This is a genomic window from Pedobacter folensis (genome assembly GCF_056490665.1).
In genome coordinates, this window is the sequence record NZ_JBWJIF010000005.1 from 230,686 (window position 1) to 288,356 (window position 57,671).

A 57,671-nucleotide genomic window follows, 5' to 3' on the forward strand; every position below is an offset into this window, starting at 1 on the left:
TTGAAGTTCGATATGGTTTTTGGTTCTGGGCATGGTAATATTTTGTTAAAAATTGCTTGGTTTTAATGTCTTTGCTAAGATATTATAAAATAAGTTATTTCCCGCAATCAGCTGTTATGATCTGTCAAGGTGACTCGACACAATTAACTGCCAATTACAAAAATAATCCCGCAGATTTAAGATGATTAACGCAAATTGATTATTTTTCTGCGGCTGTCAGTGAGATCTGCGGGAAAGAACTCTCTTAGCTGTCGTCATCCTGAGTTCATCTCAAGATCTAACCAGTATGATAGATACTGAAATAAATTTTTAATCCGTATTTATCTGTGTACATCCGTGGCAAAAAACAATAAAAAAAGTCGTAGCGAGACGCTATGACTAGAAGCAGCGGTCGTCATCCTGAGTTCATCTCAGGATCTAACCAGCATGATAGATACTGAAATAAATTTTTAATCCGTGTTTATCTGTGTGCATCCGTGGCTAAAAACAATAAAAAAAGTCGTAGCGAGACGCTACGACTAGAAGCAGCGGTCGTCATCCTGAGTTCATCTCAGGATCTAACCAGCATGATAGATCCTGAAATAAATTTTTAATCCGTATTTATCTGTGTACATCCGTGGCAAAAAAACAATAAAAAAAGTCGTAGCAAGACGCTACGACTGGAAACAGTGTCAGTTGATAACAAATGACACCACTTACTTAATTTATTTCGCCATAATACTAATCGCGTATCCTCCACCAGGTGCACAATACTGCGATAATTTCGTTTTGTTGCTTACCTCCATTTTACGAATGGTGTAGGCTTTAGGATTGGTTTCATAATGGGCATCTTTAGCATCAGCATAAATGGTTGCAGTATATTTTTTACCTGGATCTAAAAAGCTAAAATCGATTTTAGAGGTTCGGGCTACCTCATCATTGGTGCGGCCAACAAACCAGTTATTTTTACCTTTCGCCTTACGCGCAAAAGTAATGTAATCACCAGGTTCTGCTTCTAAAACTTTGGTATCGTCCCAATCTACTGCCACATCTTTAATAAACTGAAAAGCATCCATGTACTTATTATACGTTTCAGGCAAATCGGCAGCCATTTGCAGCGGACTATACATGGTAACATAAAGTGCCAGCTGGCGCGCCAATGTACTGTGTACAAAAGAGGTGTTTTCAGGATTGTAAACACTTACTTTGGTTTCGAAAATACCAGGGGTATAATCCATTGGTCCGCCAATTAAACGTGTAAAGGGCAAAATCGTAGTATGATCGGCATTGTTGCCACCAAAAGCTTCGTATTCTGTTCCCCTGGCCGATTCGTTTCCAATTAAATTCGGGTAAGTACGCGCCAGACCTGTCGGGCGAACCGCTTCGTGTGCATTCACCATAATTTTATATTCAGCAGCCTTTTGGATGGCATATAGATAATGATTGTTTAACCATTGGCCATAATGATGCTCTCCTCTTGGGATCATGTTGCCTACATAACCACTTTTAACGGCATCATAACCATTGGCTTTCATAAATTTATAAGCCGTATCCAAATGGCGTTCGTAGTTCCTTACCGATGAAGAAGTTTCGTGGTGCATAATCATTTTAATGCCTTTGCTCGCCGCATAACGGTGCAGTTCTTTTACATCGAAATCGGGATAGGGCGTTACAAAATCAAACACATCATCTTTTGTTTTACCGAACCAATCTTCCCAGCCTTCGTTCCAACCTTCAACCAACACCGCATCCAATCCGTTTTTAGCAGCAAAATCGATGTACTCTTTTACATGTGCGGTATTTGCAGCGTGTTTTCCATTAGGTTTAGTTTTTGCATAATCGGTTACGCCTAATTGCACACTGGTTAAATCATTATAGGCCCAGGTACTTTTGCCTGTAATCATCTCCCACCAAACACCTACGTACTTGGTTGGTTTTATCCACGATACATCTTTAAATTTTGTTGGTTCGTTTAAGTTATAGGTTAATTTTGAGGTCAAAATATCACCTGCTTTATCGCTCACGATAATGGTTCTCCAGGGCGATAAACAAGGCGCCTGCATATAACCTTTATCGCCAATGGCATCAGGCGTTAACCACGATTCTAAAACCATATTTTTATCATCAAGATTTAACGACATTAAAGAATAATTGATCAAGGCTGCCTCATGGATATTGATGTATAAACCATCTTTACTCTTCATCATTAAAGGTGTTTGTAAACCGGTTGGCGAAAAAGTGGTCTGTGATGCATTTGGTGTTACCGCGGCCTTCATTTTACCACGTACTTCTGATAAGTTTGACGTTACTGTACTGTATTCCTGTGTATCATAATCGCCCGGAAGCCAAAATGCTTTATGATCGCCAGCCAGGGCAAACTGCGTTTTCTCTTCTTTAATAACAAAGTAAGCTAAATTCTTTTGCTCAGGGAATTCATATCTAAAACCCAAACCATCGTTAAACAGGCGTAAACGCACAATAATATAACGGTTAGTTTCTTTTTGTGTTAAAGTTACGGCCAGTTCGTTATAATGATTTACAATTTCTTTTACCTCGCCCCAAACTGGTTTCCAGGTTTCGTTAAATGCACTGGTCTTAGTATCAGTAATAGTGAAACCATCCAGTAACGATTTGCCATCTTTAAGTTCAAGCCCCAGTTTGCTGGTTTTTATCACGTCTTTTCCTTTATACTTTAAGCTATAGGTAGGTACTCCCCCTTCAGCCAAGGCAAAGCTGGCCGCCAGATTGCCATCCGGCGACTTCAAACTTTCTCCGGGAACGTTCCCGAAAACATTCCCCAAAAAAAGCACAGTGCATATTAAAGTAAGGATTGTAAAGCGGTTAAAGAATTGGTCTAGTTTTTTATTCATATCATCATTTATTAATTATTACTATTTATATCACATTTGAACCTGCAGGTTCTGGTTTACTCAGCACCGAAAAGATATTTATTGTCCATACCTCTCAGGTTTCGAAACCCGAGAGGCTTAAACAGCCGATAATTTACTCTAAAAGCAAGGTATCATCATCTTCATCGGTTAAGCTCAGCTGTACACTATCGCTACCGGCAATGCCTTCTATCGAACCGCGGATGTGGGTTGCATTTAACAATACTTTTTCCAACTGTTTTTCACGTGCTTTCCATAAACGTTCCATAGCGTCACGCTCGCGTTGTATAGATAATTTCATGCTCATAAAACCTTCTCTAATGGCTTTCCATTGTTCTGAAAACTCTGCTCCCATTAAATAATCGTAAAGCATATGCATTTTTTCGCCACGGTTTTCCTGCGATTTTACAGCGCCAGCGAGGCGCAAAATCCCCTCACGTAACACATAAGCCACAGCGTTTACTTCTTCGAAAGAACAAATCCAAACCCCGTCGCGCTGCCCGAAACAATCCATGCCTTTAGGGTAACATTGACTTACGATTACCGCTACATCAATGCCCATGCTGCGCATATCTTTCTTCAGTTTTTCGATCCAGTCGCCGCCAAAATCTTTGGTACGCTTGCTTTCGTAAATTATTTTACCACATTCCTGGCCGAATTGGTTGCGCACCACCTGTACACAATCTGCGCCACGCACGCCTTTACCAACTTCTTCAATTAAATCGAAAGGATAATTGGTACGCAGCAGTTCTTCTAAAATCAGTTCCTGTACTTCCCCCTGCAATTGCATACTGCCCTGCTCTGCCTTGCGTTTCATTTCTTCGGCCAGTTTTTTCTGATCGTCGAGCTGTTTTTCCAGTTCCTTTAAACGCAACTGGTGTTCGGTATCTTTAATACTATTTTTTTCTGCCTCTTGCTTACGAATCAGTTCTACCAACTCATTACGCTGCTCTTGCATTTTACGTTGAAAGGCAAGTTCCATTTCTTCTTCTTTTACTTTAAGGCTTTCCTCGCGGCGTAAAAACTCCAGTTCCTTTTCACGGGCTAGCTTCAGTTTTTCGGCATTATCTTTCGCATTACCTTCCAGCATTTGCAGTTTGGTTTCAAAATCTGCCGAAATACTTTTACGCAGATTTTCCTCCAAATCATCCTTAAGCCTGGTTTTCTCTTCTGCGAGTTTAGCATCAAAAGCTTTCAACTGCTGCTGTTTTTCTGATTCAAAAACCTGCAGTTTGCGTTGATATTCTTCATCTTTCTGCCTTGCATAAGCCGCCGCTTTCTCACGTAGCTCTTTCTTATAATCTTCGGCCATTGCTTCTTCCATCGGAAAAACATGGGCACAGTTGGGGCATTTTATCTCGGTAGGCATAAATTATTTTTTTACCACAGCGAACGCTTGGGTTTCGACAAAGATATTAAAGCTTTTTATGATTATATAAAGGAGTTTTGCACCGTCTACTTAAAGCACCTTCGATCTGATTTCGTGACCAGCGGCTAAAATTTTGCTCACCGGACATTTCGCTGCTATTTCTTCCAATCTGATTTTTTGTTCTTCGGTAAGTACCCCTGTACAGGTAATTTCTTCAAAAAATATGGTTTCACCATTTTCGGTATCAATGTTTACTTCCACTTCAATTTTATCAATAGGCCATTCTTTTCTATCAGCATACATTCTTAAAGTAATGGCTACACACGAAGCCAAAGAAGCCATTAATAATCCTTTTGGTGCAAATCCTTTATGTGTTCCACCCAATTCTAAAGGTTCGTCTACTATAATATCATGAGAGCCATTACTTACCGAACATGCATAGTGTTCCCTGTTTATTGTTGCTTTTACCATTTATAAGATATTTTAAATATTAAACTTACCAAATATTATGCTTTATTGCGATTTGGTTTAGATTTTACGAAACATTATATGATGGCGTTTGTTCTTTTTAAAAATGCTACGTTATGAAATACAGAAAGTTAATCGGAAAATACTTAAAGCACGAATCAGATAACAGTGCAAAAATAGCACTTGCCTTAGTGGCTGGTTTAGCAGCGGGCGCAGTAATTAGTATTTTATTTGCCCCTGACAGTGGTGCAGGTACCCGTGGAAAAATTGCCGGCGGAGCCAGAAATCTTCGTTACGGATTTCAGGACAAATACAATCTTTTAAAAGAGAAAGTTTTTGGTGTAGAAGCCATTGAAGATGATATTGTTGAGCATGAAGTGCCACATTTTAAACATACTGTTCCGAAGAAACGCAAATCGGATGTGAAGGAAATTTTAGAAAATGCGCACGAAAACGGTCAGGTACAGGAAGGCCAGGGATAAAAATATAAAGACATGAACTGGTTATTGGCACGCATTAATTAATACATGCCAAAACCTTTTACCGTTTAAACAATTTCTTAGTTTTACAGGATAATGTCAATATATGATTTTTATCCTCTCGAAGATTTTATCTTTTCTCATTAAACCAATAGTATGGGTTTTTGTGCTTTTGATTTTTGCAATAGCAGCAAAACAGCCTCAACAAAGGAAAAGGTATCTAGTCTGTGTATTGATTGTTTTCTGCTTTTTTTCTAATTCATTTATTGTCGGGAGAATACTCAACAGTTACGAATCTGGCTATCCGAAGGCGGAGCAATATGACGTCGGAATAGTACTGGGCGGTTTCTCAGGTTTAAATAAACGAAATAATGAAATTGCTTTTAATTGGGCAGGCGATCGCTTGTTTCAAGCCATTGCGCTTTATAAGAAAGGACAGATTAAGCAGATATTGCTTAGTGGTGGAAGTGCAAATTTAATAGACCGACAAGTAAAGGAAGCTGATTTAGCCGTTAAATACCTAAAACTGATTGGCCTTCCTGATTCTGCAATCCTGATTGAAAACCAGAGTAGAAATACGGTCGAAAATGCCAGATATAGTCTGGCACTCATCAGGAAAAAGAATCCTAAAGCTAAAATTATGGTGATTACCAGTGCCTGGCACATCCCAAGGGCAAAACTAATTTTCGATAAACAAACTCAGTCCAAGATTGCATATTACCCAACCAATTTTTCCGGAAATACAGATTTTGAATTAAGTGATTTCATTATCCCAAATGCCAGTGCATTAGGCGCATGGGAAATGTTATTTAAAGAATGGATTGGATTGGCTGTAGACCGCTCGAGAAGCTAATTCTTCAGAAAGGTTAATTATTTAAATCGGTTAACTGGTTAATTGTTAAAACTAATCAGCATAAATTGGCAATTAACCGGTTTAAACAATTTATACATTTAACCCCAAAGCCTATCCCTCAATCGCTTTCCAAAGCATATCTTTCAGCTCCAGAATATTTTTCTCTGCTACTGACGAAATAAATATAGATGGAATATTCGGCAGATCCTGTTTCATCTCTTCCATTAGTTCTTCATCTAACATATCCGATTTGGTAATGGCTAAAACATGAGGTTTCTGCATTAATTCAGGATTGTAAGATTCTAGTTCACTTTTAAGAATTTCGTATTCTTCTTTGATCGAACGGCTTGTATCAGCCGGAACCATGAATAACAATACCGAATTACGTTCAATATGGCGTAAGAAACGGTAGCCTAAACCTTTACCTTTTGATGCACCCTCAATAATTCCTGGAATATCGGCCATTACAAAAGATTTTCCGCCTCTATAACTTACAATGCCCAGATTAGGCACAATAGTGGTAAAAGGATAATCAGCAATTTCTGGCTTAGCCGCCGAAACGACCGAGAGTAAAGTAGATTTACCGGCATTTGGGAAACCAACCAAACCAACATCAGCTAAAACTTTTAATTCTAAAATGTTCCAAACCTCTTGTCCCTGCTCACCTGGCTGTGCAAAACGAGGTGTTTGCTGAACGGAGTTTTTAAAATGTGCGTTACCCAAACCACCACGACCACCGGCTGTTAGAATTTTGGTTTCGCCATCTTTGGTAATTTCGAAAAGGATTTCTCCGGTTTCAGCATCTTTGGCAATGGTACCCAGTGGAACCTCCAGAATTTCATCCTTACCTTGTTTACCGAATTTATGGGAACTACCACCTGCTCCACCATCTTCAGCGATAATGTGCTTACGGTATTTAAGGTGTAATAATGTCCAGATATGGATACTGCCTTTAACGATAATATGGCCACCGCGACCACCATCACCGCCATCGGGCCCACCCATTGAGGTTAAAATATCACGATGCAAATGTGCCGAACCTGCCCCGCCCTTACCAGAACGGCAACAAATTTTTACATAATCTACGAAATTCGAACCCTGTGACATATTTTAATGTTGAAATGTTAATACTGGAACGTTGAAACAACAATTCCCTTAAAATTAAAGAGTTATAACGTTTTAACATTATAACTCCTTTTTATGTTTTTAATAATGGATCAGGGATTAATTAAAGCCTTTTCCTTTATACTTACTATATGAACTTTATACTTTATACTGATCAATTACCGCGCAAAGATCATTATATACGGTTTCTATTTCACCAATTCCGTTTACTTTATTCAACTTTCCCTGCTCTTCATAATAAGGTAATACATGGATGGTTTTATCAAAGTATTCTGAAATCCGTTTTTTCAATTTTTCAGCGTCATCATCCGGACGGCCGCTGGTTTTATGACGCTCAGCAATACGTTTTGTTAACTCGTCCTGATCAACATCTAAAGCAATCACACCAGCAATCTTACTGCCTTTACGCTCTAAAAATAAATCAAGCTCAATTGCTTGCGGAACGGTACGCGGAAATCCATCAAACACAAATCCTTTAGCATCAGGATTTTTATCTACCTCTTCTTCAAGCATGGCAATTGTAATGGCATCAGGAACCAATTCTCCATCAGCTAACAATTGACTCACTTTTTTTCCTAATTCTGTTTCTCCTTTAACGTGTGCTCTAAAAAGATCGCCTGTTGAAACGTGTACCAACTGATATTTTGCAATCAGCTTTTCAGATTGGGTGCCTTTACCCGCCCCTGGAGGGCCAAAGAGAACTAAATTAAGCATTCAAGTTGTTTAGGTTGTCTTCAAAAATTAAAAAAGCCTTATTCCTATGGCTCTGTTAAAAGTAATTTTCAAATCACTGATTAATAGGATTAGACATTGTTTACTTTCAAGGCTGCAAATATATAATTATTAATTTAGATGCCATTTAAAATTGAGAATTTATTTAAAAAAGGGCTATTTTAATGACATTTATTTTATTCTACAAAGAATCTTGTGCCATTTTTACATTTAACAGAATTTTCTTCAAATACCAGGCAGCCAGACCAAACAATCCTTTTACCGATCTTTTGAAGATGTTTTAATGTTTTGTATCGCCCCCCATTCATTATACTGTATCGGCACATATATTCCAATTGTTAACAATCAAAAAACGGTTGGCCAAAGGTGGGTGGGCATTTCGGCAAAAATGGCCGCCCGTTGCGCATTTAAACTATGAAAACACTTAATTAATTTTATGATTTCTGCCTTAAGTATAACAAGCTAATTAAGATGTTTTTATATTTTTTTTTAAAATAAATTTGTTTAGTTATTATAAACACGATATATTAGATTTGTAAACACAATATATTAGATTTATAAATTAAATCATCAGCCTATGCTCTCAATCTCCAATATCCACTACAATCTTATTCTTTAGAATAAATGGCACTTTTTTGATGTCATGCTTGTTAGTATTTAATTGTTAAACCAAATATCATCCTATGATACGCTCTATAAAGAGTGCAGGGAATACTGTATACGTATTGTACTCACTAATTAGTAAATTAAAGATTCCTGTTAGTTCTTTTACAATAGAAAAGGATTTACTTGATCATCCTGATTATCCAAGTATGCTCGCTTAGTGATTGCCTGGCCTCCTGGAATGTGCCCATTGAGGCTATTAAAGTCGATAAAGGAATTTGTGCCGTCGTTTACAACAAGATCACATACTGTAGAATAGGCTTTAAATGATTGATATAGTCTAATTAATAAAAAATACGAGAACTGAGCAATTAAATACCCCGATCAGTTTTAATGGAGAAACGAATGCCGTAACCGAAAAACAAAAACAATGGTGTAACATGACTGAAATTGCCTTTACGCCTACAATTTAAATTACTGGCTATAAGCTAGTAGAGCCTTTTAGGCTAGAAGATATCAAGTATTTGATAAACTAATACAGATTGATACTATCAATCAAGCAAAATATAAACTTAAAAACAAAATAGCGGCAACCAAACATTTCGTAAAAAGAACAGCTGCCCAAGGGGCAACTGAACCAGGTAATTGTTCACAAGCCCATGAGCATGCCCACCATAGAGGTACAATAATTAACAGAATTCAAAATTAAGCTTTTTACTGTTTTTTGAATGTAATAAAACAGACTAACGATGAAAAAATTAAGTTTAAAATCGAATGCCTTTAATAAAGGAGAAGTATTAACAAGAACACAATTAAAAAAAGTATTGGGGGGTGATGGAAGTGAAGATTTCGGGGGTGGAAGTGGTGATATCTCGAAGATTAAGGCTTGTGAGACTTTCGCTATGGGTGATTGCTGTACCTTTATAACTAACGGTATAGAATACCCGGGGAAATGTAGTTCATATATGGCGAGTGAAAAATATTGTTCAACTTTCAGTCGTTGCTAATTAACCTCATCCAATTTTTTTTGTAGTTTTTGATGAAAATTAAAAACGCGAGTTTTTAGCAGAATGTATGCAAATAATTGATGCTTCTAGCAAATCTTTTAAAAGGTTTGCTAGTTTTAAATCAAAAAAATATGATCAAAATAAGAAAATTACATCATTATGGCGTATTGAGCTTTTTATTCTTACTATTATTTAAGCCATCTGTAGGCATGGTAATAGATACACCTGTTATAAAAGAGGGTATTGCAAAGTTAACGGGAACAATAACAGTTCAAAATAATACAAGTAGCGAGAGTATTTATGTAAATATTACTGTTCCACATCCAATCTCTGGAGAGTTTGTTAAATATAAAACATTGGTTGATCGAACTGGAAAATTCGCAATTGATGTTGATGTTGAGACATCGATTTGCTTGACTAGGTTTTACACAAGTTTAGACCCAGATAAAGCACTTCTCGTCAAATTGAAGAGTGGTGATCTTACAAACATTAATCTCGCCTACGATTCAAGTTTTGACATTGAACATGTTGAGGTAACCCCCAACATGAATAAGCAAGATGTGCTCCGTTACTTCGGCCTCATAGGTGAAATGATTGAATTTAAGTCAGACAGTTTCCTTGATCAGCCTTATCATAAACCAACAGATTATTTTTTAGAATATACCAAAAATGTTTTATCCGAGAGATTGGCTGTAGTACGAAATGACACCTTAATCTCAAAAGAATTAAAAAAAATATTGTCAAACGATTTTCGCCTATTTCTATATAATAACTCTGTATTCGATTATGAGGTTCAAATGAAGAGAAATTATCGCGCAACCAATGGTGATAAAAACACGGAGCCCGTTAGCCAAAATATTGACAGACTCTTTTTTCGTTTTTTGAAAGACTTTAATCTCAATGATCATCAATATTTGTATGCTTCTACCTTCCTTGAATTTCAAAAATCAATTCTCCAAGATAGAACATTGGGACTACCTTTGATAGGAGACAGTGATATTCCCTCTTGGCTGAACAAGGTGAAAGCTATTTTATCAGATTTGGTTGGATTCAAGGACGGCCAATACTATGATATTTTGGCGGCCAATGCTTATGGCATACAGCTCAACGAACAAGTAAGACCGTTAAGCCAGATACAAAAGGAAAATATCAAAAAATATTGGAAGGGGGGAGATATTGCAAAAATATTACTTCGAAAAGACCAGCAGGTTGTTGGACTGGATAAATACAAATCACCTATTGTTATCAATGATATCTCGTCAATTCCTAATGATAAGGTTATAGAAAAAATAGTTTCTAAATATAAAAACAAGGTTGTTTTAATTGACCTTTGGGCAACCTGGTGTATTCCTTGCCTAACTGCTATGCAGGAATTCAGAAGTGCAAAAGGTGAATTCCATGACAAGGATGTGGTGTTTGTCTATCTAACGAATGCGTCTTCGCCCCGAACCGTATGGGAAGAAAAAATTAAGGGTATAGGCAGTGAACATTATTACCTGAATGATTCCCAGTGGGAGTACGTTATGAATCATTTTGAGTTCAAGTATATTCCATCATATCTTTTATATAACAAGAAAGGGCTACTCATCAAGAAAAATTCAGCTTTCCCTGGAAGTGACAAAGTGAAAGAGATGATTAATGGGCTGTTGTAAAATGAGCAAAACTCTTTCTGAAAATGATAAAACGAAATTGCCTCCTGACCAATAGTTATTGGTTAATTGAAGATAACTTTTCCCTTTTTAATAAGGGAAAGACAATACAGAACAAATTTAAAAATTATACTACTAAAAAGTTTAAACTAACATGAAAAAGCTAAAATTAAACACAAATGCCTTTAATAAAGGTGAGATGCTAACAAGAGCACAATTGAAAAAAGTAATTGGGGGCGATGGAAGTGGTTCAGGTAGCGGTAATACATATTTTTGTCAGTGTGCCGATGGAAACCACATAACCATTGCAGATGCTCCTTCGGAGCAAGCGGCTAGAGAAATAGCGGCTTCAATTTGTAAGCCATACTTAGTAAACTGTTACCCTAGCTAGTAGCCAAACTGAATTGGAAACCTAAAGTTGTTAATGTATGCTAATGGAACCTTATGGGCTAGAAGATATTTGGTATTTGATAAACTAATACAGATTAATATTATCAATCCAGAAGAATTCTTTTGAAGATTTTTTTGAAATAGGAAATGCTATCGGAGATGCAAAATTGGTATTGTTAGGGGAGCAATCTCATGGAAATGGAGCTACTTTTGCAGCAAAATCAAGGTTGATTAAATACAGGATTTATTGTATTAGCATTTGAGGCCGATTTTTTTTTACATTAAAGACAGTCAGGATCAACGAATGGGAATAAATAGCATTTGGGGCGTAGCTGAAGAATGTAATGAGCTGCTTAATAACTATATTCCAGCGACAAATTCAACAGATACACCACTAGTCATTTCCGGAATTGACAATCAATTTTACAGACAAATGGGTAGTAACAGGCTAAAAGATTTTTTAAAAATAGCCTTCAAGTCAGATTCTTTTGATCAAGATATTTCTCCTACCATGGATAAAGATTTTTATAGTTCCTGGGATTCATTGCAGTCTTCTTTGGTTAAAAATCAAGAACAGCTATTAAATCCATCAGCATCCTATCTTTCGTTATTGGACAAATATGAGGCTTCTCTTTCAAGCTTACTTTCTTTACCGACCAAAAAATCAGATAGTTTTGGTTTTCAGGTTATTAAAAACACACAAGCTTTCAATAACCAAACCCAACCTATTCAAGGATCTTATTTCATGTATAATTCAGTTCGTGACAGTAGGATGACTGAAAATATACATTGGCTGATGACTAACAAATTCAAAAATCAAAAAATAATTGTATGGGCGGTCAACAGCCATATGTCCAAGCAGCCATATTGAATTTCATGCGTCCATCCATTTCACCTAATGGGAAGCTTTCTCGGACCAAAATTTCGGAAAGAGGATATCTATACTATTGGTTTTACTTCCAGGGGAGGGGGACATAGCATATGCAGGACTATAAAGCTCAGCAAACCGCTGGCTTCAAATAGGGAAAGCTGGATACCGGATGAGATCAGTATGCTTTCCTCGATCTTAAAAAAAGAACAGATCTTACTAATGAAAGTTTTACGATTCAGGTTTTTTGGCCATGGAAATTTAAAAATGAACTGGCAGGCCAAATTCGATGAGATATTTTATATTAAAGAAATATATCCGTCCCATACGGTTAAGAAATAGCGGCTACGGAGTTGTAAAGTAAAATTACCCTTTCCTCATCAAACTCTCTTTTTTCAGTTTATAACAAATTAGTACAGTTAAACTAAACAATAAATACTATATATCGTAAATATACAATTAAGCCCTTTTAAACCACTCTTATGCTAATTTTCAGTATTAAATCACGATGTGAGGAGGCTAGCAATGAAAGTCTCAAAAGTCAATTAAAGATAATTCCTATAGCTATAGGATTTTACGATGAACAGTCTTCATCATTAAATGCCACAAGATCTTGACCAATGAGAAAAATACTTGTTAAAAGCACAGGTTTCTGGCAAACAGACGAGGAGATGTTAATAACGATGAAGGATTATGGATTTGGGAGTACTCAATGGAAAAATATTGAGTTTACTGCTGGTAGCAAATACGACAAACTCATCATTTTGACCAGGCCATTTTGCGAGGACATGGATTATGATGAAAGAAAAGCTATAACATTTCTTACTGAACCATTGGCATCTGGCAATATTAAGCCGCATAAAACCTCCTTCATCTCTCCCTTATCTTTATTAGGTTGGACCTTGACAGATAAGTCAAGAAGAATGTTGACAGAAAGGGGAAGGAGGATAAAAAAAACGGAACTTTTATCCTCTGTAATAAGTGATTTATGTTATTTGGATGGACATTTAGCAAGACTTCAGTTTATTCAAGCCTTTGATGAACTCATTGAAGGTGGATTCGACCTTTGGGGCAAAAATAGTAGCGGTAATTTCTTCCAAACTATCAAATCGTATAAAGGTCCAATCAGGGATAAATATAATGCGCTCTTGAAATACAAATATCATATCAATTGTGAAAATTCATTTGACAAAAATTACTATACCGAAAAATTATTAGACCCCATTTTGTCAGAGACTTTATGTTTTTATGACGGATGTACCAATATAGATTCATTTATTGACGAAAGGGCATATGTGAAGTTAGATATCAGGAATATTGAAGCATCAATTGACACAATTGCAAAATCAATCAACGACAATGATTGGAGAAATAGAATTCGTTATATACGCCAGCAAAAAGAACGTCTCCTAACAGATCTTAACCCACTTAATATAATATGGATGGCGGTAAATGAGATGGATATAATTAAAGAGTGTACGTTGTAATTTTTTTTAAAACTGAAAACTAAATTATGTAAAATGGACCACAGGATTAAGAGTATTCTGCTAACTGGGCTGTCAGGAGCTGGAAAAACTACAATTGCATATAAACTATCAAGTATACTAACCGATCACAACTCTTCATTTACCGTATTGGATGGAGACGATCTAAGAACAGGATTAAATAGTGATTTAAAATTTAGTAAGGAAGACAGAACTGAGAATGCGAGAAGAATTGCAGAAGTAGCAAAATTATTTTATTCAAATGGAATAATACCCATTATATCAATTATCGCCCCCTATGAACAGGACAGAGAAATGATGCGCAAAATTATTGGATCTGAAAATTTCTTGGAGGTCTTTGTGGATTGTCCAATAGCGGTATGTAGATCCAGAGATCCTAAAGGTCTATATCAACAGGCCGAACAAGGAATAATAAAGGAATTTACAGGTGTTTCTGCTGCATACGAAATCCCAAAACACCCGGACTTTGTTATCAACACTAATGGTACCGTAAAAGAAGAGTCGCTATACGATTTGATAGAAAAAATATATAAATAAAAAGAATATGATGTACAAAAATGAGGCTTCAAAAGCCATACCGATTACTCCTGCGGTATTGAAGAAACTAAATCATGTTGATTTCCCGTATTTAATCAGCTTTCCTCGTACCGGCAGCCATTGGCTACGTTTAATTATGGAGTTATACTTTGAAAAACCCGCACTGACAAGGGCTTTCTATTATTTTGACGCTGTCGACTTTACCTGTTTGCACCATCACGATATTGATCTTGAACTTAAACCAAAAAACGTAATATATCTTCATAGGGATGCGGTAGAAACAGTCTTCTCTCAATTGACATACCATGGATTAGACTTAAATAATCCAGAAAATGTATTCTTCTGGACGAATAGCTACGGAGCGCATTTAAAAAAATGGCTTAAAGATGACAATTTTACAACGAAGAAAACTGTGATTTCGTATCAAAATCTGTTGATGGATCTTGATAAGGAGTTTATTAAAATCTGTGATCACTTTGATCTTCCATTCAGCAGAGAAAAACTGTCTTCGATAAAAGATTTAGTCACAAAAGAACATCTTAAAAATAAAACCCAGCATGATCTAAAAGTTGTAAATAATTCACATGAATATGATCTAAAAAAGAAAGAATTTATCGAATTAAACTCAGTTGTTATCAATCAAATAATAACAGATATTACAACATAAAAACTATAACTCTGAATAAATTTATCCCTTTAAAAACCGCTCTATGTTGATTTATAACATTAATCCCGAAAGTGAAGAAACAAAAAGTCCAGATCCATACACTCATTTAATCACAATAATTCCTGTAGATGTAAAATTTCACGGAGAAGGTTCACCATTATCTCTGGACAATGAATATATGTTCTCCAGATACGGATTTCGTCTTTCCAAATATGAATGCGACCAGTTCAATACTCATCATGAAATCTGGACGGAATTTAAAAAATCTGATGCTCCTTTCTGCTTAATTATTAATGAATATGCTAGCGTAAAATTTCCTCAAGAAGAAGATCTTACAAAGATAAATGACAAGCTAAGGGAAAGTCTAGATTGGGATATCTTTTTTCCTTTTGAGCGATCAGTTGTAGAGGATAGCAGTGAGTTTGAACCCGGCTATCTTTTAGGATGCTATTGGGGTGTTGATGCATATTTTATTAGCCGTAGAGGTGCGGATAAGCTTTTAGAAATAAGTGTAATAAGACAGCCATTGGATGAAGAAATTTTAACTAAGTCTATATCAGGAGAACTTGAGGTATATAGCGAAGAAACTGATCATTTCAATTTACAAGAGAATGTTCTACACAAGAAAGAAAGAAGATTGGCGATGAAGGATGCTATTTTTCAATCGCCAGCCTGGTCATTAGAAACTAAAGTTATGATACAAAAGATAATGCATATCATAAGCAATGTCGCAAATGACAATAATATTGAATTGATACTCTGCGATGGTTCGCTGCTTGGACAAATAAGACATGGTGGTATTATGCCCTGGGATGATGATGTAGATTTAGGGTTAAATATGAATGACTTTGCAAAGTTTAGCGCAGTTGTAAAGAGCCAGACAACATTAACGTCATCAATTTGCTATTGGGGTTCAGCTAGAGTGCCATATTACAAGATCTGGGATGAAGGTGGTCAGCCTATAGAGAGATATTCATACACTTTCCCTTTCGTTGATATTTGGTTTTTTACTGATGAGGAAGAGCAGATTGTGTTTGAAGCTGGAACCGTCTATCCAAAAGCTATTTATTATCCTTTATCAGAAACTTTATTTGAAGGCAGCTTGTTCAAATTACCTGCCAAACCTCAGGAGTGTCTGGATATTTCTTATAAAGACTGGAGAAATAAAGTTCAAGTGTTCTCATGGTCCCATCAACTTGAACAAAATTCTATCGTTCCTTTAGCTATGGACATTAATGTTGATGCCGATGGACGAATTATTGATGAGAGGTAATAATAGTGTTATCTCTCTTAGTTTGCAAATTTCATATAAAAATCCCGCACTTCGTAAATTCTCCTCAACTTTGATTCAGAATCTTTAAACAACTCATCTACCGACAAACCTTTAGTATTTCTTACACCAATAGATATATCTGAATAACCGAAATCTCTTTGAACAGATATAAACGGAAAAATGACCATTTTACTACTTGTCATCTCTGAAAATTTTCCGTCCGCAGTGTCATCCATTTTATCAAAAGGCTCCTTTAGTATATCATCAAAAAACTGCCGATAAATAACTAAAAATTGTGTACTCCAGAAATTGTCTACCCAGCAAAGCCCATCATTTATCGGAACAGCATTTTTAAATCCCCCCACCCCGCCAATCAGCATTTTTGCCCCTTTTTCACTTGCTTTAATTATGGCTTCAATAAGTTCTCTTTTCGAATAGTTTTCAGTGAATTGATGGTCATCTTCACAAATAATGATGACATCATCATCGCTCTTCAAAGCCATTTCTATAATCTTCACAATACTCTGCCACAGACCCAGAGCACCCTTTTTATTTTCGCATGCCTTTACAATATTTACTTCAAATTCGTTTTTGCCCTTAAATTGATCTTTGATATGGAGTAGCCGATCAGTGCGACTTTCTATATTTATAACATACACAGGTAGAACTACACCTTGATATTCGTCCATTTGATTCATTTTGTTAATAATTTTCTAAATTATAAAATGTATATACGCTTTTTAAATGGCTTAGTTTCTCCAATGAATCAGAAAATAGCTGAGTTACACGACCACTCGCATTATTCTTTGCAGTAACATCCGAATAACCAAATTCTTTTTGCGAAGAAATAAATGGGTAGATCAAGAGCTTATTTTTAGTCAAGGCTGAAATCTTGTAATCCGCTGCGTCTGTTTCTCCAAAATCTGCAGTTAATATCGTATCAAAAAATTTACGATAAATAATTGTGAATTGCAGACCAGAAAATCTATCAACCCAAAATAAATCTGAAGAGACTTGAAGGGCTGATTCATACCAGCTTATCCCCCCCAGCAAAATATCTGCGTCTTTTAGTTTCGCTTCCCTAATCCTCGCCCATAGAAATTCTTTATCATAATGTTCGGTAAATTCATGATCATCTTCACAAATAAGTATGTATTCATCCTGATGGCTCAATGTTGAAATTATTTGTTTTAAAGTCTCCCACAACCCTATAGCGCCTACTTTATGCTCGCAGGCTTCGACAAGGCTCACATTGAATTCATCGCGACCGTGAAACTGTTGTGCAACGTGCTCACGTCTATCAACTCTATGTTTCAAATTGATAATACAAGTCTTAATATCTTTCTTATTCATTTTAATTACTATAAAAGTGGTGCTTTGTCAGTTCTTTTGTTAATCTCCTGGATAAGTTGTGTGGAGGAAATACCTTTTGTGTAAGTCACCAATTTAAAGATACCTCTGTCCAATGCAACTTTATAATATTTTTCTATTTGTTCAGGACTAAAGTCATCGCCATGAACTACTAAACCTATATTGTAACTATCCAAAATATCTTCTGTTAAAATACCAACACCGTTTATAGTAGCGTGTACATATTTACAGGACTCAACCACCGCATATCTGCTCTTTTCAGGGATTAATGGCTCTCTTTTGTAGCTCATCACAAATTCATCATCATGAACTCCTACAATAAGGCGTCCGAACGAAGCTGCTTTTCTTAGAAAATTAATATGCCCTTCATGAAATAAATCAAATACTCCATCGACATACACGTTAATTATTTTTGACATAATTTTATCATTCTATGGTTTTTTAACAAAGCTTTCACTAATTACTATTCAACATCTTGGTAATATTCCTCATAAACCTTTTCAACAAAGAACTTTCCTCAGTAATAATCTCCGCATCAGCCTGCATTCCGTTCTTGAGTACAATCTTATGCTTAGGATCCTTGTTCTCATACCTTTCGAAACTGATCTTGGCAATAAAGATGCTATCCTTGAATGCCACGTCCGAGATATAATTGACCTTACCTCTGATGAGTCCGTACTGCTCAAAAGGAAAGCTTTTCATTTTCACGAGCGTTTGTTGACCGGTTTTCACCTTACCCATATTGTATTGGGGTATATGCACCTCTCCAAAGAAATCAGTATTTGCCGGATTGATCATAAAGAGTTCCTCTCCGCTATTTACCGTCTGATTTTCCTGTACAATACCCGCATAGCTAACTTTACCATCAACCGGTGCCCGCATGATGTACTGGTTGATCCAGCCATCTGTTTCGGTGATCATATTACTTAATGATTGCACAAACTTTGCTTTTTCGTCCTCTATTGTATGCTCCAGCTCCAGTATCTCCTTCTGCTTGGTTGCATAACTGGTATTGTTGTTCAGTAAAGAGGTGGAGCTTTGCTGCAAAGGATACTGCCCCGACAAGTATTTATTCTCCTGTTGCCTGTATTCACTGGTAGAAACAACCCCCTTTTGATAAAGCTTTTTATAGGCTTCAAATTCATGTTTTACATTCGCATATTCCTTGTCCTGAACCTGTCGTTGAGAAATAATTTGCTCTTTTAATTTAACAATCTCTTTCAAATCCTGCTCCAGGTACTTCTTCTTATTCAGGTAATATCCGTCCTTTTGGGCCGAATTAAACTGAAGGTATTGCTGGTAAAAATTCTGATAAGCACCCTGCAGCTCTCCTAGGTTTAGCCCTTTCAGCAGCGGGCTTTCAACCATACCCGAACTGTTCAGTTCCAGATTAAGCTGGGTTAGCATTTCATGGAACTTTAGGACATCGCTATGCTTTGCAGTACTCTCGATAAAAGCTAGAGGTTGGCTTCGCTTTACCGTTTCTCCTTCTTTAGATAGCAAAACGACTATTTTACCCGTCTGTCTGACAAACACTGCTTTAGGCGCATTTAGCGAATTGACCTTTAATGTAGTTTTTACGACATCGGGATATTGTATAAAGGCCGAAACGCCCACAATAGCCAGCAGGATTCCAAAGATCAGGGTAATGCCCCTTCTCAATATCCATGAGGGAACTGCAGTAATGATTTCCTGAACTTCTTCGCTGTTTACTTCCAGCCCATTCAGCCTGGTATCTACCAATTTCTCTTCTTTTAGATCCATTTTATACTCCCAGTTCCAGTTGATTTTTTACCAGTTGATAATATTCCCCATTGCTATTGACCAGTTGCTGGTGGGTTCCCTGTTCTATAATGATTCCTTTATCCAATACGATAATGTTATCCGCATTCTTTACGGTGCTGAGGCGATGGGCAACCACAACCACTGTCCGGCCTTTAAAGAAGGTCTCCAGATTCTCCATAATGACTTTCTCATTATTGGCATCCAGCGCATTAGTCGCTTCATCAAAGAAGATGTATTCCGGATCTTTATATACAGCCCTTGCAATCAGCATCCGCTGGCGCTGCCCTTGGCTGATCCCGTTTCCGGCGGCACCGATCTTAGTATTCAGACCTAAGGGCAATTCTTCGATAAATTCACTGATGTTAGCCACTTTAACGGCGTGAAGCAATTTGGTCATATCAGGATATTCATCACCTACTGCTATATTGCGTGCAATGGTATCAGAGAAGATAAAACCATCCTGCATCACAATGCCGCATTTACCCCGCCAGTAGCGGTAGCCGATCTGCTGCATGTGGGTATTACCTACTTTAATTTCTCCTTTTTGAGGTTCATAGAATCTTAGTAAAAGCTTTAAAATAGTGGTCTTCCCACTTCCACTCATCCCCACTATGGCAGTGGTTTTACCTTCAGGGATCTGTAAAGTTACGTCCCGTAACACAGGTTCATCACCAGCGCCCGGATAGGTAAATGTTATGTTCTGCAAAGCAATACTTTTATTCAGAGGCAATTCGTGCAAAAAATTCTTTACTACAGGCTCTTCGTCTTCCAGTTCATGAATCTCATTTAAGCGCTCTAAACTAATCTTTGCATCCTGAAAGGATTGCAGAAATCCCAGCAATTGCTCTATTGGGCTATTCAATTGCCCCACTATATATTGAATGGCCATCATCGCCCCCAAGGTTAGCTGCCCATCAATTACTGCTTTTGCTACCATAAAAGTGATTAGGATATTCTTCCCTTCATTTATAAAGAAAGTGCCGAACTGCTGGTATTGCCCCAGCGCTAGGCTTTTCACACTAAACTTAAAAAGTCCCGCCTGAATTCTTTCCCACTCCCAACGTTTTTGCTGTTCACAGTTGTTAAGTTTGATCTCCTGCATACCGCCAATGAGCTGAACGATGTTGCTTTGGTTTTCTGAGGAGATATCGAAACGCTTGAAATCAAGCTCCCGTCTTTTCTTTAAAAAGAAAACGACCCAGAAGCTGTAGATTATACTACTTATTACAAATATGATAAAAATGTTAATGTTATAATAGGCAATTACAAAAGAGAAAATGACCAGGTTGAAAAGCGAAAAGATCGTGCTCAGCGAAGATCCTGTTAAAAAGCTTTGAATCCTGCTTTGGTCACTCATCCGCTGCATGATGTCTCCTGTCATTTTGGTCTCAAAGAAGCTCATCGGGAGCTTCATCAGCTTGATCAGAAAGTCGGTGAGAATAGAGATATTGATCCTTGTGGTCATGTGCAATAGTATCCAGGAACGGATAAAATCAACGCTCATACGGCCCAGGAATAGCATGGTCTGGGCGATCAGGACAATGTAAACAAAGTTCAGGTTACGCGTATTGATCCCGATATCTACAACAGACTGCGTCAGGAAGGGTAGTATAAGCTGCATTAAACTTCCAACTCCCAGCCCGACAAATAACTGTACTATGAGTTGTCTATATTTAAAAAGATAGCCTAACATGTAAGTCAGGTTCAATCCTTTTTCAGGGTCGCCACCTTGTCTGTAAAAATCAGGACTGGGCGCAATTATCAATGCAATCCCCTCTGAACGCCCGTTATTCTGGGTACTCAGCCAGTGCTTTAAAAATTCGGCCTCTTTGTATAGAATTAGCCCTCTGGCAGGGTCTGAAATATGGTAAACATTTTTAGAGGAACCTGATATTTTGTACAGCACCACAAAGTGGTTCTGCTTCCAGTGTATGATACAGGGCAGATCTATTTCCTTTAGCTGTTCCACGCCAAATCTTATCCCAGTGGTACGAAAGCCGATCTTCTCTGCGGCCTCACTAATGCCTAACAGGGATACCCCCTGCCTATTGATCCCTGAGATCTCCCGCAGCCTTTGAAGGGTATAATTACGGCCGTAGTGTTTAGCGATCATACGCAAGCAAGTCGGACCACAGTCCATTTGGTCCGGTTGTTTATAGTGTGGGAACTTTTTCAAGGAAACTGGTATTAATTATATAATTGATATTATTTTAATATTCATCAAACAAGGAACCTATATTTAAGTAAGCATTTTGCATAGTCTCTAAACGCATTATAGACCTTTTAAACAAATTTTGCCCAAGCTCGGGCATTTCATTATTACTGCTAGTAATGTTCGAATATCCAAAAATCACGTTTCTGTGATATAAAGGCAACAATAGAATTTTTCGTCTAGTAATCTCGGATAGCATTCTAGCTACGGTATCAAATTCGTTAAAAGGTTCTGTAATAATTGCTTGGAAAAATCCCTTATAAATATCCAAAAACTGTGTAAAATAAAAAGTGTTCATCCACAACCTGTTAGGAGCTAGAGGTACAACATGTTGAAAACCGCCTACACCACCAGATAATATACAAATTCCTTGTTCATGAGCTTCAATGATATTTCTTTTTAGATACTGACATGAGTAATCATTAGTGAATTCATGATCGTCTTTACATATTATAATCACATTCTCATCATTCTCCATAGCAATTTTGCTAGTTTTGACGATGCTCTGCCATAAATCCGTAGCTCCTAAATTGTCCTCGCAGCTTCAACAATAGCACCCTTCAGCATATTAAATGGTTTAGCTCCCCCTATGAACACGCAGGATTTCATACCCTAAAAATCTTTTCAGTTGGATACCTCCCCTTTCGAAAAGGCAGAAGAATTTGAACTTAATTTTTTCATACTTTTGATTAGAATCTAGTGATTAAATTTTGTAGCCCTGCCACGCCGGGTTATCTCAAGCGGCATGTTTTTATAACATCATGCTTGTTATGGGCTGTTCTGTTTCAATTGGCAGTCCCTTTTTTGTACAAAAAAATCTTTTTACACCAGTAAATATTTGATATCGTCTAATCCATAAGGATCAACAAGTTTATATCCATTAATAAAAATTGTAGGTGTAAAAGAAACTTCTGCCATTTCACACCATTCCTTTTGTCTCTGTGTTGCTATTTCGAGATTTTCATTTTTAGTAACTGGATATTTTTCTGCCCAATTGTCGTAATTCTTGCTGCTTTGACCATACCATTCGTTTAAAGCATCCTCTACAAGGATCTTATCCTTTGAAAAACTTAAAGCTGTGATATGTCTGGCCACCTTTGTACGCTCGTCATTTTCGTGATTTGCTGTGGTGAATAAAACTTTCAGTTGAATGTCATCACGCTGACTCAACCACTCATCAATTGTTTTATGTGCTGTACCACATGGCCCGCAAAATGGATTGCTTACCATAGTAATTGTGGTTTCCGCTTCAGGGTTTCCCAAAACAATCGGCATCAAATCATCTGAAACAGAATACTTAATTTGTGAGCTTAGGAGTTGATTAAATAGCGTACTGTTGTATTTAAATTTCTTCAATTGTTGATTTAAAGGCCTCACTTGTTCAGATTTTAACAAATAAGGTTTAATAAATGACCAAATTGCAACGGGCATCAAAAAACAAAGTATAAAGCTAAATATATCAGATAACCCTATATTCAAAGATTGAAATGACAGATCAGATACAAAAAAGGTCACCGCCTCTATCCACAGCAAGGCCTGAATTGAACAACATAACACACACCAGTTTTTTATTTTAAACTGATAGCCAATTGAATATAACGTATATGGCAAACATAAAATATTCAACCAGGCTAACAGTTCAATACCCGAGGGATTAATTAACAAGCAAACTAAGGATCCTGCGAAATAGAACATACCAACCTCACTCCAACTTAACCAGTTGGTGACTTTAGCTGCATCTGACTTTAAGATAGCATTACAATCATTCTTCTTGCCCATGCTACATAAGTTTTGTATAAATGGATTGTTGGCATTTATACTGTGCATTAATAAAAGTGCACTTACTCCTACACCTGCTAGTTTAAGCAAGACCAGTCCTATATAAAAGAGACTGGAACTTCCGAGATTTATAGCATAAAACACACTAAATAGTAACATCAATACCAGAAAAGGCAAACGAGCTTCATTCAATAAGCCCTTGATCATCGACTGCTTATATTCCTTTTCACCACTTATCTCATTCTTTTCTGCACACAACATCACCCCATCCCAGAATTTAAGGAATTCAGATAAACCTAAATTTTCCATTTTTTCTTTTTCATTACTGAGAATAACCGTGTCTTGTTGAATTCCATGAACTAGAACGAACTCTCCCCCTTCTCTTTTTAAATGCGCAATAAATGGCAGAGGTAATTCTTTGACGTCACAAGTTCCTGGATCGACTTTAAAAGCCTCATTGGGCACATTCCAGGAGGTCAGGCAATCACTAAGCGCGAGCATACTTGGATAATCAGGATGATCAAGTAAATCCTTTTCTATTGTAAAAGAACTAACAGGAATCTTTAATTTACTAATTAGTGAGTGCAATACGTATACAGTATTCCCTGCACTCTTTATAGAGCGTATCATAGGATGATATTTAGTTTAACAATTAAATACTAACAAGCATGACATCAAAAAAGTGCCATTTATTCTAAAGAATAAGATTGTAGTAGATATTAGAGATTGAGAGCATAGGCTGATGATTTAATTTATAAATCTAATATATTGTGTTTATAAATCTAATATATTGTGTTTATAATAACTAAACAAATTTATTTAAAAAAAATATAAAAACATCTTAATTAGCTTGTTATACTTAAGGCAGAAATCATAAAATTAATTAAGTGTTTTCACCCCGGAAGCTTCTTTAGCGCCGGTCTTCAGCTCCTGCTTGCAGAAGAAGATAACATTTACCAAAGCTTGAAAATAAGGGGGCGGCCTATACTCCAATAAAACAAAAGAAGGCAAATTTGTTTTCCGGATAACCCCTTTTGGCTACTCAAAAATAGATGAGCCGAGGGATCGAAGGATTATCAATGACGAAGAGCAAGCTAAAATTATACGTTATGTCTACGATGCCTGTTTAAAAAACACCTCTTTGTACATTATCAAGGAAAAAGCCATAGAAATGGGTTATGATAGAAAAGGCAATATGACTATAGAAACCATTTTAACAAACTCATTTTATGCTGGCCTTCTCTGTGCAAAAGCGTTTAAAGAACATCCGGAAGGCCTTTTCCCTGGCATACACGAACCAATTATTGATATGGTTACCTGGAAAATGGTACAGAGCAAGCTTAAAAAACCAACAAACATAGAACCATAATTGATGATGCAATTCCCTTAAGAGGAATATTAAAATGCCATTGCGGTAATTTCCTCACAGGAGCCGCTTCTCGTGGTAAGTCTGGAAAATACTTTCATTACTACAAATGCAGGTTCTCCAAACATAACAATATCAGTGCAAAAAAAGCACACGATCAATTTGACAAAATTTTAGAACTGATGAGCTTGCCGTCTGCTGAAATAACCAAAATCAGGGACTCGGCAAAAGGAGAAATCCAACAGGAACTGGATAATAACAGGAACAGACTGGCACAGAAAAAGAGTGAACTGGAAGCTGAAAAAGCACTGCTGTATTCGATTGAGGAAAAATATATCAAAAATGAAATTGATCAGGAAACCTACCGCAGGTGGTTTAACGTTTACAAAGAGAAAATCGATGTATTGGAAACCGCTGTGCTAAGGCTTGGCAATACTTCTAACGAGGCATTCATTATCCTTGATCGACGAATAGAACTTCTTTCGGACATTAAATACATTTACAATAAATCGGATACCTTGGAAAAAAGAGAGTTTATAGATCTGGTGTTCGACTCAAATCTTTACTATGAAAATGGTATTTATCGAACACCTATGATGTTAGACTCACATCAGGTAACAAATTGAAAATGAGATATTTAATCTTGATAATTATTGAAAAAAAAAGGGAGAATTTTTCAATTCTCCCTTCAGGTGCACTTGTAGGGATTCGAACCCCAAACCTTCTCATCCGTAGTGAGATGCTCTATCCAATTGAGCTACAAATGCGTTTCCGTATCGTTAACGGACTGCAAAGGTATAATTTGATATTTTAATTTCCAATTAAATTTTAAAAAAATCTGAAAATAATTCTTTGCAGAATAAGCTTTATGCGCTTAATGCATCATTAATTGCTTTAAAATCAGGCAAATCATGGGCATCTTCCAAAACTTCTGCATAAGCTACTTTTCCTTCTTCATCGATTACAAAAGCTGCTCTTTTAGAAACTCCTTTCAATCCGAACACAAATTCATCATAAAAAGCACCATAAGCTGCTGACACTTCTTTGTTAAAATCAGACAATAAAGGAAACTGGTAACTTTGCACTTCTTTAAACTTAGCCAAAGAGAACGGAGAATCAACTGAAATGCCGATTACCTGTGCATTTATTCCTTCATAATAACTGAAATTATCACGCATGGTGCATAATTGTTCGGTACACGTTCCGGTAAAAGCCATCGGGAAAAAATGAATAATTACTTTTTTGCCTTTGAAACCAGAAAGCGAAATTTCTGTCAAATCAGAAGTGTATAATTTAAAATCGGGGGCGGTATCGCCAACTTGTAATGCCATTATGTCTTTTTTTATGGGTTAAATATATTGTTAAATTGCTTGATTGCTTTGACTCTTGACTCAAGACTTTAGACTCAAAACGAACCTTTCATCTGTTGGTCTAAAATTACCAATCCCTCTTCAAAACTATGCGGACGGTAATCTAAATCTCTAATCGTCTTATCCAAAACAAAACCTGTTCTAATTGGTCGTTTGGCCGTTTGGTTTAAACTTGCAGAACTGATTTCATTAATAAAAGATTGATCAAGACCCCAATAATCGGCAACTTTTCGCACTAAATCTGCAATACTCATGTAATCTTTACCAGACACATGGTAAATTCCACTTGCGTTTTTTTCTACAGCCAACAAGCAGGCTTCTGCTAAATCCTCAGCCAAAGTGGGCATACGCCATTGGTCTTTTACTACATTAATACGCGATGCTTTTTCTAAAGCCCCTTTGGCCCAGAGTACAATATTGCTTCGGCTCATATCGCTAGTGATCCCATATACCAATATAGTTCTTAAGATTACCCAATTTGCTTTTGAGTTTTTCAACAGCTCTTCTGCCAGTACTTCCGATTCGCCGTAATAACTTACCGGATTAACAGCATCTTCTTCTTTATAAGGCCCATCAGCACCATCAAAAACAAAATCAGTACTTAAATGAATCAACTGAATATTTTTTTCTTCACATATTGTTATTAATGTTTGAACGGCATCTACATTTAACTGGTGACAAAGTTCTTTATTAGCCTCGCAGGCATCAACATTGGTCATCGCAGCAGTGTGCACAATGGCGTCAGGTTTGTATCTTCCAATAACTTCCCTAACCTGATCAGCCTTTAAAATATCCATTTCTGCATATTCATAGCCGTCCTTTACCGGATAGCGGTTTTCGCCTTTTGAAGTGGCTACGAGCTTCACCCTTTTTTCGGCAAGTACTTTTTCAGTTAATTTCTGCCCTAAAAGGCCGTTGCTGCCTGTTGTTAAAATGGTTTTCATATGATCAATATATTTAATGATGTAAATGTCAGAATAAATTAGGCCTCAATAAAAAACTTCTTTTTTTTTTTAAATTTCCATTCTTATTTAAGGAGTTGATGTAAAATTTCAAGGGGTTGGTGTAAAATTTCAAATTAAAAAACATTCGACTTTCAGATTTCATCATTCAAAAAGTCCATCCTGACGTCATCTAAAGCATACTTTCAAAAAGATAACAGCTGAAACAGCTTAAACTAAAGATTTGGTTATACATTATTTAAGTAATAGTTTCGTTACCAAAATCACATTATAAATTAAAACAATTCTAAAAAATGAAACAAAATCTAAAAAAACGCTCACTAAAAACCTTCTTAATTTTGATCACAATTTCAATAGGAATGATTAGCTGTAAAAAGGATCGAGTCGCTCAAACTCCTGAACTATCAAAAAACTTTACAACCAAAGAAGAGGCTAAGCTTTACTTAAATAAAAAGCTAAATGAATATGGCATTATCATCGCTAAACTTGCACAAAATCCAGCGATGAAAAAATTGGTTAACGAAAGAGTCGCTCAAAAATTTGACGGGGATTATAATGTACTTTTAAATGACTTAGTAAAGCCACAATCGTCTGAAATGCTAAGTTTAAAAAAGAGTTTAAACATGAGCACCAATCCAATACCTACTACCCCGGGCGACCCCGTTCAAGTAGTAGATCTTCAAGTGTTACAACAAGCATTAACAGAACCTTTGCAAGTAAATGGCGAAACATTATATCCACAAATCTACATTCCCTTTTTTGAAGAACACGAACAAGTGGCGGAGCCAATAGACCCAGTAGAACCAGGTGACCCAGGAACTCCAATCGAACCAGACCCTTGCTTAAATGCAATTCCTAATCAACTAGAACCTGTTTACGCAAACCCTGTCATTGTAGCATATGATGGAGAAGAATTAGCAGCACAAGAAGTTGTTACGGGTTATACTTATGATCAGAATGGAATAATTGTTGAAAACATACCTGTTGATGAATGTTTTGCTAAGCGGCATAGGGTATGGGTTATTACCTTAAATGAACGCGTAAATAGTACAGGAGTAATTCCACCAACAACAAGTGGACCAAGCCCTACTACACCAACCATACAGAGACCTGTAGTTTTTATGCCTACTTTGACCATTAAAACTCATAAAGAACCATGGTTAAAAGGCGCAAGTGAAATAAATATGAAATATGCGTTCAGCTGGGCAGATTTAAACAATCCATCAACAGGATCAAAAGAGATAACCTATTTCATCGATAATTATTACAGGACGCTCAGTACTGCATACTCAGGTGGTATAAGCAATTTCCCAGATGGCGCATACGACAATATTCCTATCAGAACATTCAGTGTAAAGGAAATAAATAAGAAAAGGGAAATAAATATTGATTTTACATATGCTCCTTTATCGAGATCTAAGGGCAGTAGCTATTATTTTCCAGAAAGTGGCGATTACATATACCTTGTTATATATGAGGAAGATGCTGGTTTTTGGGATATGTTAGAAGGTTATGATACAGTAAATGCTTACGGAGTACCTTTCCAAATATTAAGCGACGATGACCCTTATCTTCTTGGGAAATTTAAGATCGTATCCAAAGACTTGGTAAATAGCTCAGGTACAAATATTGGCAATGTAACAATAGACAATGACGTAATAAAGTTTGTTTCAAGATATAGATAAATGAAAAAAAATCAATTATTTCTTTTAATTGCACTTATATCGCTATTTGCAAACAAGCTAAGTGCTCAGGAAACCAAAAAAAATAATGTTTACGCCGAGCTACTTGGCAATGGAATTATCTACACTATCAATTATGACAGGATAATCCCAATTTCAGATCAATTAAAATTGGCCCCAAGAATAGGTTTTGAGTTTTTACCAAGAATAAAAAGGAATAATAAGACATTTGGACAAAAATATGGTAATTGGTCTTTTCCTTTTGAGTTAAATCTTTTGTGGGCAAAAAAACCTCAAAGCAAAAATTTTGCAGAAGTAGGATTTGGTATTGGTTTGTTTAGTATGATAGAAGGATACAGCCTCAATCAAAATGACGAAATAACAGACACACATTTCAAAATGGCAAAGGTATCAACTTTCAGATTAGGCTTTCGACATCAAAAACCAGAAGGAGGCTTAATGTACCGCGCAGGCCTTTTAGTTAAATTATCACAAGATGATTTTTCGAAAAGTCGCGTTGGAGATGATCTTTTTTATCGATTATGGCCAGGCTTTAGTATAGGTTATAATTTTTAAGACACACCACCTCTTCAATCCCCTAAAAATGATAGATTTTTAGGGGATTTTTTCATTAAAAGTTGGCAACATTTAACATGTTGAAAAAATTTATAATATATATTTAAAATTAAGTAAGAATAACTTAACTTTGCCAACCGAATTGGAGCCCCTGTAAACAGCTTTAATTCATTGACTGTAATAAATTTACTCACAACAGATATGCCTAACTTAGGAAAAATAGCACAAATTATCGGCCCAGTGGTTGACGTTAGCTTTGCTAATGATGCCCATCTACCTAAAATTTTTGATGCGTTAGAGATAACGAAAGAAAATGGACAAAAAATTGTTTTAGAAGTTCAACAGCACTTAGGTGAAGACCGCGTACGTGCGATCTCAATGGACTCTACAGACGGTTTAGTTCGTGGAATGGACGTAGTTGATACTGGTGCTGCGATTAAAATGCCAGTTGGCGACCAAATTAAAGGTCGTTTATTTAATGTAGTTGGTGAAGCGATTGACGGTATCAACACAGTTGATAAAACAGACGGTCGCCCTATCCATGCAACTCCTCCTAAGTTTGAAGATTTATCTACTGAAACTGAGGTGCTTTTTACAGGTATCAAAGTAATCGATTTATTAGAGCCTTATGCAAAAGGTGGTAAAATTGGTTTATTCGGTGGTGCTGGAGTAGGTAAAACAGTATTAATTATGGAGTTGGTTAACAACATCGCAAAAGCTTATGCTGGTTTATCAGTGTTCGCAGGTGTTGGTGAGCGTACTCGTGAGGGTAACGATTTACTTCGTGAGTTTATCGAGTCAGGTGTAATTAACTATGGTGACGAATTCTTACACTCAATGGAAAAAGGTGGATGGGATTTGAAAGCTGTTGATACTGAAAAATTAAAAGAGTCTAAAGCAACATTGGTTTTCGGTCAAATGAACGAGCCTCCTGGTGCACGTGCACGTGTGGCATTATCAGGATTAACGGTTGCAGAATATTTCCGTGATGGTGATGGCGAAGGTGCTGGAAAAGACATCCTTTTCTTCGTTGATAACATCTTCCGTTTTACACAGGCAGGTTCTGAGGTATCGGCTCTATTAGGTCGTATGCCATCAGCCGTGGGTTACCAACCAACATTGGCAACTGAGATGGGTTTAATGCAAGAGCGTATTACTTCAACAAAACGTGGATCGATTACATCAGTACAAGCGGTATATGTACCAGCGGATGATTTAACTGACCCGGCTCCGGCAACAACTTTTGCCCACTTAGATGCAACTACCGTACTTTCACGTAAAATTGCCGAGTTAGGTATTTATCCTGCAGTAGATCCATTAGATTCTACTTCACGTATCCTTTCTCCTGCTGTATTAGGTGATGAGCACTATAACACTGCACAACGTGTTAAAGAAACTTTACAACGTTACAAAGAATTACAGGATATCATCGCGATCTTAGGTATGGACGAATTATCTGAAGAAGATAAATTAGTAGTATCAAGAGCACGTCGTGTTCAGCGTTTCTTATCTCAACCTTTCCACGTAGCTGAGCAATTTACCGGCTTAAAAGGCGTATTGGTTGACATTAAAGATACCATCAAAGGATTTAACATGATCATGGATGGTGAAGTTGATGAGTATCCAGAAGCTGCATTTAACTTGGTTGGTAGCATTGAAGATGCGATCGAAAAAGGTAAAAAATTATTAGCAGAAGCGAACTAAGAAACGCGTTAAGCATTAAGGGCTAAGCGTTTTAACGCGCTGTGCTCTACGCTCCACGCCAAACTAAAAAAAGAATGAATTTAGAAATATTAACTCCAGATAAAAAAGTTTTCGAAGGTGAAGTAACAGCAGTTACGGTTCCTGGTACTTTAGGTTCTTTCCAGATTTTAAAAGACCACGCCCCTATCATCTCTACTTTAGAAGATGGAGAAGTTATTATAAAAGCAAACAAAGCTGATGAGCAACGCTTTTTTATTAAAGGCGGTGTAGTTGAAGCGATCCACAACAAAATTGTGGTTTTAGCCGAAGGTATCGCTTAAGCAAAATAATTAAACATTTAGAAAGCCTCCCGATTTAAAAATCCGGGAGGCTTTTTGTTTATCTGCCTACTTAACAAAACCACAAACAGCCGCAGTAAACTCCTTATTCTTTTCATAATAAAGCATATGCGAACCATTTATCTGCACTACTGTCTGGTTCGGAAACCTGTAATTTTTATAATAATCCAGGCCAACCGCATGGTCGTCCTTACCCGCTATAATTAAGGTAGCGGTTTTAATCTCGCTGGTCAGTAAAGCATAATTTTTAAAATACTCCGGGTATTTCTGAATTCTTGTATGATCCATTAATGGCATAAAAAGCGTCATTCCAAAATCTGATGTCCGCTTGTATGAACTTTCAATGCTATCCATTTTAACAATGGTATTTACATCATTGGCAATATATTTATATCCGAGATGTGCTGCACTCAGTTTCTTTCTGACCAAAGCCGCTTGATCCATTAATTTTTTAAAATCAGTTTCACGAATAGTGGTGTCTTTTTTCAATAATTTATAACCAAAAGTTATTTGTTCCTGCAGCTGCCCCGGATTCATAAAATGGGATATTGTATTCGCCATGATCATACCAGATAAATGTTCGGGATATTTAAGCGCGTAATTAATGGCCAATATACCACCAAAAGAATGACTAAGCAGGTATACTTTTTCTACTCCCAATTTTAACCGCAGTTCTTCAACATCCTGAACAAGCCGGTCTAAACTATAATTCTTTGCATTTTGCGAGTGACCAGATCCTCTTTGATCGAGATAAACCATCGTTAAACATTTCTCGAGCTTGGCGCCACCCATTTTTTCAAAAGAAAGAAAATCCTGACCAGGTCCTCCATGCAAATAGATACAAACCGGTCCTTTGCCCGCTACCTTAACAGATAACTTTACCGTATCAGAAGTTAAAATGGTTTGATTGCCCTTCTTAAGATTGAGTGTCGAATTGGTCGAAGAACAACTGCCGAATAATCCGATTAAAAGAATCGAAAAGATATAAATTATTTTCATCGCGATAGTTTATGCGATTAAATTACATAACTATTTCCAATAAGTAGTAAATGGTATAATGGTAACTGCGTACCCATATAAAAGCTTGAATTTTTCCTTACATTTTTACAGCAAAATATCGGCTAAATTTTCAATTTTCAGCGCACTTTTGGTCATTTTAGGCAGAAAAATAGAAAATTTATAATGCAAGCATAACAAACAGACCGTATACCGTTTTGATATTTAGTCTAAGGCTATCGGCATTAAATAACTAATACAACCCTGATTAAGAATAATATTTCGATTATAACTAAATTATAAGAATAATATATTGATTTAACTTTTTTCTGATTTCTCTTGCATATTAATGAACCAAAAACTAAATTGGTTTTTATAAACAATAAGATAATAATGACCACTCAGCATAACATCTTTTCTACATATACTACTGCAAAAGCAGCTGGCAATGTAGTGCTGTTACCTGTCATTTTACTTAACCTCCTACTCCTAAACATTTTATGGGGTAACAAGCGGACGCAGTTTAAATAGATTTTAAAAAACTAAATATACCTAAAGCGTCCCGATACAAACGGGACGCTTTTTTTAAATAACAAAACACAGTATTATGAAATACTATAATTCTAATACGATTATTTACCTTGATGGACAGTTTGAAAAGGCTGTAAATAGCAGTACTGACCTTTACGGACAGTCGCTACACTACGGTTATGCTGCTTTCGAGGGTATTAGAGCCTATAAAACGCACAACGGCAACCGTATTTTCAAAGCTGCCGCACATTTCGACCGCTTAGAGCGTTCTTGCCAGCTGGCAAACATTCCTTTCCCATGGGATAAACAAGAATTAATTGCTGCGACCTATAAATTACTTCAGTTAAATAAACTGAAAGATGCTTATATCCGCCCTTTGGTATTTTGCCACCCGAACATGAAATTAAACGAACCGAGTGGAGTTTCGATCTTAATCTGTGCCTGGGAATGGGATGCATATTCTGGCAACAAATTATTAAAATTAACCGTTTCCGATTACGAGAGACCAAACCCAAAATCAATTCCAATGGAAGCGAAATTGAGTGGAAACTATGTTAATTCTATTTTAGCTACTACAGCCGCAAATATTAAAGGTTACGATGAAGCTTTGCTTTTAGATATGCATGGCTTTGTTGCTGAAGCATCTGGAGCCAATATCTTCCTCGAAAAAGACGGGAAATTATTTACCCCATCTTTAGGGAACATTTTACCAGGCATTACCCGTGCAACTGTAAAAGAGCTTTGCACTGTTTTGGATATAGAGTGTATTGAAAAGAAACTAACCATAGAAGATCTTAAAAATGCCGACAGCGCTTTCTTATGCGGAACAGCAACAGAGATAGCCGGCATTGCTTCAATTGATGATATCGTTTATCGTCCAATATGGAGAGAATCTATTGGTTATACCATACAACGTGCCTATAAAAACCTGGTATTGGAAAAAGTAAATTACGAGGTGATTATTTAAAGTTAATTAATAGATCATAGTTAAATGGTTGATAGCCAATTCGGCCATAAACCATGAGTCAAAAAACCATCAACCAAAAATAAATAAGATCCAAAAAGCAGATGACTGAAGAAATCAATCAACACTTCCCGAAGGCCTACCAGCAAATTAATGGTGCAACAAAAGCATCAGGATTTGACATGGCATCTGATGTGTTGACCTGCTCTTTACTCAGAACACTTGCAGCCACCAAACCTTCAGGTAAATTTCTGGAGCTTGGAACCGGAACAGGTTTATCTACTTCCTGGATTTTAGATGGTTTAGATCAGGATAGTACACTTACCTCGATTGATAACGACGCTAAATTTTTAGCCATTGCCAAAACATTTCTTAGCAGCGACGATCGTTTAACATTGGTTGATACCGATGGTGCGGAGTGGATAGAAAAGAATAAAGACAAAAAGTTCGATTATATTTTTGCTGATACCTGGCATGGAAAATATTTGCTTTTAGATGAGGCGATATCCATGCTTAACACCGGTGGACTTTATATCATTGATGATATGCTGCCCCAATCCAATTGGCCTGATGGTCATCAGGATAAGGCAATTAAATTGATCAAAGATTTAGAATCCCGTGATGACCTGCAATTAACCAAGCAGGTTTGGGCAACAGGAATTGTAATTGGCGTAAAAAAATAAATAAGATTAAAATAGTTCTTTGCTTTTTTTAAATAGTTAGTATGTTTGTGATTCATCAAAGACATGAATATAAACACAAACATTATTAGCAACCTAATTATTGTCATTTCTCAAAAGAGAGGTGGAAATCGTTGCGTATAATATAAAAAATATACCATATCGAAACCGCCTCCCAAAAAGAGGCGGTTTTTTTTTGCCTCGAAAAGAAATAATTGAAATACAACAGCATACATACACTTTTAAACAATGAGCGAATTAAACAAGTACAGTAAAACATTTACACAAGACCCAACACAACCGGCAGCGCAAGCTATGCTTTACGGAATCGGATTAACTGATGCTGATATGGCTAAAGCACAGGTCGGTATTGCAAGTATGGGTTACGATGGTAACACCTGCAATATGCACCTTAACGATCTTGCAAAAGATGTAAAAAAAGGGGTCTGGAAGAATGATTTAGTGGGCTTGGTTTTTAACACCATTGGAGTGAGTGATGGAATGAGCAACGGTACAGATGGTATGCGTTACTCGCTGGTAAGTCGCGATGTAATCGCCGATAGTATCGAAACCATTTGCGGTGGCCAATATTATGATGGAATTATCTCTATCCCTGGCTGTGATAAAAATATGCCTGGTGCCATTATGGCGATGGCACGCTTAGATCGTCCTTCAATTATGGTTTATGGTGGTACAATTGCTCCCGGACATTACAAAGGCGAAGAATTGAACATCGTTTCAGCTTTCGAGGCTTTGGGGCAGAAAATATGTGGCAACCTTTCTGAGGAAGACTATCAGGGCATCATAAAACATACTTGCCCTGGTGCAGGTGCTTGTGGAGGGATGTATACGGCAAACACTATGGCATCAGCAATTGAGGCTTTAGGTATGAGTTTGCCTTATTCATCTTCAAATCCAGCAATCAGCGAGGAGAAAAAACAAGAATGTTTAGATGCGGGTAAATACATTAAAATTTTATTAGAGAAAGATATCAAACCATCTGATATCATGACGAGAAAAGCATTCGAAAATGCCATTCGTTCTATTATCATTTTAGGTGGCAGTACCAATGCAGTACTACATTTTATTGCAATGGGTAAAGCCATCGGCATCGAAATCACCCAGGATGATTTCCAGCGCATGAGCGACGTAACACCAGTACTTGCAGATTTCAAACCTAGCGGAAAATACTTAATGCAGGATCTACATCAATATGGTGGTATCCCGGCGGTATTGAAATATTTATTAAACGAGGGTTTGTTGCATGGCGATTGCCTGACCGTAACCGGAAAAACTGTAGCTGAGAATTTGGCTGATGTAAAATCGATTATGGATTATGATCAAAAAATCATTCAGAAGCTAAGTGAGCCAATTAAGGCAACAGGTCACTTGCAGATTCTTTATGGAAACCTGGCAGAAAAAGGCTCAGTAGCAAAAATCAGTGGAAAAGAAGGTGAAAAATTCGAAGGTCCTGCACGTGTATTTGATGGTGAGCACGATTTAATCGCGGGAATTTCAAGCGGACGTGTTCAGCCTGGTGATGTAATTGTAATTAAAAATTCTGGTCCGGTAGGTGCACCAGGTATGCCGGAAATGTTAAAACCAACCTCAGCCATTATTGGTGCAGGTTTAGGTAAATCGGTGGCTTTAATTACTGATGGACGTTTCTCAGGTGGTACGCACGGTTTTGTGGTTGGACACATCACCCCTGAATCTTACAAAGGTGGTTTAATTGGCTTAGTGGAAGATGAAGACCGGATTTTGATTGATGCGGTAAACAACATCATCAACCTGCAAGTAAGTGATGAAGTGATTGCCGAGCGTAAAAAAAACTATGTGCAACCAGCATTAAAAGTAACAAAAGGTGTTTTATATAAATATGCTAAAACAGTTTCAGACGCAGCGAGTGGCTGTGTAACTGACGAATATTAAAATCAAAAAATCATCCCCCAGATTAATTGATTACTAAGAAAATAGATTATGCAAATAATTAAAAGTATTCAGAATAGGATTTATGAAATCCGGGGAGAAAGGGTAATGCTCGATTTTGATCTGGCATCACTTTATGAAGTGGAGACAAGAGTATTAAATCAGGCTGTAAAGCGTAATATCAAACGTTTTCCAGAAGATTTTATGTTTCAGTTGACTCCTGCAGAATTTGAAAATATAAAATTTCAAATAGAAGCGATTAACCAGGGTGCATCATCACAAATTGTGATAAAGGATCACCCCAACTTGAAATCACAAATTGTGATTTCAAGTTGGGGTGGCACCAGAAAGTTACCTTATGCCTTTACCGAGCAAGGGGTAGCCATGTTAAGCGGTGTTGTAAATAGCGACAAAGCCATTAACATGAACATTGCCATTATGAGGGCTTTTGTTGATGTTCGTAAAATTTTGCTGAAACAAAGCAACCTTAACGAACAATTAACAGAAATTAAAGAACGGATTGGTGAACATGATGTTCAGCTAAATGAGCTTTATGATGCAATGGAAAACTTAATTGATGAAAAAATTGCACAAATAAAGTGGAAAGACAGAGAAAGAATTGGGTTTAAAATTAAAGAATAGTAGAACCGCAAAAACATAACTATGGAAACTGCACAAGATACAATACAACAAAACGAGGCGAAAGCAGAAACCTCAAAAACCTTATTCAAAGGAACAGGCTCGCAGGTTTTGTTGAATGGATTAATTGAAGAAGGTGTAACCACCATTTTCGGTTATCCGGGAGGAGCAATCATGCCTATTTATGACGCTCTTTATGATTATGCCGATAAATTAGAACACATACTGGTTCGCCATGAGCAAGGTGGTATCCATGCTGCTCAGGGTTTTGCACGTGCAAGCGGCGAAGTGGGTGTTGTTTTCGCCACCAGCGGACCAGGTGCAACCAATCTGGTTACTGGTTTAGCAGATGCACAGATAGACAGTACGCCATTGGTTTGTATCACCGGACAGGTTTTCGCCCACTTATTGGGAACAGATGCCTTTCAGGAAACCGATGTGATTAACATTACCACTCCGGTTACCAAATGGAACTATCAGGTTACTGATGCGAAAGAGATTCAAGAGGTACTGGCTAAAGCTTTTTACATCGCTAAAAGCGGCAGACCAGGCCCGGTTTTAATCGACATAACCAAAAACGCACAATTACAGCTGGAGGAATTTCCTGAGTATGTAAAATGCAACCACATTCGCAGTTATCGCCCGAAACCAAAAGTTAGGGTTGAATATATCGAGCAGGCAGCCGAATTAATCAACTCAGCTAAAAAACCATTCGTATTATTCGGACAAGGGGTTATTTTAGGTAGTGCTGAAGAAGAATTTAAAGCATTTATTGATAAAACCGGAATTCCTGCTGCATGGACCATTATGGGTGAAGGTGCTATTCCAACTTCGCATCCATTAAATGTAGGTATGTTGGGTATGCATGGTAATTACGGACCAAATGTGTTAACCAACGAAGCCGATGTAATTATTGCCATCGGTATGCGTTTTGATGACCGTGTAACCGGCCGTTTAGATAAATATGCCAAACAAGCTAGAGTAGTGCATTTGGATATCGATCCTGCGGAGATTGATAAAAATGTTAAAGCCGAAGTTGGTGTTTGGGGCGATTGTAAAGAAACCTTACCCCTGTTAACCAATTTAGTTAACGAAAATAAACACGAAGATTGGTTGGCTAAGTTCAGACAGTACAATCAGGAGGAAATTGATCAGGTCATTACTCCAGAACTTTACCCAACAGGTGATGAAATGACCATGGGCGAAGTATTGCGCAACATCAATGAAATTTGTGGTGGCGATGCCGTAATTGTTACTGACGTTGGTCAGCACCAGATGGTAGCCTGCCGTTATGCTAAATTCAATAATACCCGTAGCAACATCACATCAGGTGGTTTAGGTACAATGGGTTTTGGTTTACCAGCTGCAATTGGGGCTAAATATGGTGCACCTGATAAAACCGTTATTGCCATTATTGGTGATGGTGGTTTCCAGATGACGCCTCAGGAATTGGGTACCATTATGCAATTCGGTGCGGCAGTAAAAATCCTGATCCTGAACAACCGCTTTTTAGGTATGGTTCGCCAATGGCAACAACTGTTTCATGATAAACGCTATTCTTTTGTAAATATCACCAGTCCTGATTTTGTGGCTTTAGCAAAATCGTATTACATCGAAGCCAGCAAAGTTGATGAACGTGCAAACTTAAGACAGGCATTAGAAACCATGATCAACCATGAAGGTTCTTACTTATTAGAAGTAATGGTTGGTAGAGAAAACAATGTTTTCCCAATGGTTCCACAAGGAATGAGTGTAAGCGAAATCAGGCTGAAATAAGGTAGAAGGTTCAAAGGCCTAAGGTTTAAGGTAAAAAAGAAATTATCATGAGTACTGAAAATACAATAGAACATAAAATAGATAAAGCCGATTTAGACGGAAAGCAGGAATATACCATTACGGTTTATGCTGAAAACCGCATCGGTTTATTAAACAGGATTGCAATTATTTTCTCCAAAAGGAAAATCAACATCGAAAGCTTAAATACTTCTCCATCAGAAATTGATGGGATACACCGTTTCAATATCGTCATCCACGAAGGTTACGAAGTGGTGAGAAAGCTAGCCCGCCAGATTGAAAAACAGATTGAGGTATTGAAAGTTTATTTCAACACCAACGAAGAAATTATCTGGCAGGAACTGGCGCTTTACAAAGTTTCTACTGATGAAATTGCAGAAAAAGTAACGGTAGAGCGTTTATTGAGACAGTACGGCGCCAGTGCGGTAGTGATCCGTAAAGATTATACTGTTTTTGCGGTAACGGGGCACAGGGAAGAAACGGATGCTTTGGTAAAAGCTTTGGAGCCTTACGAACTGATTGAATTTGTTCGTTCTGCCAGAGTAGCCATTATTAAAGACAGTGCCGGTTTCCACGAAAAACTGAAAGAATTTGAAGCTTTCGAACCAGGTGAAGAATTGGTAGAAAACGAGTTTTTAGAAAAAGGACAGAAGATTTTCACGATGTAAACCATAACAAATCCGTCATTGCGAGGAGGAACGACGAAGCAATTTTTTAGATGAGTTCAAATAGATTGCTTCGGCTCACACAAACCCAGCCTCGAAACGACGAAAAATGAGAATATGAAATGCAATAAAGCCATACCGATTTTAAGAATGTTCGATTACGATAAAGCAGTTGAATTTTACGTGAACTGGTTAGGCTTTAAAATAGACTGGGAACATACTTTTGAAGAAAATACCCCGGTTTATATGCAGATTTCGTTAAATGGCATTGAATTACATTTGAGCGAGCATCATGGAGACAGTTCTCCTGGTGCACATGTTTATGTTGACTGTGTAGGTTTAAAGGAATTCCATAAAGAAATAACAGCAAAGAATTACAAATACAACAGACCAGGTTTGGAGAAAACTTTTTACGGAACCTGGGCCGTAACCGTAAACGATCCGTTCTTTAACAAGATTACCTTTAACGAAGAATTAACCGAAGCTGAAAAACAAAACGATAATTAGATAGATACAGCATATAATATGATGAACCAGATATTTGATTTTATAATCAACTCGCGCAAGGCATTTATTCAGCTAATAGATGGTTTAACAATCGAAGAATTGAATAAAATTCCTGATGGTTATAACAACAACATCATCTGGAATTTCGGCCACATTGTAGTGAGTACACAAACACTTTGCTATGTGCGCACGGGTGTACTACAAGATGCTGCTTCGGTAAAATTTAACGAGTATTATAAAAAGGATACCAAGCCATCTTATACGGTAACTGAAGAAGAAGTAGCAGAATTGAAAGCCATCGCATTTGCGAGCATTGAAAAAATAAAAGAAGATTATGCAAATGGAAAATTTTCGAACATCACTCCTTTCACAACCGCTACCTATGGTGTACAGATGAATAGCATAGAAGAAATTCTGATCACAACCATTGGTCATGATAACGTACATTATGGTTACGCATGGGCGTTAAAGAAAGTATTGTAAGGGATGGAAGATGTGAGATGGAAAATGGATAAAAAAATCTGTGTAATCAAACCATCTGTGCAATCAACCCGAATTAAAAAACAAAATATAATTGATAATTAAATAGAAATTAACCAATAAAAAACAATGGCAAATTATTTTAACACATTACCTCTTAGAGAAAAATTAAACCAATTAGGTGTTTGCGACTTCATGGACAGTTCTGAATTTTTAGACGGCGTTAATGCACTAAAAGGCAAAAAACTGGTAATTGTAGGTTGTGGCGCTCAAGGCTTAAACCAAGGTTTAAATTTAAGAGATAGTGGTTTAGATGTAAGCTACACTTTACGTAAGGAAGCAATAGAAGGCAAACGCGATTCTTGGAAAAATGCAACTGAAAACAATTTTACAGTTGGCACTTACGAAGAACTGATTCCGAATGCAGATGTAGTAATTAACCTTACTCCTGATAAACAACACACTGCTGTTGTAAATGCAATTATGCCTTTAATGAAAGAAGGTGCTACTTTATTATATTCTCACGGTTTCAATATCGTAGAAGAAGGTATGCAGATCCGTAAAGATTTAACCGTGATTATGGTTGCACCTAAATGCCCGGGTAGCGAGGTTAGAGCAGAATATGTTCGTGGTTTTGGTGTTCCTACCTTAATTGCTGTTCACCCTGAAAACGATCCTCAAGGTAAAGGATTGGCACAGGCAAAAGCATATTGCGCTGGTACAGGTGGTCATAGAGCTGGTGTGTTAAAATCATCATTCGTAGCTGAAGTGAAATCTGATTTAATGGGCGAGCAAACCATCCTTTGTGGTTTGTTACAAACAGGTTCTATCCTATCATTCGATAAAATGGTAGAAAAAGGAATCGACGCAGGTTATGCTTCTAAATTGGTACAATATGGTGTTGAAGTAATTACAGAAGCCTTAAAACAAGGTGGTATTACTGCGATGATGGACAGATTAAGCAACGTGGCTAAAATCAAAGCTTTCGAAATTTCAGAAGAATTGAAAGATATTATGCGTCCATTATTCCAAAAACACCAGGATGATATTATGAGTGGCGAATTTAGCCGTACCATGATGGAAGACTGGGCGAATGGCGATAAAAATTTATTAAAATGGAGAGCTGAAACTGGCGAAACCGCTTTCGAAAAAACACCAGCAGGTGATGTTAAAATCGGCGAGCAAGAATATTTTGATAACTATACTTTAATGGTTGCTTTTGTTCGTGCCGGTGTTGAATTGGCTTTCGAAACCATGGTACAGGCAGGTATTAAACCAGAATCGGCTTACTACGAATCATTACACGAAACACCACTTATTGCCAACACCATTGCACGTAAAAAATTATTCGAAATGAACCGCGTAATTTCTGATACTGCTGAATATGGTTGCTATTTATTCGATCAGGCTTGTAAACCACTTTTAGGTGATTTCATGAAAAAAGTAGATACTGATTTAGTGGGTAAAAATTTCAACGAAGGTAAAGATGGCGCAGTTGACAACAGAAAATTAATTGATATCAACGAGGCGATCCGTTCACACGAAGTAGAACAAATCGGAGCTACTTTGCGTAAGGCAATGACCGCTATGAAAGCGATTAAAACAGCATAACCTCACCCCTAAATCCCCTCTCCTAAAAGAGAGGGGACTTTGGACAGGTCTTATAAAAATAATAATTACAAACTTAAATTCCCCCTTTAGGGGGCTAGGGGGTTAAAATGTCAAAAACATTAGTAGAAAAAATTTGGGATGCTCACGTTGTAAAAAGTGAAGAAGGATTTCCTGATATTTTATACATTGATACACACTTAATACACGAGGTAACCTCTCCGCAGGCATTTGATGGTTTGCGCAAAAGAGGCTTACCTGTTTTTCGTCCGAAGCAGACTGTAGCAACTGCCGATCATAATGTACCTACATTAAATCAATTGTTGCCGATTAAAGAGGAGCTTTCGCGCTATCAGGTTGATATGTTAACGAAAAACTGCGCAGAATTTGGAGTAGAGCTTTATGGTTTAGGGCATCCTTTTCAAGGCATTGTGCACGTTATCGGTCCTGAATTGGGTATCACTTTACCAGGTAAAACAATGGTTTGCGGCGATAGCCATACCTCCACCCATGGTGCTTTTGGTGCCATTGCATTTGGTATCGGTACTTCGCAGGTGGAGCAGGTTTTCGCAACACAATGTTTATTGCAGTCGAAACCTAAAACCATGAAAATTGAGGTAAACGGTGAACTTGGAAAAGGTGTTGGGGCAAAAGATATTATCCTATACATTATTGCCAAAATTTCTGCCGCTGGCGGTACAGGTTATTTTATCGAATATGCAGGTTCGGCAATTGAGGCTTTAAGTATGGAAGCCCGTATGACGATCTGTAACATGAGTATCGAAATGGGTGCACGTGGTGGATTAATTGCACCAGACCAAACCACTTTCGATTACATTAAAGGAAGAGAATTTGCGCCTGCAGGCGAAGAGTGGGATAAAGCTTTAGCTTATTGGAAAACATTATACAGCGATGCTGATGCGAAATTCGATAGCGTTTTAACCTTCGATGCTGCAGATATTGCTCCAATGATTACCTATGGTACCAACCCTGGAATGGGAATGGGCATTCAGGAACATATTCCGGCAACTGGTGCACAACCAGAAAAAGAAAAACTTTCGTACCAGAAAGCATTGGATTATATGGGCTTTGATGACGATTCATCTTTGATCGGAAAACCGGTTGATTATGTGTTCATTGGAAGCTGTACCAACTCTCGCATTGAAGATTTACGAGAAGTTGCCGATTTTGTTAAAGATAAACGCAAAGCAGATAATGTGACCGTTTGGATTGTTCCGGGATCGAAACAAGTAGAACAACAAGCTAAAAACGAAGGTTTGGATAAAATTTTCGAAGCCGCTGGTTTCCAGTTACGCGAGCCGGGTTGCAGTGCCTGTTTAGGAATGAATGAAGATAAAATTCCAGCAGGTAAATATTGTGTATCAACATCGAACAGAAACTTTGAAGGTAGACAAGGACAAAATGCACGTACCTTATTGGCTAGTCCACTTACCGCAGCAGCAGCAGCCGTAACAGGAAAAATTACCGACGTAAGGGATTTGTTGGATAAAGTAGAAGGTTAACCCCTAAATCCCCTAAAGGGGACTTTAGCAAGATGAATAATAATATTACCAGCACTCAATTTAAAGCCCCCTTAAGGGGGTTGGGGGTTCTAGAAGTTGCCATATTAAATGTAAAAGCTGGATTATCAGCTGATTTTGAGAAAGCTTTTAACGAAGCGCAAAAAATCATTTCTTCGATGGAAGGTTACATTTCGCATCAGCTTCAAAAATGTGTAGAGGTAGAAAATAAATATATCCTGCTGGTAAACTGGAAAACACTGGAGGCACATACCGAAGGTTTCCGAGGATCAGCAGAATACCAGGATTGGAAAAAGTTATTACATCACTTTTATGATCCTTTTCCAACAGTTGAACACTTTACCAGAGTAGAAGACTGAGGATTATTATAAATATTAAATCAATGAAATCGCCCCTCAATCGGTGAAATCATTTAAATCTGTGTAATCATCATTAAAAAATGAAAAAATTCACAAAATTAACATCGGCAGTAGTGCCTTTAAACATAGAGAACATCGATACCGACCAGATTATCCCTGCGCGGTTTCTAAAAGCGACTACCCGCGAGGGTTTTGGTGAAAACTTGTTCCGCGATTGGCGTTATGAGAACGATAACCAGCCTAAAGCTGATTTCGTGATGAATAATCCTACCTACAGCGGTCAGGTTTTAGTAGCCGGAAAAAACTTTGGTTGTGGCAGTAGTCGCGAGCATGCTGCATGGGCTATTCAAGATGCTGGTTTTGATGCCGTAATCAGCAGTTTCTTTGCAGACATCTTTAAAGGAAATGCTTTGAACAATGGTTTATTACCCATCCAGGTAAGTGATGAGTTCCTGGCGCAGATTTTCAAAGCGGTTGACAACAATCCAAAATCGGCCTTAGAAGTTGATTTAGAAAATCAAACCGTTACCATAGTAGAAACTGGTGCTCAGGAATCATTTGAGATCAACCCTTACAAAAAATCGTGTTTGATCAATGGTTATGATGATATCGATTTCATCTTAAACCAAAAACAATTAATTGAAGAATTTGAAGAAGGTAGAAGGTAAAAGCCTGAAGGCCTGAAAAAGGTATAAGACTAAAGCATAAAGACCAAAGTAAAAAAATCAGCGTATCATCCCGAAAGGAGAAAAATAATGTTTAAACCATTCCTTCACATACAGAATTTAAACTTAAGTTACAGCAATAAAGCGGTGCTAAAGGATTTGTATTGGGAAATGAATATTGGCGAAAGTTATGTAATAGGTGGTAAAAGCGGAACCGGAAAAACATCGTTAGCAAAAGCAATTGCAGGCTTGATTCAAATTCAGGGAAACATAGAAATTGATTTCGATGATTCGAGTAAACTCCACGGAGAAGTGCTTTATGTAGAAAGCTGGTATCAGTTTAAAAATTTAGAGGGCGTTGCCAATTTTTATTACCAACAACGTTATACCAGTCAGCAGGCAAAAGAAACGTTAACCGTTCATGCCGAATTGGTTAGTTATGGTAAAGAAAAAGGCTTGCACTTCGATCAGGTTGAACCCATTTTAGAAGCATTAGGATTTGCAACATTCGCCAGTTCACAATTAATCGAATTATCCAGTGGTGAACATAAAAAACTGCAACTGGTTAAAGCCTTATGGTTAAAACCACAATTGCTTATTATAGACCAACCGTATACTGGCCTTGATGCTGCTTCGCGTAAAAACCTGAACATTTTACTGGATCAGGTTTCCGAAGAAGGTGTTCAATTGATCTTGATCTGTAATGAGACCGAATTACCAACCAGCATCAATTCTTTTGCTGAGATAAGAGATGGACAGCTTGTTAAGGTGGAGACTCTGGAAAGTGTGGCAAACACGGAAATCCACTTGAGGAAAATTCCGGCTTTCTTAAAAGAATCGCCTGTTTACAGTTCTCAAGAAATTGTGAAAATGGTTAATGTAAACATTAGCTATGGCGAGAAACAGGTTTTAAAAAATATCAACTGGGAAATTAAGGCTGGAGAAAAATGGCTTTTACAAGGCCATAACGGTTCAGGGAAATCTACTTTACTAAGCCTGGTAAATGGCGACCACCCCCAATCTTATGCCAACGAACTGTATTTATTTGGCAACAGACGCGGAAGTGGCGAAAGCATATGGGATATCAAGCAGCATATCGGATTGATATCGCCCGAGTTTCACTGGTATTTCGATGCCACTGCGACCGTTTGGCAGAGTATTGCCTCGGGCTTTTACGATACGGTAGGCTTATTTCAGGTATTGCCCTACACTAAAAGTACACAGGTTGATGAACTTGTAGCATATTTTGGATTAACCGAAAACAAAAATGAATTATTAACCGCACTTCCACTCGGTAAACAACGATTGGTATTGTTAGCGCGGACGATTATAAAAAATCCGGAACTATTAATTCTGGACGAACCTTGCCAGGGTTTAGACCAGCAGCAAACACGACATTTTAACCAGTTGGTTGATGAATTGTGCAGCAATGGGATGACCTTAATTTATGTTGGCCATTTTGAATCGCAGCTGCCAGCCTGCATAGAAAAAAGAATATTGTTAGAAAAAGGCGAAGTAAAAGTCGTCGAAACTATACTAGAAAACGTTTAGTACAATGAAGAAGAACATTTTAGTAATACCTGGAGATGGTATTGGACCCGAAGTGACCACTTGGGGAAAAGCAGCGTTAGAAAAAATTGCCGAGATTTTTGGCCATGAATTTGTGTTTGAAGAGGCCTTAATGGGCCATGCGGCTATTGAAGTTACTGGTGAACCTTTACCAGACGAAACTTTAGAAAAAGCAAGACAAAGTGATGCAATCCTCTTTGGGGCAATAGGCCACGCCAAATATGATAACGACCCTAGTTTAAAAGTTAGACCAGAACAGGGTTTGCTTAAAATCCGTAAGGAACTGGGTTTATTTGCCAATCTACGCCCGATATTACTATTTGATGAACTTCTTCAGGCATCAAGCATCAAACCGGAAATTTTGAGAGGAACCGATATTTTATTCTTCCGCGAATTAACCGGTGACGTATACTTTGGCGAAAAGACACGTTCAGAAGATCGCAATACGGCTTCAGATTTGATGATTTACCACCGTTACGAAGTAGAACGTATTGCACATAAAGCTTACCAGGCGGCACAGCAACGTAACAAAAGATTATGTTCAGTAGATAAAGCAAATGTTTTAGAAAGTTCCCGCCTATGGCGCGAAACTGTTCAGGAAATTGCAAAACAATATCCTGACGTAGAAACCGAGCATATGTTTATCGATAATGCAGCCATGCAATTGATCAAAAACCCTAAAAAATTCGACGTGGTTTTAACGGCCAATTTATTTGGCGATATTTTGACAGATGAGGCTTCGCAAATTGCAGGTTCAATGGGTATGCTGGCTTCTGCATCTGTTGGCGAAAGCACAGGTTTCTTCGAGCCTATCCATGGCTCTGCACACGATATTGCTGGTAAAGATTTAGCCAATCCATTGGCTTCTATCCTATCGGCAGCATTAATGTTAGAAATTGGATTCGGACTAAAAGAAGAAGCCAAATTATTGGTTGATACCATCGACCAGGTATTGAAAGAAGGCTTTAGAACACATGATATTGCCGACCAAAGTACCAACCGATTTAAAGTTTTAGGCACAGCCGAAATGGGCAAATTGGTCCTTAAATTCTTATCTCAAAAATTAATCACTTCCTAAACTTAAGATTATGATTCACGACCCGAACAAAGTTTATATTTTCGACACGACATTGCGTGACGGTGAGCAGGTTCCAGGCTGCCAGTTAGATACAAACCAAAAAGTAGAAATCGCTAAATCACTTGAGCTTTTAGGTGTTGATGTGATTGAGGCTGGTTTTCCTGTATCTAGTCCGGGAGATTTTAATAGCGTAATTGAATTATCAAAAGCGGTAACCAACCCCATTATCTGCGCATTAACCCGTGCAAATAAAAACGATATTGATGTTGCTGCTGATGCTTTACGTTATGCAAAAAGACCGCGTATCCACACCGGGATTGGTTCATCCGATTTCCACATTAAACATAAATTTAACAGTACACGCGAAGAAATTTTAGAACGTGCGGTTGAAGCCGTAAGATATTCGAAAAAATTTGTGGAAGATGTTGAGTTTTATGCAGAAGATGCCGGTCGTGCTGATATTGAATTTTTAGCCAAAATGGTTGAAGCAGTTATTGCTGCCGGTGCAACTGTGGTTAATATTCCCGATACGAACGGCTATTGTTTGCCAGACCAATATGGTTCGAAAATCCTTTTCTTAAAAGAAAACGTAAAAAATATCGACAAAGCCATTATCTCTGTGCACTGCCACAACGATTTAGGCCTGGCTACAGCGAACTCTATCGCAGGTTTGCAAAATGGTGCACGCCAGGTAGAATGTACCATTAACGGTATCGGAGAGCGTGCAGGCAATACATCAATGGAAGAAGTCGTCATGATTTTGAAAACGCACAAGATTTTAGGCTTAAACACCCAGATTGATGCGACCCGTTTCTATGAAATGAGCCACATGGTGCGTAACCAGATGAATATGCCGGTGCAACCGAACAAAGCAATTGTGGGTGGAAATGCATTTTCACATAGTTCAGGTATCCACCAGGATGGTTTCTTGAAAAACCGCGAGAACTACGAAATTATTAAACCAGAAGATGTTGGTTTCCCTGATGCAACTATTGTGTTAACTGCAAGAAGCGGTCGCCATGCTTTAAAACACCATTTAGACCGTTTAGGCCATAAATTGGAAAAAGATCATTTAGATATTGTTTACAAACAATTCCTGGTTTTGGCTGATAGCAAACAAGGTATAAACGATCAGGATTTAAACCAATTGGTTGCTTTGCATTTGGCTTAAAAAGCCAAAGGTTAAAGACCAATCTAAAGCAATCGGCGAATTGCCTTAAAAACTTTGAGGGGTGTCCCCCTTTGGAGGGGGCAGGGGGAGGATTTAAGTTTGAAACACAAGCTTGCTCCCTAAACCTGATTGGAATGGGCATGAAGCGCAGCGGAATAAAATGTAAAGCAGGACTGCAATAACCAATAGAACACCGAAGCCTGTTTTACAAAAAATATATAAGTGAAATTAAGTCTTGACTAAAATCTCACTTCTTGAAACTAAATTATGAATACAACAACACCGAATACATTAGATTTTCAATCTGCATCGCAACGGTTAAAAGGCGTGGTAAAACGTACGCCTTTAGAGTTTAATGCCGGGCTTTCTGCGCATTACAATGCCAATATTTATCTAAAAAGAGAAGACCTGCAGATTGTACGCTCATACAAATTACGTGGTGCCTACAATAAAATTAGCTCTTTGCCACAAGATGCATTAATTAACGGTGTAGTTTGTGCGAGTGCAGGTAACCATGCACAAGGTGTAGCTTATTCATGCAAAAAACTTGGTATTAAGGGCGTTATTTTTATGCCAGAAATTACACCGAAACAAAAGGTTAAACAAACTTACATGTTTGGTGGCGACAATGTTGAAGTTGTTCTAGTGGGCGATACTTTTGACGATTGTTTAAAAGAAGCTTTGGCCTATAGTGCTGAAAAATCGGCTACTTTTATTCCACCTTTTGATGATGAAAAAGTAATTGAAGGACAGGCAACGGTTGGTGTAGAAATTTATGAAGATCTGCCTGATTTGGATATGATTGTAATGCCTGTTGGTGGCGGGGGTTTAGCATCAGGTGTAAGCGCTTATATGAAAACCGTTAAACCTGAAGTGAAACTGGTTGGTGTTGAGCCGCTGGGTGCACCATCAATGGTTACGGCGATGGAATATGGCGGCCCTTTTACCTTAGAAGAGATAGATCGTTTTGTGGATGGTGCCGCTGTAAAAAGAATTGGCCACATCACCTATGAATATTGTAAGGAGCTGCTGGATCAGATGCATTTAATTCCTGAAGGAAAGATCTGTACAACCATATTAAAGTTGTACAATGAAGATGCCATTGTAGTTGAACCTGCCGGAGCACTCTCTGTGGCTGCATTAGATCAGCTTAAAGACCAGATTACAGGTAAAACGGTGGTTTGTATTGTAAGCGGTGGAAATAACGACATTGAGCGCATGCAGGAGATTAAAGAGAAATCGTTACTTTTCGAAGGCTTGAAACATTATTTCATTGTACGTTTTCCGCAAAGACCAGGTGCTTTAAAATTATTTGTAAACGAGGTTTTAGGTCCACAGGATGATATTACCCGTTTCGAGTTTATTAAAAAAACAAACAAAGAAAATGGCCCCGCCTTGGTTGGTATCGAACTTTCTAATAAAAACGATTATGCCAGTTTATTACAGCGCATGAAAGATTTTAAATTTGAAATTATCGAATTAAACCAGGACCAAACTTTGTTTGAATATTTGGTTTAAGGATTTTAACCACAGCGAACAAAGAGTTTTTTCACATCGTATACAAAGTAGGAGTCGTCATTCCCAACTTGATTGGGAATCTTAAAGCTTATTGCATTACGATTCCCGCTTTCGTGGGAATGACGATCGATTATTCTAATTTGTCATCCTGAGCCTGTCGAAGGACAATCAAGATGTTTCGACAAGCTCAACATGACATAACTTATAAAAAATGAATTTCAAAGACTTAAGCAACAAAGCATTAATTTCTGACAATGATATCAATTGGGAAGATTTAGGCGGAGGCATTAAACGCAAAATTATGGCTTATGATGATCAGCTGATGTTGGTTAAAGTAGACTTTGAAAAAGATGCCATTGGTACCATTCATAATCACCCTCATTTGCAAATGAGTTATGTAGCAAAAGGAAGTTTTGAGGTGAGCATGGGTGATGATAAAAAAGTCTTAAACGAAGGCGACGTTTTCTTTGCGCCATCAAATGTATTCCATGGCGTGGTTTGTTTAACAGCTGGATTACTAATTGATATTTTTAATCCACATAGGGAAGATTTTATAAAATAAGACAGAGGTCGGGAAGTTTGGGTATATATTAATAAATGCCGTCATTTCGAACGGAGTGCAAAGCAGTCGAGAACCACCTAGTGCTCAGCGAAGCTAAACCTGTCTCGAGACATTTTTGATTTAGATCTCACCAGTTCACTGCGCTTCAGTCGAGAAGACGTGATCTAGTGTGTCGATCGCTAGGAACCTTCCGTCTTAAACCTTTTACCTCCCACCTCAATCAAAGGTAAACCGCACATTCTTATAGCCCAATCCTTCAATAATCGGTTTAAGTACTGTTGTAGCATTGGTTTTGGTTTGCGTTAAAATGGTTGATTTTTTAACGTCAGCAGTAATTTGCCTTTCAGCGGCTTTATACGCTTCGTCTACTAAATCAGCTTCACGAAAGAAAGCCATTTTCGTATCATAAACACGAGAGTTTTTATGATCTATTTTTACATAACATATTTCAGGCTGTGGTAAATTTACTACAGCAGTGTCCGCCTCAATATCAATATCTTCGCGGGTAATTTTCGTTAAATCGATACAGCCTACGGCTTCAGCCTTAACAATCAGTAATACGCTGGCTTCGGGCAAAAAATCCGTTTTATTTTTGTGTTCTAAAACATCGCTAATCTGGTATCTTACCAGCTCTAATTTGCCAATAGCTTCAATTTTATCGACCAAAAGCTGGTGTTTACTTTCTACAGAGGTATTGATACTAAACTTTTTAGAGATAAATAAATACCCTGCAACGACTAAAATTAACCAGGGTAAGAGGCGAAAGAAGAGCTTCATCATAAGAAAAATAGGGTGCTAATATTTGTGTATTTAATCTGTTGCACAATAATTAATCCATAAATCTCTGATTTATTTTTTTTGGCAGCAGATTTGTAATAGCCATATCACACACACAAATAAAAACTAATCACAATGAAAAAACTTACCATCTTAATGCTTTGCATAGCCACACTAGGTCTGGCTTCTTGCAAAAAAGACACTATTGTTCAACCGAGCAACGCAATTTTAACTGTAGTTAGAGATATTTCTGCTAATGCCTGGGTATTAAGTAGTGATGGAAAAACATTTTCCGCGAATATTGCCGTTCCAGAAATAGACCAGTTCCATATTGATAATGAAGGAACGTTAGTTTACATTTCTTACAATAGCGGCGCAAGTTACATTGCACTACCATTTGTTTATAATGTAGATGCTTATAGTTATGAGGTATACAAAGGCGGCGTATCTATTGATGTACAAAGCTCAGATTACCAGGCCACAACTCCAATAAAACCAACATCAACAGTAAGGGTTAAGATAGTCCTTGTTGGAAACGATTTATAGTTAATATTTTAAAACGCTAAAAAACGACTAATGTTAAATTGAACGTGGTCGTTTTTTTTTGTGCCTCATTATTCCCACATTAAAAAGTCACGGATGTAAATATGTTGTATCCCTTGATAGGTATTGCCACTAAATTGACTATTGGTAATCAGATATTTAGGGTAATTATTTTCAATCTGAAGCAGGTTTTCAAATTCGCGTCTAATTGTTGCTTCATCTTCTAATTTTAAGGCTACCTGAATATAAATAAATTCACCTTTGCGTTCACCGATAAAATCGATCTCTTTTGTATTCATGGTACCTACTTTTATTTTATAGCCTAGGTATAAAAGGTGGTTATATACAACATTTTCGAGCAACTTACCTAAATCCTGTGGTCTATATCCAATAATGGCATTCCTAATACCCGTATTTTCAAAATAGAATTTACTCCCGGTTTCAAAAATTCTTTTCCCAATAATATCATAGCGGTCTACCTCATGAATAATATAGGCATTTACCAAATACCTGGTATAAGTTTGTATTTGATTAGGTGCTAATTTTGTTTGTTGAGATTTAAGAAAATCACTTATTTTTTTCGCAGAAAACAAGCTTCCAATATTATCGGCCAGGAAAAGAACAAGCTTCTCCAGGAAATTACTATTTCTCAAATTATACCTTGAAACAACATCTCTAAATAAAATAGTGGAATAAATGCTATTAAGATATTCGAAAGCCTGATCATTTAAAGTAAGGTTGATCAGATAAGGTAAGCCACCATATTTAAAATAATGTTCCATATTTTTATCACTATCCTTCAATTTATGAAACCATAAAAATTCAGCATATGATAAACTGTAAATGGGAAACTCAACGTATCTTCCGCTTAAATAAGTAGCCAATTCGCCTGAAAGCATTTTGGCATTACTACCTGTAATGTAAATATCGTTATTTTGATAGAGCAAAAGTGATCTTAACGCTTTTTCAAAATCAGTAATTTCCTGTATTTCATCTATAAAAATATAATTATGTAAATCAGGTTTTACCTTTGATAAGATGTAATTATTCAGATCATTTGCATTTTGAATAAAATCGAACTGTAAATCTTCCTTATTGATGTAAATAATATTTGCATTATTATCCTTTTCAATAATATTGTTTATAATCTGAAAAATCAGATAACTTTTTCCCACCCTACGTTGCCCTGTCAGCACCTTAATCAGATTTTTACGTATAAAAGGTTCTATTTGGGATATATATCTATTTCGATTTAAAATGTTATCAGGTATATTCATACTACAATCGTAATTACAATTAAATCAAATATAACAAAAAGTTATAATTACAATTATAACTTTTCAAATAAACATATAAATTATAATTACACTTAAAACGTTAAAAAACGACTAATGTTCAATTGAACGTAGTCGTTTTTTTTGTGCGCTCCTCTGTTCAGTTGTATTGCACGGATGCTGACGCCATTTCTTTCTAAAAGCAGCTCGTCATAAAAACCTTTGTAGTACACATCTTTTACTTCAAACCGTCTGCTGCTCCAACTATTGCTTATTTCGGCCCATTCAGGGTAAAATACCACCGAATTTCTTTGTGTTTTTAAACCAATTTTTTCAGCATCAGCTTGAGATAAAACCACAGCATTACCTAAAATCTGGGCCGTATAAATATGTTTTGGATGCTGATAAATTTCGGAAGGTTTTCCTGTTTGCAACAGTTCTCCGTTTTTCAGGATCAGTAACTGGTCGGCCAGAAATAAACCGTCGGCCGGATCGTGTGAAACCAAAATTACGGTAACACCGGTTTCTGAGGCTACTCGTTTAATATCCGCCCTGAGCTGGTTCTTAAGCAGGGCATCTACCTGGCTGAAGGGCTCGTCTAAAAGTAAAACCTGTGTATCGGCCACCATGGCTTTTGCTATAGCCACACGCTGCTGCTCTCCCCCACTCAGTTCAATAATTTTTTTATTTTGAAGTGGTAAAATCCGCAGGTGCTCCATAATCTGGAGCGTTTTCTCGGCTTTGGTTTTAAGGTCGGTATTCGATAACTGTGAGGCAATATTATCGTAAACCTTGGCATAAATATTTAATGAAAAATCCTGTGTAACCATTTTCATTTGCTTATGACCCGGGATAAGTTGTTCATCAGGTCCCTTAACCCTTTTATCTTCGAAAAAGATTTCACCTTCATCGGTTTTCAACAGCCCGTAAATGGATTTCAGTAAGGTCGATTTTCCGCTTCCGCTCTCGCCAATAATGGCCACTACATCACCTTGTTTAATCTCGAAACTTACATTTTTAATTCCGCCGGCCTGTTCTGCCTGATATTGCTTGGTTAAATTTTTAACACTGATTATGGTATTGCTCACGTGGTAAAGATAAGAAAAAGGTAGAGGGTTTTAAGGAGCAGGGTTTAAGCGTAAACAAAATTACACGTGTGTTATATTTTATTTTTGCACGTATACAGACATCTATGTATCTTTACATCAATATATCTTGACATCAGTAATTATAGAGCCATGAACACTAAACTAACCTTAACCATAGATAAGTCTGTAATTAAACAAGCTAAAGCTTATGCAGAACAGCAAGGCAGAAGCCTGTCTGCGGTGGTAGAAAATTATTTAAAAGCTGTAACCAAAAGGGAAGAAGTCGCGAGCAAAGATGATGAGCTCCCGCCAATAGTGAAATCGTTAAAAGGTGCATTTAAAATGTCTCCAGATTTTAACTATAAAGAAGAATTAAATAAAATCAGAGAAGAGCGATATCAAAAATACCTGAATAATGAAAATCAGTAATGTATTAATAGATTCAGATATTATTCTTGACTATTTTCTTGATAGAAAACCTTTTTCTGATGATTCATCAAAAGTTTTAGCATTGTGTGAGATTGGAAAACTAAAAGGTTTTGTAACTGGGATCGCTATTGCTAACATCTATTATTTATTAAGAAAAGAACATAGCCCTAAATCGATATTACAAGGCATAAAGGATTTATTAAACTTTTTGGATGTAATAATTGTGAACAAAGAGGTTATCTTACAATCCATCGATTCCGACTTTTCTGATTTTGAAGATGCCCTCCAGAATTTTTCTGCTGAAAACCATGGATCAATTAATGTTATAGTTACGCGAAATACTAAAGACTACAAAAAAAGTAAACTAAGTGTGCTAACCCCTACGATGTTTCTAAAAACATTATAAAACAAAAAATCCTGTCTCGCCTAACCGAAACAGGATCTGTTTTATTTGTGCATTAATTTTCTCTGCCCATTGGGAGAATTTATTGTCCCATTTAGGGGATTTAGGGGTTAATTCAAGCCAAAGGTAACCCCGAAGCTCATGTTCTTTAAACCAGCTTGCTGTGCGGTAGTAAACATATCGTTAAAGTAATATTTGGTAAATAAACCTATACCACCATAACCAAACCTAATGGTTCCGCCGTAACGAACCGATTGAAAGTGATAGCTATCATATTGTTTTTCTTTACCACGTTCCTCACTTATCTGTTTAATTTTTCCGTTTAACAAAAAGCTCACCTCCGGGCCTAAAACCAGGTAAAATCTTTTGCTGTTTTTGTTTTCGCTAGTACGGAATTCGAAGTTTAAAGGAATATGCACATAGCTACTCGAGAAACGGTTTTTTGAAAAATGTACAGGCGCCTGATCGGTGTATACAAATTCGTTAGAATTTTTAGCAATGGTAATATCTTTTCTTAAGCGAATTAATGTCCAGTCGAATCCCCCTGCTACATAAATTTTAAAGTTAGAGTTGAAACGGTAGCCCAATTGTAACACATCGAAAGAGAATGTACTGGTTTTACCACCTTTATAATCCAAAAAATCGTTGTTTGGAGATAAGTTAAAGCTGCCATTGTCGATTAATCTGGAGAAGCCCAAATCAACCCTTGTAAAAGTAATTCCACCTACGAAACGTCCTTTTTTAACTGAATCTGCAGCTTTGGTTTTAATGATGATGCCATGTCCTTCACTATAATCCATTTTCTTTTTGGTACTATCCTGTTGAGCAAAAGCACCTGGAGCCATAACACCGGCAAGCCCGCTTACCAAAAGTGTTGTATAAATTAGACGTTTCATATCTGTGTGTTTGTTATGTTAATTGTTGTAAAGTTTAAAAGTTGCAATGTTGAATATTATAAAGGTTGTAATGTTAGCTCCTGATAACTAAAAACTGTCAATTGTAAACCGAAAACGGCTATTTCTTCCGTTTACCTATTTTAAATGGGCCAATATTTATCGATGCCAAAGAAGAATCATCATCATCAGTACGGAACTGGATCAGTTTGTCTTTTCTTTTATCCATTTTGTTAACAATCAGGTTTACCACGTCGCCAACATTACGAATGCCTTTATTGCTTTGCTCATTATCGTTAACAGGCTCATCTGTTTTAACACTTGTAGGATTAGCAACAATTAAGGTTTCCTCTTTTGGCTGCAAAATCGCCTCCTCAATTTTTGTTTTAATATCTTTTTTAGGTTCCTCAACTTTGGCTATTGCGGTTTCCTGCTTTTGCATCTCAGGCGCAGTAATTATCGTTTGTTTTTCCTTTTCTATAACCGGTTTCATTTCCTGTTTTTCCTTTGTTTTGGCAATGGCGCTCGCTGCCTTAGGCTGAACTGGTAAAACTGGTGCGATATTTTCAACTGGCTCAACAATCTTTGCTACAGTATCTTTAACCATCGGTTCTTGCACTGTTGGCTTAGTTTTTTCAATGGTGTTACTGGCCAATTTCTTGCCTCCATCGGTATTTTGTTGTTGATAAACCAAAATTCCTAGTGTAGCAATTAATAACACCGCTGCTGCCGATAACCAATAAACAGGTATGATCCTTTTTTTCTTAGGCGCTATTTCGCTTTCGATATTGCTCCATAAATCCCTCGAGGGTGTTACTTCAGCGTCAGCAAAAGCATCCTTAAATAACTGATCAAAATCCTTATCCCGTATAGGTTGCATAACCAAATCCCTCCATTTTTATAATTTCTTCTTTTAATATTGCTCTTGCCCTCGACAATTGCGATTTACTCGCGCCTTCTGAGATACCGAGCGTTTCTCCAATTTCTTTGTGCGAATAACCTTCTATTACATACATGTTAAAAACCATGCGGTAACCATCTGCCAGTTTTTGTATCACCTTCATTAAATCCTGCATCCCTAAGGTGCCGAAATCAAATCCGGTTGATGGTTGCTCGTAAGCTTCATCTATTTCTACTACGTTTAAGCTGCGTAAATTTTTACGGTAACTCTCAATCGCAGTATTCACCATTACTCTCCTAATCCAACCTTCAAAAGAACCATCACCTCTATACTCTTTTATTTTTTGAAAGATTTTAATGTAGCCCATCTGCAGCACATCTTCGGCCTCCATCCTGTCTTTGGCGTAGCGCATACAAACGGCCAACATTTTCGATGCCGTTTGCTTGTAAAGCAGCTCCTGCATCTTCCGGTCGCCAGCTTTGCAGCCTTCCATCAAATCGTTTATCGTATAGCTTCGCGTCAATTTCATTGTGTGTTTGTATATAGAAGATGGCAGATTACAAACAATGG

General features: G+C 37.3%; 58 protein-coding genes and 1 tRNA gene (1 of these 59 running past the window's edge). 36 read left to right on the forward strand and 23 right to left on the reverse strand.

Annotated elements, in window-relative coordinates:
- The 4 genes from AC04QZ_RS23540 to AC04QZ_RS23555 form a co-directional block, all read right to left on the reverse strand.
- Positions 1-33, reverse strand: partial view of an acyl-CoA thioesterase gene (locus AC04QZ_RS23540; protein WP_116251707.1) — the beginning only. The gene continues 444 nt to the left of window position 1, outside the view; only the first 33 of its 477 coding nucleotides appear in the window; it begins with the start codon at positions 31-33; its stop codon lies beyond the left edge, outside the window.
- Positions 34-704: 671 nt separating this feature from the next.
- Positions 705-2,849 (reverse strand): glycoside hydrolase family 97 protein, encoded by a 2,145-nt coding sequence (locus AC04QZ_RS23545; RefSeq protein ID WP_478359698.1) that lies wholly within the window; start codon positions 2,847-2,849, stop codon positions 705-707.
- A gap of 133 nt (positions 2,850-2,982) precedes the next feature.
- A complete protein-coding gene (locus AC04QZ_RS23550) occupies positions 2,983-4,236 on the reverse strand; it encodes a DUF2130 domain-containing protein (protein ID WP_478359699.1) in 1,254 nt (417 codons plus the stop codon).
- 90 nt (positions 4,237-4,326) lie between these two features.
- Entirely contained in the window at positions 4,327-4,707 is a 381-nt protein-coding gene (locus AC04QZ_RS23555; RefSeq protein ID WP_086547553.1) for an OsmC family protein, read from the reverse strand.
- Between the two features lie 113 nt (positions 4,708-4,820).
- Between AC04QZ_RS23555 and AC04QZ_RS23560 the strand changes: the two genes are divergently transcribed.
- Together AC04QZ_RS23560 and AC04QZ_RS23565 are read left to right on the forward strand one after the other, a co-directional pair.
- A complete protein-coding gene (locus tag AC04QZ_RS23560; protein WP_478359700.1) occupies positions 4,821-5,186 on the forward strand; it encodes a YtxH domain-containing protein in 366 nt (121 codons plus the stop codon).
- A 103-nt stretch (positions 5,187-5,289) separates the two neighbouring features.
- A complete protein-coding gene (locus AC04QZ_RS23565) occupies positions 5,290-6,036 on the forward strand; it encodes a YdcF family protein (protein ID WP_478359701.1) in 747 nt (248 codons plus the stop codon).
- Between the two features lie 111 nt (positions 6,037-6,147).
- Here AC04QZ_RS23565 and obgE read toward each other — a convergent pair whose 3' ends face one another.
- Both obgE and AC04QZ_RS23575 read right to left on the reverse strand, forming a co-directional pair.
- Positions 6,148-7,143 carry a GTPase ObgE gene (obgE, locus tag AC04QZ_RS23570; protein WP_029277724.1) on the reverse strand — a complete coding sequence of 332 codons (996 nt, stop codon included), beginning with the start codon at positions 7,141-7,143 and terminating at the stop codon, positions 6,148-6,150.
- A 156-nt stretch (positions 7,144-7,299) separates the two neighbouring features.
- Positions 7,300-7,875: an adenylate kinase gene (locus AC04QZ_RS23575; RefSeq protein WP_121283653.1), complete on the reverse strand. Its 576-nt coding sequence runs from the start codon at positions 7,873-7,875 to the stop codon at positions 7,300-7,302.
- A 1,370-nt stretch (positions 7,876-9,245) separates the two neighbouring features.
- On the opposite strand from AC04QZ_RS23575, the gene AC04QZ_RS23580 reads away from it, so the two are divergent.
- From AC04QZ_RS23580 to AC04QZ_RS23615, 8 genes are all read left to right on the forward strand, one after another.
- Entirely contained in the window at positions 9,246-9,503 is a 258-nt protein-coding gene (locus AC04QZ_RS23580) for a hypothetical protein (protein ID WP_478359702.1), read from the forward strand.
- A gap of 131 nt (positions 9,504-9,634) precedes the next feature.
- The gene (locus tag AC04QZ_RS23585; protein ID WP_478359703.1) at positions 9,635-11,155 is read left to right on the forward strand and encodes a TlpA family protein disulfide reductase; all 1,521 of its coding nucleotides are present in this window, start codon (positions 9,635-9,637) and stop codon (positions 11,153-11,155) included.
- A gap of 151 nt (positions 11,156-11,306) precedes the next feature.
- Positions 11,307-11,543 carry a hypothetical protein gene (locus AC04QZ_RS23590; RefSeq protein ID WP_478359704.1) on the forward strand — a complete coding sequence of 79 codons (237 nt, stop codon included), beginning with the start codon at positions 11,307-11,309 and terminating at the stop codon, positions 11,541-11,543.
- A 303-nt stretch (positions 11,544-11,846) separates the two neighbouring features.
- Positions 11,847-12,413, forward strand: a complete 567-nt coding sequence (locus tag AC04QZ_RS23595) for an erythromycin esterase family protein (protein ID WP_478359705.1) — start codon at positions 11,847-11,849, stop codon at positions 12,411-12,413.
- Positions 12,414-13,030: 617 nt separating this feature from the next.
- Complete coding sequence (locus tag AC04QZ_RS23600) at positions 13,031-13,897, forward strand: hypothetical protein (protein WP_478359706.1); 867 nt, start codon at positions 13,031-13,033, stop codon at positions 13,895-13,897.
- A gap of 33 nt (positions 13,898-13,930) precedes the next feature.
- Positions 13,931-14,452: an adenylyl-sulfate kinase gene (gene cysC / locus AC04QZ_RS23605; RefSeq protein ID WP_478359707.1), complete on the forward strand. Its 522-nt coding sequence runs from the start codon at positions 13,931-13,933 to the stop codon at positions 14,450-14,452.
- Between the two features lie 7 nt (positions 14,453-14,459).
- Positions 14,460-15,119: a sulfotransferase domain-containing protein gene (locus tag AC04QZ_RS23610; RefSeq protein ID WP_478359708.1), complete on the forward strand. Its 660-nt coding sequence runs from the start codon at positions 14,460-14,462 to the stop codon at positions 15,117-15,119.
- Between the two features lie 43 nt (positions 15,120-15,162).
- A complete protein-coding gene (locus AC04QZ_RS23615) occupies positions 15,163-16,392 on the forward strand; it encodes a LicD family protein (RefSeq protein WP_478359709.1) in 1,230 nt (409 codons plus the stop codon).
- A 17-nt stretch (positions 16,393-16,409) separates the two neighbouring features.
- Here the strand turns inward: AC04QZ_RS23615 and AC04QZ_RS23620 are convergent, their stop codons facing one another.
- The 7 genes from AC04QZ_RS23620 to AC04QZ_RS23650 form a co-directional block, all read right to left on the reverse strand.
- Entirely contained in the window at positions 16,410-17,081 is a 672-nt protein-coding gene (locus AC04QZ_RS23620; RefSeq protein WP_478359710.1) for a hypothetical protein, read from the reverse strand.
- Between the two features lie 13 nt (positions 17,082-17,094).
- Positions 17,095-17,745: a hypothetical protein gene (locus tag AC04QZ_RS23625; RefSeq protein ID WP_478359711.1), complete on the reverse strand. Its 651-nt coding sequence runs from the start codon at positions 17,743-17,745 to the stop codon at positions 17,095-17,097.
- Between the two features lie 8 nt (positions 17,746-17,753).
- On the reverse strand, positions 17,754-18,182 hold the full coding sequence (locus tag AC04QZ_RS23630) for an FAD synthase family protein (protein ID WP_478359712.1): 429 nt from the start codon (positions 18,180-18,182) through the stop codon (positions 17,754-17,756).
- A gap of 37 nt (positions 18,183-18,219) precedes the next feature.
- The gene (locus AC04QZ_RS23635; RefSeq protein WP_478359713.1) at positions 18,220-19,527 is read right to left on the reverse strand and encodes a beta-barrel domain-containing protein; all 1,308 of its coding nucleotides are present in this window, start codon (positions 19,525-19,527) and stop codon (positions 18,220-18,222) included.
- Between the two features lies 1 nt (position 19,528).
- Positions 19,529-21,724: a peptidase domain-containing ABC transporter gene (locus tag AC04QZ_RS23640; RefSeq protein WP_478359715.1), complete on the reverse strand. Its 2,196-nt coding sequence runs from the start codon at positions 21,722-21,724 to the stop codon at positions 19,529-19,531.
- Positions 21,725-21,758: 34 nt separating this feature from the next.
- The gene (locus AC04QZ_RS23645) at positions 21,759-22,238 is read right to left on the reverse strand and encodes a hypothetical protein (RefSeq protein WP_478359716.1); all 480 of its coding nucleotides are present in this window, start codon (positions 22,236-22,238) and stop codon (positions 21,759-21,761) included.
- Between the two features lie 344 nt (positions 22,239-22,582).
- Positions 22,583-24,169 carry a cysteine peptidase family C39 domain-containing protein gene (locus tag AC04QZ_RS23650; protein ID WP_478359717.1) on the reverse strand — a complete coding sequence of 529 codons (1,587 nt, stop codon included), beginning with the start codon at positions 24,167-24,169 and terminating at the stop codon, positions 22,583-22,585.
- 445 nt (positions 24,170-24,614) lie between these two features.
- Between AC04QZ_RS23650 and AC04QZ_RS23655 the strand changes: the two genes are divergently transcribed.
- The gene (locus tag AC04QZ_RS23655; RefSeq protein ID WP_478359764.1) at positions 24,615-24,908 is read left to right on the forward strand and encodes a recombinase family protein; all 294 of its coding nucleotides are present in this window, start codon (positions 24,615-24,617) and stop codon (positions 24,906-24,908) included.
- A 179-nt stretch (positions 24,909-25,087) separates the two neighbouring features.
- Positions 25,088-25,531 (forward strand): hypothetical protein, encoded by a 444-nt coding sequence (locus AC04QZ_RS23660; RefSeq protein ID WP_478359718.1) that lies wholly within the window; start codon positions 25,088-25,090, stop codon positions 25,529-25,531.
- 67 nt (positions 25,532-25,598) lie between these two features.
- Here the strand turns inward: AC04QZ_RS23660 and AC04QZ_RS23665 are convergent.
- The 3 genes from AC04QZ_RS23665 to AC04QZ_RS23675 form a co-directional block, all read right to left on the reverse strand.
- Positions 25,599-25,672 (reverse strand) — tRNA-Arg (locus AC04QZ_RS23665).
- Positions 25,673-25,771: 99 nt separating this feature from the next.
- The gene (locus tag AC04QZ_RS23670; RefSeq protein WP_478359719.1) at positions 25,772-26,236 is read right to left on the reverse strand and encodes a redoxin domain-containing protein; all 465 of its coding nucleotides are present in this window, start codon (positions 26,234-26,236) and stop codon (positions 25,772-25,774) included.
- A gap of 74 nt (positions 26,237-26,310) precedes the next feature.
- Entirely contained in the window at positions 26,311-27,219 is a 909-nt protein-coding gene (locus AC04QZ_RS23675; RefSeq protein ID WP_478359720.1) for an SDR family oxidoreductase, read from the reverse strand.
- A gap of 311 nt (positions 27,220-27,530) precedes the next feature.
- Between AC04QZ_RS23675 and AC04QZ_RS23680 the strand changes: the two genes are divergently transcribed.
- The 4 genes from AC04QZ_RS23680 (at position 27,531) to atpC (ending at position 31,519) form a co-directional block, all read left to right on the forward strand.
- Positions 27,531-28,922, forward strand: coding sequence for a hypothetical protein (locus tag AC04QZ_RS23680; RefSeq protein WP_478359721.1), 1,392 nt, complete (start codon positions 27,531-27,533; stop codon positions 28,920-28,922).
- The gene (locus AC04QZ_RS23685) at positions 28,923-29,495 is read left to right on the forward strand and encodes a hypothetical protein (protein ID WP_478359722.1); all 573 of its coding nucleotides are present in this window, start codon (positions 28,923-28,925) and stop codon (positions 29,493-29,495) included.
- A 201-nt stretch (positions 29,496-29,696) separates the two neighbouring features.
- Positions 29,697-31,199: a F0F1 ATP synthase subunit beta gene (atpD, locus tag AC04QZ_RS23690; RefSeq protein WP_029276465.1), complete on the forward strand. Its 1,503-nt coding sequence runs from the start codon at positions 29,697-29,699 to the stop codon at positions 31,197-31,199.
- A 74-nt stretch (positions 31,200-31,273) separates the two neighbouring features.
- Positions 31,274-31,519, forward strand: a complete 246-nt coding sequence (gene atpC / locus AC04QZ_RS23695; RefSeq protein ID WP_055912620.1) for an ATP synthase F1 subunit epsilon — start codon at positions 31,274-31,276, stop codon at positions 31,517-31,519.
- A gap of 66 nt (positions 31,520-31,585) precedes the next feature.
- Here atpC and AC04QZ_RS23700 read toward each other — a convergent pair whose 3' ends face one another.
- Positions 31,586-32,536, reverse strand: coding sequence for an alpha/beta fold hydrolase (locus AC04QZ_RS23700; RefSeq protein ID WP_478359723.1), 951 nt, complete (start codon positions 32,534-32,536; stop codon positions 31,586-31,588).
- Positions 32,537-33,140: 604 nt separating this feature from the next.
- Between AC04QZ_RS23700 and ilvE the strand changes: the two genes are divergently transcribed.
- From ilvE to AC04QZ_RS23785, 17 genes are all read left to right on the forward strand, one after another.
- Complete coding sequence (gene ilvE, locus AC04QZ_RS23705; protein ID WP_086547562.1) at positions 33,141-34,031, forward strand: branched-chain-amino-acid transaminase; 891 nt, start codon at positions 33,141-33,143, stop codon at positions 34,029-34,031.
- Positions 34,032-34,132: 101 nt separating this feature from the next.
- The gene (locus tag AC04QZ_RS23710; protein ID WP_478359724.1) at positions 34,133-34,711 is read left to right on the forward strand and encodes an O-methyltransferase; all 579 of its coding nucleotides are present in this window, start codon (positions 34,133-34,135) and stop codon (positions 34,709-34,711) included.
- Between the two features lie 246 nt (positions 34,712-34,957).
- Positions 34,958-36,640: a dihydroxy-acid dehydratase gene (gene ilvD, locus AC04QZ_RS23715; RefSeq protein WP_478359725.1), complete on the forward strand. Its 1,683-nt coding sequence runs from the start codon at positions 34,958-34,960 to the stop codon at positions 36,638-36,640.
- Between the two features lie 48 nt (positions 36,641-36,688).
- Positions 36,689-37,279: an ORF6N domain-containing protein gene (locus AC04QZ_RS23720; RefSeq protein WP_478359726.1), complete on the forward strand. Its 591-nt coding sequence runs from the start codon at positions 36,689-36,691 to the stop codon at positions 37,277-37,279.
- A gap of 21 nt (positions 37,280-37,300) precedes the next feature.
- Positions 37,301-39,052, forward strand: coding sequence for a biosynthetic-type acetolactate synthase large subunit (gene ilvB / locus AC04QZ_RS23725; protein WP_478359727.1), 1,752 nt, complete (start codon positions 37,301-37,303; stop codon positions 39,050-39,052).
- 47 nt (positions 39,053-39,099) lie between these two features.
- The gene (gene ilvN / locus AC04QZ_RS23730) at positions 39,100-39,738 is read left to right on the forward strand and encodes an acetolactate synthase small subunit (protein ID WP_086547566.1); all 639 of its coding nucleotides are present in this window, start codon (positions 39,100-39,102) and stop codon (positions 39,736-39,738) included.
- 114 nt (positions 39,739-39,852) lie between these two features.
- A complete protein-coding gene (locus tag AC04QZ_RS23735; RefSeq protein ID WP_086547567.1) occupies positions 39,853-40,242 on the forward strand; it encodes a glyoxalase superfamily protein in 390 nt (129 codons plus the stop codon).
- 18 nt (positions 40,243-40,260) lie between these two features.
- The gene (locus AC04QZ_RS23740; RefSeq protein ID WP_478359728.1) at positions 40,261-40,725 is read left to right on the forward strand and encodes a DinB family protein; all 465 of its coding nucleotides are present in this window, start codon (positions 40,261-40,263) and stop codon (positions 40,723-40,725) included.
- 126 nt (positions 40,726-40,851) lie between these two features.
- Positions 40,852-42,333, forward strand: coding sequence for a ketol-acid reductoisomerase (ilvC, locus tag AC04QZ_RS23745; protein WP_086547569.1), 1,482 nt, complete (start codon positions 40,852-40,854; stop codon positions 42,331-42,333).
- 107 nt (positions 42,334-42,440) lie between these two features.
- The gene (leuC, locus tag AC04QZ_RS23750) at positions 42,441-43,853 is read left to right on the forward strand and encodes a 3-isopropylmalate dehydratase large subunit (RefSeq protein WP_057931990.1); all 1,413 of its coding nucleotides are present in this window, start codon (positions 42,441-42,443) and stop codon (positions 43,851-43,853) included.
- A gap of 32 nt (positions 43,854-43,885) precedes the next feature.
- Positions 43,886-44,230, forward strand: coding sequence for an antibiotic biosynthesis monooxygenase family protein (locus AC04QZ_RS23755; protein WP_478359729.1), 345 nt, complete (start codon positions 43,886-43,888; stop codon positions 44,228-44,230).
- 80 nt (positions 44,231-44,310) lie between these two features.
- Positions 44,311-44,898 (forward strand): 3-isopropylmalate dehydratase small subunit, encoded by a 588-nt coding sequence (gene leuD, locus AC04QZ_RS23760; RefSeq protein ID WP_086547571.1) that lies wholly within the window; start codon positions 44,311-44,313, stop codon positions 44,896-44,898.
- An 87-nt stretch (positions 44,899-44,985) separates the two neighbouring features.
- Complete coding sequence (locus AC04QZ_RS23765; protein WP_478359730.1) at positions 44,986-46,446, forward strand: ATP-binding cassette domain-containing protein; 1,461 nt, start codon at positions 44,986-44,988, stop codon at positions 46,444-46,446.
- A gap of 4 nt (positions 46,447-46,450) precedes the next feature.
- Complete coding sequence (gene leuB, locus AC04QZ_RS23770; protein WP_478359731.1) at positions 46,451-47,542, forward strand: 3-isopropylmalate dehydrogenase; 1,092 nt, start codon at positions 46,451-46,453, stop codon at positions 47,540-47,542.
- 10 nt (positions 47,543-47,552) lie between these two features.
- Positions 47,553-48,713 carry a 2-isopropylmalate synthase gene (locus AC04QZ_RS23775; RefSeq protein ID WP_086547574.1) on the forward strand — a complete coding sequence of 387 codons (1,161 nt, stop codon included), beginning with the start codon at positions 47,553-47,555 and terminating at the stop codon, positions 48,711-48,713.
- 267 nt (positions 48,714-48,980) lie between these two features.
- On the forward strand, positions 48,981-50,231 hold the full coding sequence (gene ilvA / locus AC04QZ_RS23780) for a threonine ammonia-lyase IlvA (RefSeq protein WP_086547575.1): 1,251 nt from the start codon (positions 48,981-48,983) through the stop codon (positions 50,229-50,231).
- Positions 50,232-50,442: 211 nt separating this feature from the next.
- Positions 50,443-50,793 carry a cupin domain-containing protein gene (locus AC04QZ_RS23785; protein WP_478359732.1) on the forward strand — a complete coding sequence of 117 codons (351 nt, stop codon included), beginning with the start codon at positions 50,443-50,445 and terminating at the stop codon, positions 50,791-50,793.
- A gap of 216 nt (positions 50,794-51,009) precedes the next feature.
- On the opposite strand, the gene AC04QZ_RS23790 is transcribed toward AC04QZ_RS23785, so the two are convergent.
- Positions 51,010-51,573, reverse strand: coding sequence for a DUF4230 domain-containing protein (locus tag AC04QZ_RS23790; RefSeq protein ID WP_478359733.1), 564 nt, complete (start codon positions 51,571-51,573; stop codon positions 51,010-51,012).
- 132 nt (positions 51,574-51,705) lie between these two features.
- On the opposite strand from AC04QZ_RS23790, the gene AC04QZ_RS23795 reads away from it, so the two are divergent.
- Complete coding sequence (locus AC04QZ_RS23795; RefSeq protein WP_086547578.1) at positions 51,706-52,116, forward strand: hypothetical protein; 411 nt, start codon at positions 51,706-51,708, stop codon at positions 52,114-52,116.
- A 68-nt stretch (positions 52,117-52,184) separates the two neighbouring features.
- Here AC04QZ_RS23795 and AC04QZ_RS23800 read toward each other — a convergent pair whose 3' ends face one another.
- Together AC04QZ_RS23800 and AC04QZ_RS23805 are read right to left on the reverse strand one after the other, a co-directional pair.
- The gene (locus AC04QZ_RS23800; RefSeq protein WP_478359734.1) at positions 52,185-53,309 is read right to left on the reverse strand and encodes an ATP-binding protein; all 1,125 of its coding nucleotides are present in this window, start codon (positions 53,307-53,309) and stop codon (positions 52,185-52,187) included.
- 173 nt (positions 53,310-53,482) lie between these two features.
- The gene (locus AC04QZ_RS23805; RefSeq protein WP_478359735.1) at positions 53,483-54,475 is read right to left on the reverse strand and encodes an ABC transporter ATP-binding protein; all 993 of its coding nucleotides are present in this window, start codon (positions 54,473-54,475) and stop codon (positions 53,483-53,485) included.
- A gap of 150 nt (positions 54,476-54,625) precedes the next feature.
- On the opposite strand from AC04QZ_RS23805, the gene AC04QZ_RS23810 reads away from it, so the two are divergent.
- Both AC04QZ_RS23810 and AC04QZ_RS23815 read left to right on the forward strand, forming a co-directional pair.
- The gene (locus AC04QZ_RS23810) at positions 54,626-54,904 is read left to right on the forward strand and encodes a DUF6364 family protein (RefSeq protein WP_086547580.1); all 279 of its coding nucleotides are present in this window, start codon (positions 54,626-54,628) and stop codon (positions 54,902-54,904) included.
- Entirely contained in the window at positions 54,891-55,310 is a 420-nt protein-coding gene (locus tag AC04QZ_RS23815; RefSeq protein WP_478359736.1) for a PIN domain-containing protein, read from the forward strand. The genes AC04QZ_RS23810 and AC04QZ_RS23815 overlap by 14 nt, the downstream gene beginning before the upstream one ends.
- 107 nt (positions 55,311-55,417) lie before the next feature.
- Here AC04QZ_RS23815 and AC04QZ_RS23820 read toward each other — a convergent pair whose 3' ends face one another.
- From AC04QZ_RS23820 to AC04QZ_RS23830, 3 genes are all read right to left on the reverse strand, one after another.
- The gene (locus tag AC04QZ_RS23820) at positions 55,418-56,203 is read right to left on the reverse strand and encodes an outer membrane beta-barrel protein (protein WP_086547581.1); all 786 of its coding nucleotides are present in this window, start codon (positions 56,201-56,203) and stop codon (positions 55,418-55,420) included.
- A 118-nt stretch (positions 56,204-56,321) separates the two neighbouring features.
- Positions 56,322-57,080, reverse strand: a complete 759-nt coding sequence (locus AC04QZ_RS23825) for a hypothetical protein (protein WP_478359737.1) — start codon at positions 57,078-57,080, stop codon at positions 56,322-56,324.
- Positions 57,061-57,630 (reverse strand): RNA polymerase sigma factor, encoded by a 570-nt coding sequence (locus tag AC04QZ_RS23830; protein ID WP_025146912.1) that lies wholly within the window; start codon positions 57,628-57,630, stop codon positions 57,061-57,063. Before AC04QZ_RS23830 ends, AC04QZ_RS23825 begins: the two co-directional genes overlap by 20 nt.
- Between the last annotated feature and the right edge of the window lie 41 nt (positions 57,631-57,671).

Coding starts and splice junctions, on each gene's coding strand:
- AC04QZ_RS23545 (WP_478359698.1), bottom strand. CDS start 2,849: ATGAATAAAAAACTAGACCAATTCTTTAACCGCTTTACAATCCTTACT.
- AC04QZ_RS23550 (WP_478359699.1), bottom strand. CDS start 4,236: ATGCCTACCGAGATAAAATGCCCCAACTGTGCCCATGTTTTTCCGATG.
- AC04QZ_RS23555 (WP_086547553.1), bottom strand. CDS start 4,707: ATGGTAAAAGCAACAATAAACAGGGAACACTATGCATGTTCGGTAAGT.
- AC04QZ_RS23560 (WP_478359700.1), top strand. CDS start 4,821: ATGAAATACAGAAAGTTAATCGGAAAATACTTAAAGCACGAATCAGAT.
- AC04QZ_RS23565 (WP_478359701.1), top strand. CDS start 5,290: ATGATTTTTATCCTCTCGAAGATTTTATCTTTTCTCATTAAACCAATA.
- obgE (WP_029277724.1), bottom strand. CDS start 7,143: ATGTCACAGGGTTCGAATTTCGTAGATTATGTAAAAATTTGTTGCCGT.
- AC04QZ_RS23575 (WP_121283653.1), bottom strand. CDS start 7,875: ATGCTTAATTTAGTTCTCTTTGGCCCTCCAGGGGCGGGTAAAGGCACC.
- AC04QZ_RS23580 (WP_478359702.1), top strand. CDS start 9,246: ATGAAAAAATTAAGTTTAAAATCGAATGCCTTTAATAAAGGAGAAGTA.
- AC04QZ_RS23585 (WP_478359703.1), top strand. CDS start 9,635: ATGATCAAAATAAGAAAATTACATCATTATGGCGTATTGAGCTTTTTA.
- AC04QZ_RS23590 (WP_478359704.1), top strand. CDS start 11,307: ATGAAAAAGCTAAAATTAAACACAAATGCCTTTAATAAAGGTGAGATG.
- AC04QZ_RS23595 (WP_478359705.1), top strand. CDS start 11,847: ATGGGAATAAATAGCATTTGGGGCGTAGCTGAAGAATGTAATGAGCTG.
- AC04QZ_RS23600 (WP_478359706.1), top strand. CDS start 13,031: ATGAGAAAAATACTTGTTAAAAGCACAGGTTTCTGGCAAACAGACGAG.
- cysC (WP_478359707.1), top strand. CDS start 13,931: ATGGACCACAGGATTAAGAGTATTCTGCTAACTGGGCTGTCAGGAGCT.
- AC04QZ_RS23610 (WP_478359708.1), top strand. CDS start 14,460: ATGATGTACAAAAATGAGGCTTCAAAAGCCATACCGATTACTCCTGCG.
- AC04QZ_RS23615 (WP_478359709.1), top strand. CDS start 15,163: ATGTTGATTTATAACATTAATCCCGAAAGTGAAGAAACAAAAAGTCCA.
- AC04QZ_RS23620 (WP_478359710.1), bottom strand. CDS start 17,081: ATGGACGAATATCAAGGTGTAGTTCTACCTGTGTATGTTATAAATATA.
- AC04QZ_RS23625 (WP_478359711.1), bottom strand. CDS start 17,745: ATGAATAAGAAAGATATTAAGACTTGTATTATCAATTTGAAACATAGA.
- AC04QZ_RS23630 (WP_478359712.1), bottom strand. CDS start 18,182: ATGTCAAAAATAATTAACGTGTATGTCGATGGAGTATTTGATTTATTT.
- AC04QZ_RS23635 (WP_478359713.1), bottom strand. CDS start 19,527: ATGGATCTAAAAGAAGAGAAATTGGTAGATACCAGGCTGAATGGGCTG.
- AC04QZ_RS23645 (WP_478359716.1), bottom strand. CDS start 22,238: ATGGAGAATGATGAGAATGTGATTATAATATGTAAAGACGATCATGAA.
- AC04QZ_RS23650 (WP_478359717.1), bottom strand. CDS start 24,169: ATGATACGCTCTATAAAGAGTGCAGGGAATACTGTATACGTATTGCAC.
- AC04QZ_RS23660 (WP_478359718.1), top strand. CDS start 25,088: ATGAGCTTGCCGTCTGCTGAAATAACCAAAATCAGGGACTCGGCAAAA.
- AC04QZ_RS23670 (WP_478359719.1), bottom strand. CDS start 26,236: ATGGCATTACAAGTTGGCGATACCGCCCCCGATTTTAAATTATACACT.
- AC04QZ_RS23675 (WP_478359720.1), bottom strand. CDS start 27,219: ATGAAAACCATTTTAACAACAGGCAGCAACGGCCTTTTAGGGCAGAAA.
- AC04QZ_RS23680 (WP_478359721.1), top strand. CDS start 27,531: ATGAAACAAAATCTAAAAAAACGCTCACTAAAAACCTTCTTAATTTTG.
- AC04QZ_RS23685 (WP_478359722.1), top strand. CDS start 28,923: ATGAAAAAAAATCAATTATTTCTTTTAATTGCACTTATATCGCTATTT.
- atpD (WP_029276465.1), top strand. CDS start 29,697: ATGCCTAACTTAGGAAAAATAGCACAAATTATCGGCCCAGTGGTTGAC.
- atpC (WP_055912620.1), top strand. CDS start 31,274: ATGAATTTAGAAATATTAACTCCAGATAAAAAAGTTTTCGAAGGTGAA.
- AC04QZ_RS23700 (WP_478359723.1), bottom strand. CDS start 32,536: ATGAAAATAATTTATATCTTTTCGATTCTTTTAATCGGATTATTCGGC.
- ilvE (WP_086547562.1), top strand. CDS start 33,141: ATGAAATACTATAATTCTAATACGATTATTTACCTTGATGGACAGTTT.
- AC04QZ_RS23710 (WP_478359724.1), top strand. CDS start 34,133: ATGACTGAAGAAATCAATCAACACTTCCCGAAGGCCTACCAGCAAATT.
- ilvD (WP_478359725.1), top strand. CDS start 34,958: ATGAGCGAATTAAACAAGTACAGTAAAACATTTACACAAGACCCAACA.
- AC04QZ_RS23720 (WP_478359726.1), top strand. CDS start 36,689: ATGCAAATAATTAAAAGTATTCAGAATAGGATTTATGAAATCCGGGGA.
- ilvB (WP_478359727.1), top strand. CDS start 37,301: ATGGAAACTGCACAAGATACAATACAACAAAACGAGGCGAAAGCAGAA.
- ilvN (WP_086547566.1), top strand. CDS start 39,100: ATGAGTACTGAAAATACAATAGAACATAAAATAGATAAAGCCGATTTA.
- AC04QZ_RS23735 (WP_086547567.1), top strand. CDS start 39,853: ATGAAATGCAATAAAGCCATACCGATTTTAAGAATGTTCGATTACGAT.
- AC04QZ_RS23740 (WP_478359728.1), top strand. CDS start 40,261: ATGATGAACCAGATATTTGATTTTATAATCAACTCGCGCAAGGCATTT.
- ilvC (WP_086547569.1), top strand. CDS start 40,852: ATGGCAAATTATTTTAACACATTACCTCTTAGAGAAAAATTAAACCAA.
- leuC (WP_057931990.1), top strand. CDS start 42,441: ATGTCAAAAACATTAGTAGAAAAAATTTGGGATGCTCACGTTGTAAAA.
- AC04QZ_RS23755 (WP_478359729.1), top strand. CDS start 43,886: ATGAATAATAATATTACCAGCACTCAATTTAAAGCCCCCTTAAGGGGG.
- leuD (WP_086547571.1), top strand. CDS start 44,311: ATGAAAAAATTCACAAAATTAACATCGGCAGTAGTGCCTTTAAACATA.
- AC04QZ_RS23765 (WP_478359730.1), top strand. CDS start 44,986: ATGTTTAAACCATTCCTTCACATACAGAATTTAAACTTAAGTTACAGC.
- leuB (WP_478359731.1), top strand. CDS start 46,451: ATGAAGAAGAACATTTTAGTAATACCTGGAGATGGTATTGGACCCGAA.
- AC04QZ_RS23775 (WP_086547574.1), top strand. CDS start 47,553: ATGATTCACGACCCGAACAAAGTTTATATTTTCGACACGACATTGCGT.
- ilvA (WP_086547575.1), top strand. CDS start 48,981: ATGAATACAACAACACCGAATACATTAGATTTTCAATCTGCATCGCAA.
- AC04QZ_RS23785 (WP_478359732.1), top strand. CDS start 50,443: ATGAATTTCAAAGACTTAAGCAACAAAGCATTAATTTCTGACAATGAT.
- AC04QZ_RS23790 (WP_478359733.1), bottom strand. CDS start 51,573: ATGATGAAGCTCTTCTTTCGCCTCTTACCCTGGTTAATTTTAGTCGTT.
- AC04QZ_RS23795 (WP_086547578.1), top strand. CDS start 51,706: ATGAAAAAACTTACCATCTTAATGCTTTGCATAGCCACACTAGGTCTG.
- AC04QZ_RS23810 (WP_086547580.1), top strand. CDS start 54,626: ATGAACACTAAACTAACCTTAACCATAGATAAGTCTGTAATTAAACAA.
- AC04QZ_RS23815 (WP_478359736.1), top strand. CDS start 54,891: ATGAAAATCAGTAATGTATTAATAGATTCAGATATTATTCTTGACTAT.
- AC04QZ_RS23820 (WP_086547581.1), bottom strand. CDS start 56,203: ATGAAACGTCTAATTTATACAACACTTTTGGTAAGCGGGCTTGCCGGT.
- AC04QZ_RS23825 (WP_478359737.1), bottom strand. CDS start 57,080: ATGCAACCTATACGGGATAAGGATTTTGATCAGTTATTTAAGGATGCT.
- AC04QZ_RS23830 (WP_025146912.1), bottom strand. CDS start 57,630: ATGAAATTGACGCGAAGCTATACGATAAACGATTTGATGGAAGGCTGC.